53 protein-coding genes, 1 pseudogene and 1 CRISPR repeat array (1 of these 55 running past the window's edge) are annotated in these 57671 nt (G+C 68.8%); of the genes and pseudogenes, 26 read left to right on the top strand and 28 right to left on the bottom strand.

The annotated features are described in order from the left end of the window. From EXW95_RS19195 to EXW95_RS19175, 5 genes are all read left to right on the top strand, one after another. A protein-coding gene (locus EXW95_RS19195) for a transposase family protein (RefSeq protein WP_174368799.1) crosses the window boundary here: on the top strand, positions 1-421 show its end. The gene continues 587 nt to the left of window position 1, outside the view; the window shows 421 of its 1008 coding nt (coding positions 588-1008); its start codon lies beyond the left edge, outside the window; its stop codon occupies positions 419-421. Between the two features lie 361 nt (positions 422-782). After that, complete coding sequence (locus EXW95_RS19190; protein WP_174369119.1) at positions 783-1772, top strand: YafY family protein; 990 nt, start codon at positions 783-785, stop codon at positions 1770-1772. A 184-nt stretch (positions 1773-1956) separates the two neighbouring features. Beyond that, the gene (locus EXW95_RS19185) at positions 1957-2199 is read left to right on the top strand and encodes a helix-turn-helix domain-containing protein (RefSeq protein WP_174369118.1); all 243 of its coding nucleotides are present in this window, start codon (positions 1957-1959) and stop codon (positions 2197-2199) included. A gap of 22 nt (positions 2200-2221) precedes the next feature. Next, positions 2222-3517 carry a HAMP domain-containing sensor histidine kinase gene (locus EXW95_RS19180; protein WP_174369117.1) on the top strand — a complete coding sequence of 432 codons (1296 nt, stop codon included), beginning with the start codon at positions 2222-2224 and terminating at the stop codon, positions 3515-3517. Beyond that, positions 3514-4014: a hypothetical protein gene (locus EXW95_RS19175; protein ID WP_174369116.1), complete on the top strand. Its 501-nt coding sequence runs from the start codon at positions 3514-3516 to the stop codon at positions 4012-4014. The genes EXW95_RS19180 and EXW95_RS19175 overlap by 4 nt, the downstream gene beginning before the upstream one ends. 167 nt (positions 4015-4181) lie before the next feature. Here EXW95_RS19175 and EXW95_RS19170 read toward each other — a convergent pair whose 3' ends face one another. The 8 genes from EXW95_RS19170 to EXW95_RS19135 all read right to left on the bottom strand — a co-directional run bounded on the left by EXW95_RS19170 (position 4182) and on the right by EXW95_RS19135 (position 9332). Next, the gene (locus tag EXW95_RS19170) at positions 4182-4571 is read right to left on the bottom strand and encodes a hypothetical protein (RefSeq protein WP_174369115.1); all 390 of its coding nucleotides are present in this window, start codon (positions 4569-4571) and stop codon (positions 4182-4184) included. Positions 4572-4583: 12 nt separating this feature from the next. Continuing rightward, on the bottom strand, positions 4584-5138 hold the full coding sequence (locus tag EXW95_RS19165; protein WP_256435104.1) for a TetR/AcrR family transcriptional regulator: 555 nt from the start codon (positions 5136-5138) through the stop codon (positions 4584-4586). Positions 5139-5607: 469 nt separating this feature from the next. After that, positions 5608-6225, bottom strand: a complete 618-nt coding sequence (locus EXW95_RS19160; RefSeq protein ID WP_174369113.1) for an Lrp/AsnC family transcriptional regulator — start codon at positions 6223-6225, stop codon at positions 5608-5610. 17 nt (positions 6226-6242) lie between these two features. Next, positions 6243-7193 (bottom strand): WD40 repeat domain-containing protein, encoded by a 951-nt coding sequence (locus EXW95_RS19155; RefSeq protein ID WP_174369112.1) that lies wholly within the window; start codon positions 7191-7193, stop codon positions 6243-6245. Positions 7194-7557: 364 nt separating this feature from the next. Next, positions 7558-8103 (bottom strand): DUF6428 family protein, encoded by a 546-nt coding sequence (locus EXW95_RS19150; RefSeq protein ID WP_174369111.1) that lies wholly within the window; start codon positions 8101-8103, stop codon positions 7558-7560. 46 nt (positions 8104-8149) lie between these two features. Beyond that, on the bottom strand, positions 8150-8317 hold the full coding sequence (locus EXW95_RS19145; protein ID WP_174369110.1) for a hypothetical protein: 168 nt from the start codon (positions 8315-8317) through the stop codon (positions 8150-8152). Beyond that, the gene (locus tag EXW95_RS19140) at positions 8314-8640 is read right to left on the bottom strand and encodes a helix-turn-helix transcriptional regulator (protein WP_174369109.1); all 327 of its coding nucleotides are present in this window, start codon (positions 8638-8640) and stop codon (positions 8314-8316) included. The genes EXW95_RS19145 and EXW95_RS19140 overlap by 4 nt, the downstream gene beginning before the upstream one ends. Before the next feature lie 242 nt (positions 8641-8882). Beyond that, complete coding sequence (locus tag EXW95_RS19135) at positions 8883-9332, bottom strand: response regulator (protein WP_174369108.1); 450 nt, start codon at positions 9330-9332, stop codon at positions 8883-8885. A 136-nt stretch (positions 9333-9468) separates the two neighbouring features. On the opposite strand from EXW95_RS19135, the gene EXW95_RS19130 reads away from it, so the two are divergent. Beyond that, positions 9469-10122, top strand: a complete 654-nt coding sequence (locus EXW95_RS19130; protein WP_174369107.1) for an SOS response-associated peptidase family protein — start codon at positions 9469-9471, stop codon at positions 10120-10122. Here the strand turns inward: EXW95_RS19130 and EXW95_RS19125 are convergent. After that, positions 10109-11221 carry a hypothetical protein gene (locus EXW95_RS19125; protein ID WP_174369106.1) on the bottom strand — a complete coding sequence of 371 codons (1113 nt, stop codon included), beginning with the start codon at positions 11219-11221 and terminating at the stop codon, positions 10109-10111. The genes EXW95_RS19130 and EXW95_RS19125 overlap by 14 nt on opposite strands. 137 nt (positions 11222-11358) lie before the next feature. Between EXW95_RS19125 and EXW95_RS19120 the strand changes: the two genes are divergently transcribed. Continuing rightward, positions 11359-12087 (top strand): hypothetical protein, encoded by a 729-nt coding sequence (locus EXW95_RS19120; RefSeq protein ID WP_174369105.1) that lies wholly within the window; start codon positions 11359-11361, stop codon positions 12085-12087. Here the strand turns inward: EXW95_RS19120 and EXW95_RS19115 are convergent. Further along, positions 12006-12884, bottom strand: a complete 879-nt coding sequence (locus tag EXW95_RS19115) for an IS3 family transposase (RefSeq protein ID WP_174366293.1) — start codon at positions 12882-12884, stop codon at positions 12006-12008. The two genes, EXW95_RS19120 and EXW95_RS19115, sit on opposite strands and share 82 nt — an antisense overlap. Beyond that, positions 12881-13150 (bottom strand): transposase, encoded by a 270-nt coding sequence (locus EXW95_RS19110; RefSeq protein ID WP_174366294.1) that lies wholly within the window; start codon positions 13148-13150, stop codon positions 12881-12883. Before EXW95_RS19110 ends, EXW95_RS19115 begins: the two co-directional genes overlap by 4 nt. 359 nt (positions 13151-13509) lie before the next feature. Between EXW95_RS19110 and EXW95_RS19105 the strand changes: the two genes are divergently transcribed. Continuing rightward, complete coding sequence (locus tag EXW95_RS19105; protein ID WP_174369104.1) at positions 13510-15810, top strand: hypothetical protein; 2301 nt, start codon at positions 13510-13512, stop codon at positions 15808-15810. Between the two features lie 102 nt (positions 15811-15912). Here the strand turns inward: EXW95_RS19105 and EXW95_RS19100 are convergent, their stop codons facing one another. Beyond that, on the bottom strand, positions 15913-17232 hold the full coding sequence (locus EXW95_RS19100; protein WP_174369103.1) for a tetratricopeptide repeat protein: 1320 nt from the start codon (positions 17230-17232) through the stop codon (positions 15913-15915). Positions 17233-17711: 479 nt separating this feature from the next. Here EXW95_RS19100 and EXW95_RS19095 point away from each other — a divergent pair, with 479 nt between their 5' ends. After that, the gene (locus EXW95_RS19095; protein ID WP_174369102.1) at positions 17712-18596 is read left to right on the top strand and encodes a hypothetical protein; all 885 of its coding nucleotides are present in this window, start codon (positions 17712-17714) and stop codon (positions 18594-18596) included. Positions 18597-18670: 74 nt separating this feature from the next. On the opposite strand, the gene EXW95_RS20380 is transcribed toward EXW95_RS19095, so the two are convergent. From EXW95_RS20380 to EXW95_RS19070, 6 genes are all read right to left on the bottom strand, one after another. Next, positions 18671-19771 (bottom strand): hypothetical protein, encoded by a 1101-nt coding sequence (locus EXW95_RS20380; protein WP_217449539.1) that lies wholly within the window; start codon positions 19769-19771, stop codon positions 18671-18673. A 29-nt stretch (positions 19772-19800) separates the two neighbouring features. Beyond that, positions 19801-20484: an acyltransferase gene (locus EXW95_RS20860; RefSeq protein ID WP_217449538.1), complete on the bottom strand. Its 684-nt coding sequence runs from the start codon at positions 20482-20484 to the stop codon at positions 19801-19803. Positions 20485-20717: 233 nt separating this feature from the next. Beyond that, positions 20718-22628 carry a TRAP transporter large permease subunit gene (locus EXW95_RS19085; protein WP_174369101.1) on the bottom strand — a complete coding sequence of 637 codons (1911 nt, stop codon included), beginning with the start codon at positions 22626-22628 and terminating at the stop codon, positions 20718-20720. Positions 22629-22630: 2 nt separating this feature from the next. Next, positions 22631-23623, bottom strand: a complete 993-nt coding sequence (locus EXW95_RS19080) for a TRAP transporter substrate-binding protein (RefSeq protein ID WP_217449537.1) — start codon at positions 23621-23623, stop codon at positions 22631-22633. Between the two features lie 1044 nt (positions 23624-24667). Continuing rightward, entirely contained in the window at positions 24668-25129 is a 462-nt protein-coding gene (locus tag EXW95_RS19075) for an arsenate reductase ArsC (RefSeq protein WP_174369099.1), read from the bottom strand. 9 nt (positions 25130-25138) lie between these two features. After that, positions 25139-25456 (bottom strand): metalloregulator ArsR/SmtB family transcription factor, encoded by a 318-nt coding sequence (locus EXW95_RS19070; protein ID WP_174369098.1) that lies wholly within the window; start codon positions 25454-25456, stop codon positions 25139-25141. Between the two features lie 496 nt (positions 25457-25952). On the opposite strand from EXW95_RS19070, the gene EXW95_RS19065 reads away from it, so the two are divergent. Then, on the top strand, positions 25953-26366 hold the full coding sequence (locus EXW95_RS19065; protein ID WP_174369097.1) for a MerR family transcriptional regulator: 414 nt from the start codon (positions 25953-25955) through the stop codon (positions 26364-26366). Further along, complete coding sequence (locus EXW95_RS19060) at positions 26344-27090, top strand: MBL fold metallo-hydrolase (protein ID WP_174369096.1); 747 nt, start codon at positions 26344-26346, stop codon at positions 27088-27090. The genes EXW95_RS19065 and EXW95_RS19060 overlap by 23 nt, the downstream gene beginning before the upstream one ends. A gap of 56 nt (positions 27091-27146) precedes the next feature. Here EXW95_RS19060 and EXW95_RS19055 read toward each other — a convergent pair whose 3' ends face one another. Together EXW95_RS19055 and EXW95_RS19050 are read right to left on the bottom strand one after the other, a co-directional pair. Next, positions 27147-27944 carry an SDR family NAD(P)-dependent oxidoreductase gene (locus EXW95_RS19055; protein WP_174369095.1) on the bottom strand — a complete coding sequence of 266 codons (798 nt, stop codon included), beginning with the start codon at positions 27942-27944 and terminating at the stop codon, positions 27147-27149. Positions 27945-28015: 71 nt separating this feature from the next. Next, entirely contained in the window at positions 28016-28696 is a 681-nt protein-coding gene (locus EXW95_RS19050) for a type 1 glutamine amidotransferase domain-containing protein (RefSeq protein ID WP_174369094.1), read from the bottom strand. A 164-nt stretch (positions 28697-28860) separates the two neighbouring features. On the opposite strand from EXW95_RS19050, the gene EXW95_RS19045 reads away from it, so the two are divergent. Then, entirely contained in the window at positions 28861-29748 is an 888-nt protein-coding gene (locus tag EXW95_RS19045) for a LysR family transcriptional regulator (RefSeq protein ID WP_174369093.1), read from the top strand. A gap of 414 nt (positions 29749-30162) precedes the next feature. Here the strand turns inward: EXW95_RS19045 and EXW95_RS19040 are convergent, their stop codons facing one another. From EXW95_RS19040 to EXW95_RS19020, 5 genes are all read right to left on the bottom strand, one after another. After that, complete coding sequence (locus EXW95_RS19040) at positions 30163-30978, bottom strand: GNAT family N-acetyltransferase (protein WP_174369092.1); 816 nt, start codon at positions 30976-30978, stop codon at positions 30163-30165. Positions 30979-31382: 404 nt separating this feature from the next. Further along, complete coding sequence (locus tag EXW95_RS19035; RefSeq protein ID WP_174369091.1) at positions 31383-32786, bottom strand: metallophosphoesterase; 1404 nt, start codon at positions 32784-32786, stop codon at positions 31383-31385. Beyond that, complete coding sequence (locus tag EXW95_RS19030) at positions 32783-33007, bottom strand: hypothetical protein (RefSeq protein ID WP_174369090.1); 225 nt, start codon at positions 33005-33007, stop codon at positions 32783-32785. Before EXW95_RS19030 ends, EXW95_RS19035 begins: the two co-directional genes overlap by 4 nt. Further along, positions 33004-34041 carry a metallophosphoesterase gene (locus tag EXW95_RS19025; protein WP_174369089.1) on the bottom strand — a complete coding sequence of 346 codons (1038 nt, stop codon included), beginning with the start codon at positions 34039-34041 and terminating at the stop codon, positions 33004-33006. The genes EXW95_RS19030 and EXW95_RS19025 overlap by 4 nt, the downstream gene beginning before the upstream one ends. A 462-nt stretch (positions 34042-34503) precedes the next feature. Beyond that, positions 34504-35085 (bottom strand): hypothetical protein, encoded by a 582-nt coding sequence (locus tag EXW95_RS19020; RefSeq protein WP_174369088.1) that lies wholly within the window; start codon positions 35083-35085, stop codon positions 34504-34506. A 290-nt stretch (positions 35086-35375) separates the two neighbouring features. On the opposite strand from EXW95_RS19020, the gene EXW95_RS19015 reads away from it, so the two are divergent. The 5 genes from EXW95_RS19015 to EXW95_RS18995 all read left to right on the top strand — a co-directional run bounded on the left by EXW95_RS19015 (position 35376) and on the right by EXW95_RS18995 (position 39638). Next, positions 35376-35981, top strand: a complete 606-nt coding sequence (locus EXW95_RS19015; RefSeq protein ID WP_174369087.1) for a TetR/AcrR family transcriptional regulator — start codon at positions 35376-35378, stop codon at positions 35979-35981. Continuing rightward, positions 35978-36388, top strand: a complete 411-nt coding sequence (locus EXW95_RS19010; RefSeq protein WP_174369086.1) for an organic hydroperoxide resistance protein — start codon at positions 35978-35980, stop codon at positions 36386-36388. Before EXW95_RS19015 ends, EXW95_RS19010 begins: the two co-directional genes overlap by 4 nt. 1 nt (position 36389) lies before the next feature. Further along, a complete protein-coding gene (locus EXW95_RS19005; protein ID WP_174369085.1) occupies positions 36390-37367 on the top strand; it encodes a zinc-binding dehydrogenase in 978 nt (325 codons plus the stop codon). Between the two features lie 303 nt (positions 37368-37670). After that, a complete protein-coding gene (locus tag EXW95_RS19000; protein WP_174369084.1) occupies positions 37671-38090 on the top strand; it encodes a response regulator in 420 nt (139 codons plus the stop codon). Positions 38091-38138: 48 nt separating this feature from the next. Then, on the top strand, positions 38139-39638 hold the full coding sequence (locus EXW95_RS18995) for a YdiU family protein (RefSeq protein ID WP_174369083.1): 1500 nt from the start codon (positions 38139-38141) through the stop codon (positions 39636-39638). A gap of 57 nt (positions 39639-39695) precedes the next feature. On the opposite strand, the gene EXW95_RS21435 is transcribed toward EXW95_RS18995, so the two are convergent. After that, positions 39696-40487, bottom strand: coding sequence for a glycoside hydrolase family 16 protein (locus EXW95_RS21435; RefSeq protein WP_174369082.1), 792 nt, complete (start codon positions 40485-40487; stop codon positions 39696-39698). Between the two features lie 608 nt (positions 40488-41095). Between EXW95_RS21435 and EXW95_RS18985 the strand changes: the two genes are divergently transcribed. The 9 genes from EXW95_RS18985 to cas2 all read left to right on the top strand — a co-directional run bounded on the left by EXW95_RS18985 (position 41096) and on the right by cas2 (position 51645). Next, complete coding sequence (locus tag EXW95_RS18985; RefSeq protein WP_174369081.1) at positions 41096-42694, top strand: tetratricopeptide repeat protein; 1599 nt, start codon at positions 41096-41098, stop codon at positions 42692-42694. Positions 42695-42754: 60 nt separating this feature from the next. Beyond that, the gene (locus tag EXW95_RS18980) at positions 42755-43810 is read left to right on the top strand and encodes a YafY family protein (RefSeq protein ID WP_174369080.1); all 1056 of its coding nucleotides are present in this window, start codon (positions 42755-42757) and stop codon (positions 43808-43810) included. After that, the gene (gene cas3, locus EXW95_RS18975; RefSeq protein ID WP_174369079.1) at positions 43807-46137 is read left to right on the top strand and encodes a CRISPR-associated helicase Cas3'; all 2331 of its coding nucleotides are present in this window, start codon (positions 43807-43809) and stop codon (positions 46135-46137) included. The genes EXW95_RS18980 and cas3 overlap by 4 nt, the downstream gene beginning before the upstream one ends. 28 nt (positions 46138-46165) lie before the next feature. Continuing rightward, positions 46166-46909 (top strand): type I-C CRISPR-associated protein Cas5c, encoded by a 744-nt coding sequence (gene cas5c / locus EXW95_RS18970; RefSeq protein WP_174369078.1) that lies wholly within the window; start codon positions 46166-46168, stop codon positions 46907-46909. Then, a complete protein-coding gene (gene cas8c / locus EXW95_RS18965; protein WP_174369077.1) occupies positions 46906-48750 on the top strand; it encodes a type I-C CRISPR-associated protein Cas8c/Csd1 in 1845 nt (614 codons plus the stop codon). Before cas5c ends, cas8c begins: the two co-directional genes overlap by 4 nt. Further along, positions 48743-49651, top strand: a complete 909-nt coding sequence (gene cas7c, locus EXW95_RS18960) for a type I-C CRISPR-associated protein Cas7/Csd2 (protein ID WP_174369076.1) — start codon at positions 48743-48745, stop codon at positions 49649-49651. The genes cas8c and cas7c overlap by 8 nt, the downstream gene beginning before the upstream one ends. 67 nt (positions 49652-49718) lie before the next feature. Then, complete coding sequence (gene cas4 / locus EXW95_RS18955) at positions 49719-50330, top strand: CRISPR-associated protein Cas4 (RefSeq protein WP_174369075.1); 612 nt, start codon at positions 49719-49721, stop codon at positions 50328-50330. Continuing rightward, a complete protein-coding gene (cas1c, locus tag EXW95_RS18950) occupies positions 50327-51355 on the top strand; it encodes a type I-C CRISPR-associated endonuclease Cas1c (RefSeq protein WP_174369074.1) in 1029 nt (342 codons plus the stop codon). Before cas4 ends, cas1c begins: the two co-directional genes overlap by 4 nt. Further along, positions 51352-51645 carry a CRISPR-associated endonuclease Cas2 gene (cas2, locus tag EXW95_RS18945; RefSeq protein ID WP_174369073.1) on the top strand — a complete coding sequence of 98 codons (294 nt, stop codon included), beginning with the start codon at positions 51352-51354 and terminating at the stop codon, positions 51643-51645. The genes cas1c and cas2 overlap by 4 nt, the downstream gene beginning before the upstream one ends. Positions 51646-51823: 178 nt before the next feature. Next, positions 51824-56017: direct repeats of the CRISPR family, unit length 35 nt; unit sequence GATTCGGCCTGCCTTCGGGTGGGCCGTGGATTGAA. 87 nt (positions 56018-56104) lie between these two features. Here cas2 and EXW95_RS18940 read toward each other — a convergent pair. Then, complete coding sequence (locus EXW95_RS18940) at positions 56105-57403, bottom strand: hypothetical protein (protein WP_174369072.1); 1299 nt, start codon at positions 57401-57403, stop codon at positions 56105-56107. Between the two features lie 21 nt (positions 57404-57424). Further along, positions 57425-57671: pseudogene (locus tag EXW95_RS18935) on the bottom strand (hypothetical protein); the annotation flags it as partial.

Below are 57671 nucleotides of genomic sequence, written 5' to 3'. Positions count from 1 at the left end.
AACCCAGGTGGCGGTGACGCCCGAAGGACAGATCGTGCACCTCAGTGCGACCGCCAGCGGTCGCACCCACGACATGAAGGTGCTGCGACGTTCCCGACTGATGAACCGACTGCCCAGGCACGTCCGGGTGTGGGGAGACCGGGGCTATACCGGAATGGAGAAGGTCTATCCGGACTGGGAAACCATCGTGCCCGCCAAACGACCGAAGAACGGCGAGTTGAGCAAGGAGCAACGTGAGCTGAATCGGCTGATCTCCAAGGTGCGGATCAGCGCTGAGAATGCCATCGGCCGCATCAAGAAATTTCGCGTCTGCAAGGAGTTTTTCAGGAATCGGACCTCACAGCACGGCGTGATGTGGGGGTGTGTCGCCGGACTCGTCAATCTCCGTTGGCAACGCCGCCACCACCTCTGCACGCCCTGAGCGTAGGGACAGATCAGTGGGGAGCCGCGAATCGGCTCCCCACTGATCCTTCAACTACTGCGCAACAGGTCTTCACTTCACCACCACGCGGCCTGTCGCAGGTGTCTGTCTTCCCCACGCGTAGGGACCGCCGGCGGTCCCCTGCGCCACCCGGAACACTGACCTGTCACCTCCGACGGGCTTGTGTGTCGGTCCCGCAGGCGCTGCTGGGCAGGTCCGCGAATCCGCTCGGATCGGTGGTGGTAGCCTAACCCTTTCAACGCCTCTGATCTGATGCTGCTCATATCAGATCACCTGCGCCTCTGAAGCGCGACACCAGTGGTGCGACAAGTTGTCGTCAGGCGTCACGTACGGTGCGCGCATGACCGCGACGCTGCACGCCCCGACCGTCACCTCCGAAGACACGCCTCGCAGCTGGCAGAAATCACAGCGTCTGACCGCGCTGCTGGCCGAACTGCAGGCCCGGCCGCAGACCACCGCGCAGCTCGCCGCGACGTTCGGCGTCGGGCAGCGCAGCGTGCAGCGCGACCTCGAGGCGCTGCGGCAGATGGGGCACGCCGTGCACGAGGAGACCCCCGGCACGTACGTCATTCCCCGCAACGGGACCCTGCTGCGCCCCGCCGAGGTGCTCGCCGCGTATACCGCGCTGCGCCTCGCGCATCATCACTCGCCCGCACTGGGCGGCCACTACCGCCGCGCGCTGCACACGCTGTCCCTCGCGCTGCCCGAACAGGTCCGGCACACCCTGAACGCCAGCCTGCGCGGCGGGGGCGGCACCCTGTTCACGGACCGGCAGATGGAACTGATCGCCAGCGCCTGGCTCGACTCGCAGGTGCTGCGCTTCGATCACCGCGAGTCGAACGGCGTCCTGCGGACCGGCGTGGACCTCTGCGTGTACTTCGTGGAGATCAGCCGCACGAGCCTCGCGCCGTTCGTGATCGGACTGAACCGCGCGACCGGCACCGTGGAAACATACAAACTGTCACGCATGACGAACCTGTGCCTGCTCGGCGAACGGTACGAGGCCGACCCCACGTTCGACCCGCAGGCGTACCTGTCCGACGCGTGGGGCGTCATCGGCAGCCTGGGCGGCGTGACCGTCACCGTGCGCTTTGACCCCGACGCGGCGTACCGGGTGCTGGAGGGCGGCTTCCCGCAGTCCACCCTGATCCGCGGGGACGGGTTCGTGGACATCGAGTTCCACGCCGGTGTGGACGAGACGGGACTGCCGCGGGAACTGCTGCCGTTCCTGCTCAGCTGGGGCGCGCGGGCCGAGGTCCTGTCGCCCCCCGAGGTGCGCCGCGCGTGGCTGGCCGAACTGCGCGACGCCCTCAGCCGCTTCGGTGACTGAAACGGACTCCGGTTGAAAGGTGTGCAGAAACGCTCAACCGGAACCCGTATGACGTGACCGGCACCGGCTGGATGGACCGGAGCTCCGCGCCCGTCTCGCCGCGCTGATCCGCCGCTCCGCCGGGCAGCCCGCCACCACCCTGCCCCTCCCCGGCGGGTTCGGCCTGAACGTCCTCAAACGCGCCGTGAGTGGCCCGCGCGGGCCGGTGCCCCTCACGCCCCGCGAGTACGACCTGCTCGAGGGCTTCGCGCTGCACCCGGAGCGCGCCTACGCCCGCGAGGACCTCCTGTCGCGCGTCTGGGCGTCCCAGCCGGACGTCGAGAGCCGCGTCGTGGACGTGTACGTCGGGAACCTCCGCCGCAAGCTGGGCGACGGCGTCATCGTGACCGTGCGCCGCCATGGCTACCGCCTCGGAGACCTGCCGTGACCCTCCCGTCCGGAGACCTGCCGTGACGCTCCGCTGGCGCCTCACGCTGATGTACGCCGCGCTGCTGGCCGCGTCCCTGCTCATCGCCGGGACACTCAGCTACCAGGGCGTGAAACAGACCCTGTACGGCACCCTGGACGCCACGCTGCGCGCCGAGGCCGTCACCGCCGCGGACGTCGAGGCCAAGCCGGAACTGGAACCCGACCCGGCCGTGGCGGCAGTGCTCGATCAAATCAACAACCAGAACCCGGTGCGGATCACGATCTTTCACGAGGACGGCCGCCTGCGCGACCGCGGCCCTTCCAGGGTCGGTTTTGCCCCCGTGCCCGGCGCGCGGACCGCCGCGCACGAACGGGTGTACACGCTGCCCATCCCCGGCGGGTGGGTGCAGGCCAGTCAGTCCAACGCGGAGCTGATCGCCTCGCTGCGCGTCACCCTCTGGCAGCACCTGCTGCTGCTGCCCGGCGTGCTGATCGTGTCCGTCATCACCGGGTACGCCCTCGCGCACCGCGCGCTGCGCCCGGTGGACGAGGTCACGGCCGTCGCCCGGCGCGTCGCCCGCAGCGGCCAGCCCGGCGAACGCGTCCCGGTCGCGCCCGGCACCGACGAACTCGCCCGGCTCACCTGGACCATCAACGACATGCTCACGCAGCTCGACCTCCAGCTCGCCCACGAGCGCCTCTTCGCGCACGCCAGCGCCCACGAACTCCGCACGCCCATCAGCGTCGTCCGCGCCGCCGCCAGCCTCGCCCTGGAACACGACCGCGCGCCCGCCGAGTACCGCGAGGCCCTCCGCCAGATCCACGCGGTCAGCGAGGACATGAGCGACCTCACCGACCGCCTGATGGCCCTGGCCCGCTCCGCCCGCCCCCACCGGCTCGAACCGGTGAACCTCGCGGACGTCGTCCTGATGGTCACCGAACTCCACGCCGCCGAGGCGCACGCCCGGCGCGTCCACCTGAGCGTCACCGCGTCGGACGCCGCCGTCACCGGCGACCTCGGCGCCCTGGTCCTCGCCGCCGGGAACCTCGTGCAGAACGCCGTCCGGCACGCCCCGAGCGGCAGCGCCGTCGAGATCCGCAGCGGCACCGGCGCGCTGGGCGCCCACCTGACCGTCCAGGACAGCGGTCCCGGCATTCCCGCCTCTGAGGTCGCCCGGCTGCTGCGACCCTTCGAGCGCGGCCAGGGCAGCCCCGGCGGCGCCGGACTCGGCCTGGCCCTCGTGCAGGCGGTCGTGCAGGCCCACGGCGGCCAGCTCAGCTTCGACCGGCCCCCCGGCGGCGGCCTGCGCGCCTGCGTGGCACTCCCCCGCGCATGAACACCGTCCGCTGGACCCGCGAGGAACTCCTGCGCGCCATGAAGGCGTACATTACCCGCCACGCCCACGTCCCCACCCGCGCGCACTACGACCGCACCCGCGGCGCTGGACCCGACGCGCGCACCATCACCCTGCGCCTCGGCCCCTGGAAGGGTGCGTGGCAGACCGCCCTGACCGAAACGCTCTGCGCCAGTCCAGGCGCACCAGCCGGACGCCTCGCCCCGCCGCCCCGACCGGCGCCGCGCCTGCAGGACCTCGCCGACACCGAGGCCGCCCTGCGACTCGGACAGCTGCTCATCGACGCCGCCGCGCGGCCGAGTGACATCACCCTCACCTGTTACGTCGCCAGCCTGCCCGAACCGCACCTCGTGTTCCACGCCCGGCAGACCGGCAGCTGGCACGCTCACACCAGCTGCCCCGTCCGCGACCTGCGGAGCGGACCTGAACACGCGCGCGTCGCGCTGCGCGCCCTCCTCACGCAGGCCCGCGACCTATGACACGGATTTCGTCTGTTTCGTTCACGACCCGGAAGGACGCCAGGTGGCCCACTCCACGCCTGGAAGGGCGTTTCTCTCGTGCTCTGCAGCTCTCCAAGTCACGTTGTGGCCACCCGTTCTCTCCGGTCGGATGCGTTGTCGACGCGTCGCCATTCCGGACCCGGCCGTCAGGCGGCGCGACTCTGTTTCCAGAGCACAAACGCCAGGAAGGCCAGCAGGCCGATGCTTCCAGTGGCAATGGACAGGACGGCCCAGGGGAGAGGATTGATTCCCAGCGCCCGGGCTTTCGGGATCAGCAGGTACAGGGCGACACTGGCGGCCAGCAGCAGGTCGAACCAGATTTGATTCCCCCACAGGTTGCGGACGTGTTCTGGCCAGAAGCCAGTCGCGCCTTCATGGATTCCCGCGTAGAACGAAAATCCGAAAAAGAGAGCAGCCAGGGTGGCGGGAACAACCCATGGGCCGGGTGCGTCGGTGCGGCGAGACAGGGCGAGCGTGACGGCGAACAGGAGGGTCAGGGCGCCCGCAACGAGCGGGGCAACGGTGATCCAGGTCATGGGTGCACTCCTTCAGAGGTGCCCCGCGTCCAGCAGCAGTTGTTTCAATGCCTCGTATCCGGCGTTGGCCCCCTCTTCGTCGCCGGTCGCGAACCGGACGATCAGCAGTCCGGTCAGGCTGCTGAGCAGCACGCGGGCGACGGGTTCCGGGGCGTTGACCAGGTGCGCGGCAGCCATGTGAAGCCAGCCCTGCAGCGCGTCAGTGGCGAAGTGCGCGTAGTGGGCGTGTCCGTCGATGGCGCGCAATTCGACTTCGAACAGGCTGCGCAGGAACGGTGTCATGTGGGGGCTGGACAGTTGAGCCCAGAGCGCGTCGAGTCGTTGGGTTGGGGAGAGGTGTGGTGCGGGGGCAGTGAACAGCTGGGTCTGCTGGTGGAAAATGCGGGTGAGGACTTCGGTGATGAGGTGTTCTTTGCTGGTGAAGTGGTAGAGCAGAAGTCTCGGGCTCACGCCGAGGGCGGTCGCGAGGGGCCGCAGGCTGAGGTCGCTCAAGCCGTGTCGCAGAACATAAGTGACCGCGTTGTCCAGAAGAGCCGCTCTGGCTTGGGGGTTTGGTGGTCGTCCCATCAGAATTGCAGGATAGTGTGGTGATCGTCCAATATTGCCTCCACGACCGTTACATGAAACGATCGTAGAGGAAAAAGAGGGCGGTGTCAAGCCGACTGCGCGGCGGGAATGCGATGTGGTACGCGTGTCAGGAGCCCATGGTCTCCCGCGCCGCCCCCGGCACTGGGGGAGTGCATTCCAGCCTGGGCAGGTTCGCCGCTGTGGTCACCGGGCGTGGGGTCGCGATCAACCCACCACGGCCTGACCCACTTCGGCCACAGTGCGCTGCACGCCCACCAGAGGCTCGGTTCCTGATGACCACGCAGCGCGCCGGAAGGGTGTTGTCAACCGGAGTGTGGCTGGAACGGGCGCAGGCCCTGGGCTTCGCGGAAGCGGCAGCCGAACTCCGCCGCCTCGCCCCCTGACCGGTTGGCGGTGCGTCTGCCGCCGCGTTCGCCAGAGTGTTCTGGACACGACTGGCGGGGTCACCTCACGGGGACGCCGGGTACAGCGTGAGGCCCAGCAGGTGCGCCGCGCCGGGCCGCTGCCGGGCCGCGTAGCGGGCGTAGACGTCCAGCAGTTCGGCCTGCAGCGCCTTGGCGTCCTCGGCACTCAGCGTCAGGGTACTGCTGACGTCCACCACCGCCGGGGCTTGCAGGTCCCGCAGGTCGTCCATGGTCGCGCCGCGCTGCTCCGGCCGGGCCAGTTCGGCCACCAGATCCGGCGTGCCCGCCGTGACGCGCAGGCCCCACCCGCCCCCGGCGAGCAGCGCGGCCCTCACGCGCCGCACCTGCGCCAGGAAGGCGTCCTCATCCGGATGCAGCAGGGTATCCGGCCCGCCCGGCACCTGCAGGCCCGGCACGAACACCGGCAGCGGCAGTCGGTATACCGCCTGCGTCCGCCCGCGCCGCGTGCGCCGACCCGCCGCGACCAGCACGCCGGCCTGCACGGCGCGCCGCGCGCGGTACCGCACGGTCTCCAGCGGCAGGTTCAGCGCGCGGGCCGCGTCGGCGATCACCTGCCCGTCCCCCTGGAAGGCCGCCAGGATGCGCCGCGTGTCCGGGTCGGTGAGCAGCCGGGCAGCCAGGGCAGAGTCGAGGACGATCACGTCTTCACGCTACCCGGTCAGCGGACCTGGGTGGGCAGCGTCCAGGCGCGCACGGTGCCGTCCGCCCCGGCCGTCAGTGCCCGTCCGTCCGGCAGGACGAGGACATGCCAGAGCTCCCCACTGACCTGCGCCTGCCCGGCGGGCTGCCCGGTGGCCGTCCAGGCGTTCACGCGGCCCGTTTCGCCCACCGCGACGACCTGCGCGTCCGGCGTGAAGGCCGCCCAGCGGGTGTCCTCGCCGCCACTCAGGGTGCGGCGCAGGCGGCCGGTCGCGGCGTCACGCAGCAGGATCCGCCCGTCCTGATGCGCGCTGGCCAGGGTGCGCCCGTCGGGGGAGAGGCTCAGGCCGTTCACCTCGTCCAGGCCGTAGTAGGCGCGGCGGGTGTGCGTGGCGGGCACGTTCTGCTGCCGCCAGCGGACCCGGCCCGTGCCAGCGTCCAGCGCGTAGGTGGCGCTGTCCTCCTGCCCGGTGCTGAGGTGCAGCGTCCGGCCGTCCAGACTCCAGGCGGCGGCCATGACGTCGCCGCGCAGCCGGCCGCGCGGCCCGTCGGGCGTGACCTGCCAGTACCCGCCCGCGTCGCCCAGCGCGAGCCGCTGGCCGTCCGGGTGCCACGCGAGGGCGAACACGCGCCCGCCGGGCGAGTCGAGCGTGCGAGGTGGGCGGCGCAGGTCGTCCCAGACGGTCACGCCGCGGCTCATGCCGGCGGCAGCCAGTCGGCCCGCGCGGCTGAAGGTCGCGCCCCACCCGCCGCCGTCACTGCCGGGCAGGACGCCCAGGGGACGCAGTGTCCTGGGGTCGAGGCGCTGCACGTCGCGGGCCGTGCCGACCACGAGGGTGCGGCCATCGTCGCTCAGGGCGACACTCTGGGCGGGCGCGCCGACGTCCACCTGCCCGGCCGGGTGCAAGGGGGGTACCGGGGAAGGGGCAGCGAGACTCAGGCCGAGCAGCAGCGGGAACAGGACGCGCATGGCTTCAGCGTGCGGTAGGTGAACCGGAATGGACAGAGGGTCTTTCCGGTTGCCCGCGTTTGTTCAGTCCCTCTGCATCAGGTGGACTCGAAGAGCTGGGCCGCAGCGTGAGTACGTGAGAAGGACCGTGGTCATGCAGATGAAACTGGGAACCGCCGTGAACCCGCCCCATGCTCTGTTTCGGAGGTGTGACACGCCGTCCTGCCCGGCAACGTTCAGATCTCCTGCGGACCTTGACCGGGCTGGGCCATGACGACGGCCCGCGGCCAGCGGCGTCAGGTCTGCCGCGCGTCTGTGCGTTCATGATCGCCGCTCGCGAACCACGCGGCGAGGCCTCCCGCACCGCCGAGCAGGGTGCTGGTTCTCAGCGGAGGGTGATGGGCGCCTGGGGGGCGCAGCAGCCGGTGGCGGGCTCGCAGCCGTTACTGGCCGCGTCCGGCGGGGTTGCGCAGGCGTCCCCGGCTTTGCACTGCACGCCGGGTGTGCGCAGGTGCACGGTGATCTGCTCGGGTTGAATGTCGATGTGGGTGACGTGGTACTGCAGGGCCGGGGTACTGGCATTCCCGTACTCGAAGCGGACTTCAGCTTCCGCGCGGACCGGGATGTGCTGGGCGACGCGGTCGTAGATGGCCAGGAACTTGCGGTTGGTCATGAAGCCGGTTTTCGCGTCTTCGGCACTGCCGTCCATCAGCTGAATGACGGTCTCGCGCCAGGCATTGGCCTTGCCCCCGCAGTCCATGGCGTCGATGGTGACGGCCTTGACCTCGGTGACGTGGTAGCCCGCCGGGACGAGAAGCTCGCCGTGCAGGTGGAACTGGAGGGGCTGCTGGGGGAGGGTGCGCAGGGCGGTGATCAGGGTGTCGGTGGTGGTGTGCTCGCTGAGGCCGGGGATGGGGGCGGTCTGGGTCATGACAGGGCTCCTGATTGATGTTCTTCGATGGGTGAGGGCAAAAGAATCAGCAGGTGGGGCAGGGCGTACCGGAAACCGGCAGCTGCACGATCACCGGCGGGGTCGGGCGGCCAGGCGCCGGGTGGGCGAGCAGGGCGCGGCGGGCCATCTCGGCTTCGCGCAGCAGGTCCTGGTGGTGGGTGAGGGCGACGAGGTGCAGGGTCAGGGGGTTCATATGGCCTCCTTGCGGGTCTGGGGCACGGCGGTCAGCAGGGCGCTGATGGCGGTGCGGGCGAGGTGCAGGCCCTCGGCGCTGAGGGTGTAGTACGTCCATTTGCCGCGCTTTTCAGTCGTGACCAGACCCGCTTCGACGAGGATCTTCATGTGGTGGCTGGTGGTGGGCTGGCTGAGCCCGAGCCGTTCCTGGACGTCGCAGGTGCAGACGCCCTGCCCGGTGGAGCAGCAGCCGGCGTCGGCGGTGGCGAGGAAGTGCAGGGCCCTGAGGCGGTGCACGTCACCCAGCGCTTTGAAGACGGCGGCCGTTCCATCGAAATCCATGGATGTAATCTACCAAATCCATAGAAGAACGTCAATGCGACGGTCGGGGCGGCCCGATCACCGCGGTTCCCAGGTCCATGACACCGCCGCCCAACCGCGTCACCTCCCAACCGCTGCCGTGCGGGATTCAGGTGACTTCAACCCGTAACCGTCGTCCGACCACGATGGCTACGATCCGCCCCATACCCGGACACCGCGCCGACGGTCCACTGCCGGTCCGGCGCCCCGGCCGCGCCCAGCGGTCAGGTCGTCAGGACGGGGGGCGTGCGGAAGCGGCTGCGCTGCCAGTACCGCACGAAATCCTCGATCTGCGCGATGAACTCCGTGAAGGACGGGTGTTTGATCAGGTACGACGTGACGATCAGGTCGTACGCGCGGTCCACGTCATCCGGATGCGCGGACGACGAGAGGATCACCACGGGCAGGTACCGGAATTCCGGCGCGGCGCGGATCGCGCCCAGCAGGTCCAGGCCATTCAGGCCCGGCATGTTCAGGTCGAGCACGACCACGTCCGGCAGGAGTCCCGCCACGCCGTGGTCCCGCAGCCACGGCAGGACCTCCGCGCTGTCGTGCAGGACGTACAGGCGTACGGCCTGCCCGGTCGCCGCGAACGCTTCCCCGGCCAGTTCGCAGTCGGTCGGGTTGTCGTCCACCAGCAGGATCGACAGGGCATGAACCTCGTGAAGCGGCATGCGGCCAGTCTGACACGGACGCCGCAGCTGAATCTGACCGGCGCGCCCGGTCCGGACTGCCTCCTGCGCCGCCCTCCGGATGCCCAGGCGGTCAGTTGCGCTGTCTTCCGGAGGCGCGCCGGTGCATGATGACGGCATGCCCATCCTCGTCGAGCAGTTCCACCCGGACGCCTGGGCGCAGCTCACGCGGACATTCCCCTGTGTCAGTGCCCAGCGCCGGGCGCCTGAGGTGCACCCGGGCGAGCCCCTGGAGTTCCTGCTGCTCGACCACCTGGGCTGGACCTCACAGGTGGGCCGCTGGGGGCTGCGCCCGGCAGGTCCGGCGTCGGCCCTGAGCGCCCTGCAGGCGCCCGTGGAGATCCTCGGGGCGCACCGGACGTTCCGTGACCTGCTGGCGTCGGGACGCTGCGTGATTCCCCTGGCGGCCTACTGGGACGCCCCGACGGGCACCCCGGACCTGCCGGTGCGGGCCCTGGTGGGTCCACGCGAACCGGCGCCGCTGTACGCGGCGGGCGTCTACCAGCAGGAGTGGACGCCGCGGGGCCTGCAGTTCGCGTGCGCGGTCGTGACGCGGCCTGCCGGGCCGGGCCTGGCGGGGATGTTCGCGCGGATGCCGGCCCTGCTGCGTGAGGAGGACCTGACGGTGTGGATGACGGCCGCGCCGCGTGACGCGCGGGTGCTCGCGCGGGACGGACAGCGCCGCCGGGGAGGACCTCACCGTGTCGAACGCGCGCGTCATGGGTGTCGTCACGCGCGGTTTCGCCGGGCAGTGACCGTCAGGGGGCGCTGAGCTCGCCAGCCCCGGTGCATTCGCGGAACTGGTCGGTCCACTCGCACCGGAGTTCGCGAGGCACATGCGCGGGCGGCGCGCCGGTCCGCGCGGCGTCCAGCAGGTCGCTGCTCCAGGTGTACGCCGGGTGCAGCGTGAGGACCCCCTGACGGCAGCGGATGACGTCCGGGTCGCCCAGCAGGGCGCGGACGCGACTCACGTCCCGCCGGATGCGCGCCGCCTGGTGGAACGCGTCGTGATGGCGGACGCCCCGCCCGCCGGTGCTGGGCAGCAGGTCGCACGCGGCCCGCTCGACGCTCTCCCCGGCGTGCGCCAGGACGTAACTCAGCAGCAGGGGCAGCCGGGGGGCGTGCGCGCAGTCGATGACGGTCCCGCCGACGTGGATGGCGGGCTGGCCGAGCACCTGAAGATGAACGTGCCGGCTGACCGGCGTGTCCTGCGCTGGGCGCGCGGTGGGGGGCAGGGTCAGGGTGGGCGGACAGCTGTGGCCGCGCGCGTGATGACGGGCGTGGACGGCGTGCCGCCGCTGTTCGAACGGGTCGGGGTGGAGTTCGGCGAGTGTGTGGTGCGTCAGGTGCCGCGCGACGTCACCGGAGGCGCGGCGCAGTCCGGCGTGCAGGTGCCGCAGCGCGAGGTCGGTCTCGCCCGTGCGGTCGAGCAGGTGGGCGCGCAGGCAGGTGGCGGCGGCCCGCCAGGGCGTGCCGGGGAGGCGCGTGACGTGGCGCTCGGCCCGCGCCAGGGCGGCCGCGGCGGCGGCGGTGTGCCCCTGGTGCAGGTGCGCGTGGGCGAGCAGGAGGCACTGGGCGGCGCACTGCTCCGGTCGGGTGAGCAGCGGTTCGAGGTGCAGCAGGTCGTCGGTGGCGCGTCCGGCGTGCCCGAGCGTGAGGTGCAGGGCGGCGCGTAGCAGGTGCAGGTCGTCCTCGTGCTGGCCGGTGGACGTCGGACCGAGTGGGCGCAGGTGGTCGAGCGCCTGGGCGGCGTGACCGGTCCACGCGAGATGCAGGGCCTCCCGGTGCAGGTCCTGTTGTGGGTGGGGCGCCGCGGCGCGTCCCGGCGCGGCGGGTGACGGAGGTGCGGGCAGCAGATGCAACCAGAACACATGTGATTTCTAGCACGAATTCGATTCATGCGGGTTCAGGTTTCACGGCCCTCACACCCTATCCTCACGCCCGTGAATGGGACCGCGGCACCGACGCCTCCCTCTCCACCCGAGCCCGCCCCACACCCGGAGGAATCATGCACAAACCAGTTCTGGCCGCCCTCGTCTCCCTGACCGCCCTGCTCGCTTCCTGCCGTGACCAGGTGACCACCACGCCCGTCGATCCTGCCACCCTGACCGTGACCAGCAGCGGCACCCTGCAGAACTACACCCCCGACCGCGAGTACACCCTGTATGCCTCTGCCGGGACGAGCACCTTCGCCGTCGGCACGATGAAAGCGGACAAGAGCGTGAAGCTCTCGATTACGCCTGCCCAGGGGGGCACGGCGATGAGTCCTCTCTCGTCACGCCTGCAGGGGTGGAAAAACGACGGGTGCGACGTGTCGAAGGTCAGCGTGGTCGAAACGCAGTACCGCCAGTTCGCAAGCTTCACCTTCACGACCGCCAGTGGCGTGGCGTTCTACACCTTGATGCAGCGCTCACAGGAGGTCGGTGACGGGACCATTAACTGGGACCGCACTCTGCTGAACTACGCCAGTGGGACCGGGAGCATCAAGGGCACCGTGACCTGCCCCGACGGTTTCGCGGCCACCTACAACCTGAACATCAAGCCCGGTTGGAATCACGTCCACTACACGTTCAACTACTGGGCTGGCCCCAAAGTTTGGACAGTTTCGAGTAGAGACTCGGCTCAAGAGCAGGGTACAACATGGGCTCTTTCTGCTTACCCAGGGGACGGTCTGACGTCCACATTTGCGGTGCCCTGTCCGCAAAGGGGGGCGGCAGGCCGCCCCCTGGCCTGCTGAGCAAAATCGTCAGGGGTTCGGTAGCCCAGCGAGGAATGCGGTCTTCTGGCGTTGTAAAAGTTGCGATAGCTGTCCAGGACGACACCGGCGTGCCGCGCCGAGTAGAACACCTCCAGATTCAGACATTCCTCCCGCAACCGAGAGTGGAAACTCTCAGCGAAGCCGTTCTGCCACGGTTTCCCTGGCTGAATGAACCGAGTGCCAACGTCCTGAACCGCCAGCCAGATCCCCAGGTCGCGGGCGATGAACTCCGGGCCGTTGTCGCTGCGGATGAATCCTGGCGCGCCACGCTTGGCAATGACCTCGTGCAGGACGTCCTTCACGTCCATGGACGTGAAGGACTCCGCCACCCGCAACGCCAGGGACTGACGGGTGAACTCATCAGTCAGCGTCAGGATCTTCAATGTCGTCCCCTCCAGGGTCTGATCGAAGAGGAAGTCATACGTCCACACGTGGTCGGGGTACGCAGCCTGCATGGGAACACCCGCTCCCGTGCGGATCTTCTTCCGGCATCTGGTATTGACCGTCAGGTGCTCTTCCCGCCAGATGCGCCGGACCTTCTTCCGGTTGATGCGATGTCCCTCCTGGACGAGCAGCGCGTGAATGAACCGGTACCCGCGTCGAGGATGCACAAGGGCCAGTTCGCGAATGTGCTGCCGGAGATCCCCATCGTGACGCGGCTTCGGACGGTAGTACCAGGTGGATCTGGGAATGCCCACCAGGAGGCAAGCCCGTTCGGGCTTGACCTGGGCGGCGACGAGTTGCCTCGCTGCCGCCCGTCTCTCGGCGGGCGTCACCGCTTTTTCTGGATCACGTCCTTCATGGCATCGATTTCCAGGCGCTGCTGCCCAACAATTTTCAGGAGGCGGGCGTTCTCCTTCTCCAGACGACGAAGCCGTTTGGCTTCGTCGGGCGCCGTATCGCCGTATTTCTTCTTCCAGGCGTAAAAGGACGCCGGACTGCAGCCGAAGTCACGGCACAGGTCCTCGACTGACTTCTCGCCCTTTTTGGCGTCCTGGAGCAGTTTGATGATCTGATCTTCGCTGAACTGCCGGTTTTTCATGGGGGCCTCGCTTCCCAGCCTACGGCTGGCGGGGGGGCGAGCCTGACTCTCTACTTCATCCCGTCCAGTTTTCGGGGGGCAGACCACTACGACCCCTCGACCAGCACCATCAAAAATGCGGCATACACCACCACGTCCACCTCCACGGCCGTCTCCGGCAACTGGTACGCCTACAAGTCCCAGTAAGTCGTAGTGAGGACAGGCCACCGCCCCCCCAGGTGGCCTGTCCTTTTGTCGTCCGTCGCCGTCTGGTCACGGCGCAGTCACGGCGGGGCGCGTTCACTGCTGTGCAGGCGCGCCCTCACCGTTCAGGTCGGTGCAGGTGCACTGACGGCACGCCCCCTTTCTGGAGGTTAGGTATGAAACGAGCGGCACTTCATCCCGCGTTGACGCTGATTCTGCTCGGGCTGCTGTCCGGGTGCACCAACCCCGGTCAGTCCACGCACACGCCACCGGTCGTCACGCCGGTGAACGCCGTCACGGGCGTGGCGATCACCAGTACCGCCGCGGAACTGCGCAGCGGCGCGCCCGTGACCCTGACGGCTGCCGTCACGGGGACGGGTTCCTTCAGTCGGGACGTGGACTGGACGGTGGTTCAGGGGGGCGGGACGCTCTCCCCGGCGCGCGGCGTGACCACCGAGTACACCGCCCCGACCGTCCTGGTGGATACGGACGTGATCCTGCAGGCGACGTCGGTGACCACGCCGGCCCAGTCGACCCGCATGACGCTGCGCGTGCGGGCCGCGCCGGGGTTCACGCTGGGCGTGAAGGGCAGCGTGGCGCTCGCGGCAGGGGGGACCGCGCAGGTTCCGGTGGCCGTCACCCGTTCTGGGGGGCACACGGCGAACGTCACGGTGTCGACGGGACCGCTGACCGGCGTGAGCGCGGCCCTGGTGCCGTCTGCGGGTGGGTACACGCTGACGCTGGGCGGCGCGGCCCGGACGGACGGCGTGACGGAAGTGACCCTGACCGCGTCGGACGGGCAGCAGGAGGTGCGGCAGGTCCTGCGGGTCCTGCACGTGCCGGCCTCCGCGCGGACCCTGTCGGGCCAGCGGACCGTGTGGACGCCCGAGCAGTACGACGGGAACGACCTGACCGTCGTGTTGCCGGACCTGCAGCCCGACGAGCGGGTGGCGTTGATTCCGTTCAATCCGGACCCCGCTGTGAAGGAGGTGACGTTCGACCTGATCGGGCAGGGGGGACTCGCCGCGCAGTCGCTTGCCGCACCGTCGCTCGGTGCGGGCGCGTTGGCGCAGCAGGCGGTACCAACGCCGGATCTTCACGCCGGGGCGCAGCGAACCCTGCAGGCCGAGGCGGAACGGGCGCTGGCCCGCGCGGGTGCGGCCGGGCTCGGCAGTCAGTCGGTGCCTGAGCCGCGCCGGGTGCTGCGGTCCGTGAACTGGGCGACCGGGCAGATGGAGGACGTCCCGGCCACCCTGAGGGCCGTCACGCCGGACCTGCTCATCTACGTCGATGACCGCGTGGCGGACGGCGCCGTGGACGTGAAACGCCTGGAAGCGGAGTTCGCGGCGGTCGCGCCGACCACCCGCGCCCGCTGGGGCGCAGACACGGACCTGGACGGGAACGGACGGATCCTCCTGCTCGTGACGCCGCTCGTGCAGGGTGGGAACGGCGGCCTGTTCTGGTATGACGGGCCGGGCGTGGCGGCCGAGCAGATCGTCCTGGGGGTCGGCCTGTACGGGCAGGACATGCTGGCGCACGAGTTCAAGCACGTGATCTCCATCGGGCGGCGTGGCGGGGACGACGTGTGGCTGGAAGAGGGACTCGCGGTGGTCGCGTCGGATCTCGTGGGCGCGCCGTCGCACTGGCATACCGACGCGCTGCTGAGCGACCCGGCGGCGCACCCGACCTTCCACCGCGGCGGGACCGGCCCGTACGTGATCGGCAGTTACGGCCCGTACTACCTGCTGTCCCGGTTCGTCGGCGAGCGGGGCGGGGGAGACGCGGCGGGCGTCTGGGCGAAATTCCTCAGCCGCACCCGCAAGGACCTGCCGTCGGTGCCGAACGCGGAGTGGATCGCCGGGGCGTCCCTGCCGGAGGTGTACGCGGACTGGGTGACCACGCTGATGTTCGACCATACGGGCCTCATCGCGGGGTTCGACTATCAGGGGATCAACCTGCGGGACGCGGCGCAGGGGTTCCGGCCGCTGCGGTATCACTTCATTGGGAACGACGCGCGGCGGGTTGTGATGGCGAACCAGAATTTCTTCGTGACGCGCGGCGGCGCCGGTGGGGACAGCGTGATCCGTGTGGCGGGCGTGAGTGGCCGGCCGCACCTGGTGGCGGTGCGCTTCCGGGGGGACCTGCCGTACCTCCCGCCGGGCAGTGTGACGGGTACGCTGGTCAGTCCGGACGGGTCGTCGCTGGATGGGACGCAGGTGTGCGTCGCGACCCACGCGAACAACGTCTACTCGTGCGTGGCGAGGCAATGGCAGGTGCTCAGGACGTCGGCGGCGCAGCAGGCTTTCGAGTTCCAGGACGTCCCGACCGGCACGTACCGCCTGGCCGCGTGGCGGGACAATAACGGCAACGGGCAGCATGACGCCGGGGACTGGTGGGGAAACCTCACGGCGGATTTCAGGGTGGAGGCGGAACGGGCGACCACGCTGGCTCCGCTGACCCTCGGGGTCCGGAAGTGAACAGCGCAGGGGCGTCCACGTCGGAAACGGCGTGCCCTCGCCGCTGCACCGGGGAGCGGCTGCGAGTCACGGTGAATGCGAATCAAGGTGAATGGCGCCGCGTCACGTCCCCGTCAGTTCGAGGCGTTGCGTGTAGGGTGAGGGAAGTCCACCGAGGGGTTGTCCCCGGTTCTGGCTGATCTCCCAGGTGTAGTGCGGGTGGAGTGTCCAGCGGGCCGCGTCGCCTGTTCCGGTCAGGGTGATGGCGGCCCGGTCGCCGATCAGCAGGCGGACGCGTTCGGCGGCGCGGGCGGGCGCCTGGGAGTCCGTGGTGGCCAGGACGTCGTGGCAGAGTGCCGAGGTGGTCTGCGGACTGTCACTGATGAGGGCCGCGAGGAGCGCGGCGGTCGGGGCGGTCAGGCGCGTGTTGATGGGGACGCCGTTGATGGCGAGGCGCAGCTCACCGCGGATGGTGACGGTGACGGTCGTCGTCTGTCTCGGCCCGGCCCCGCGCAGGGGAACGCCGGCCGTGACGAGCGCCGCGTGGACGTCCGGATGGCTGAGGTGGAACAGGGCTTCCTCGTGCCGCTGCTGCAGGTGGTGTGCGGCCTGGGCGAGCGTGGCGGCCTGGGCGGCGTCGGTCCAGCGGGTCCGGTGCAGCAGGGCCCGCGCCTGCCAGGCCGGGTGCGCGGCCGGGCGGTCCTGACTCAGGTGGTCGGGATTCTCGTCGAGGATGCCCTGCAGGATCTCGGCGGCCGCGCGCGCGGCGGGATCCGCGCGCGTGATGGGCAGCGCCCACAGGTCACGCAGGGCCGCGTGGGCATCCGGGTGGCCCGTGACGGTCAGGGTGGTGGTGAGGATCTGCTGGGCGCGCAGGGCGTAGACGGGTTGCGTGGCCGTGTGCCGCGCGAGTCGCGCGCGTTGCGTGGCGAGGTCGGTCTGCCCGGCGGTGAGGGCGACGACGCTGCGTCCGGCGTGCAGCAGGCTGCGTGCGGACCCGCTGCCGGTGGTGGTCAGGGCGGCGTCGAGGGTCTGTCCGGCCTCGGTGAAGCGTCCCAGTTGCAGGAGGACGGAACTGAGGTTGTAGGTGCCGGTCACGTGGGATTCCGCGTCGCGTGTCTTGCGGGTGAGGTGTTCGGCCGTGAAGTGGTGTTCGAGGGCCTCTTCGGGTCTGCGGCGGTATTCGAGCAGGGCGGCGTAGGAGAGGTGCAGGCGGCCGCGCTGGCTGAGGCTGCTGGTGGTGAGGCCGGTCCTGAAGGAGGTTTCGGCGGCCGGGTAGTCGCCGAGGGACTGCAGGCACAGGCCGCGCAGGCGGTGCCATTCACCCCAGTAGGTGGGTGTGGACTGTTCCCGGCATTCGTCGAGGACCTGTAGCGCGGCGCTCACCTGGCTGTCGGCCCAGTGGGTGTGGGCCTGCTGGAGTGGTGCGAACGGGTCGGGCACGGGGGTCACCATAGGTGGGCGGGGCGCAGCGTGAGTCCTCAGGTGTGGTGCGTTGGGGGGTGTATCCCCCCCGGTGCGGTATGGAGTGGGCTGGCGGAGGGGTTTCGAGTGAGTGGTGTATATTGATTGCAGATATGAATAACGGGCGTGCACCCGCCCCAGCGTCATCACCCGCCTCGCCGAGCTCGTTTCCGGCAGGCGCCAGCTTGAGCCTGAGCGAACCGGATGACCGATTCGACGCAGGCTGTACGTAACAGACAACCAGCCCCGCGTGCTGACGCGTCGGCTGGAGCGGTAGTGGCATCCTGGTCGACCCGGTCCAACGTCGTTCCGAAACCTCTGCTGATGCATCAGCACGCGGGGCCGCCGATCCCGTCTGCGGTATGGATACCGGTAGGAGCGACGGGTAGCGCCGCACATAGGGCCGCCCGCCCGTCAAGTCATATCCCTTCCCTGAATACATCCGGTATGCTCTGCACATGGTGCATCCAGCGGACGATCAGGCGCGGGTCCTCACGCACGCGCTGCACACCGGCGACCTCGACACGCTCATCACCACCCTGCACGCCCAGGACCGCATCCGCGGACGCCCCGCACAACTGATCAGCAACCTCCGCCCGATCGTCACCGCCGCGCAACGCGACTACGTCAGCCTGCTGCGCCCCCCACCGGACTTCCACGCGTGGCTGAGCGAAACGCTCCTCACGAACGCCGACGGCACCCCCGCCCGCCCCAACACCCGCACCAGCCGCGTCATCGCCCTGCGCGCCCTGTACCGCGCCCTGCGGGGCCTGGGCATCATCACCGGCGACCCCCTGCTGGACTTCCACGCACCCGAAGTCGAGCGGCGCAGCGACCCCCTGCCCACGCGCGAGACCCTCGAAACGCTCGTGCACGCCGCGCGGACCGACCCGAACCTCCAGGCGGCGCTGCTGCTGCTGTGGCATCACGCGCTGCCCATCACGACCCTGCTGCGCCTCACCTGGGCAGCGTTCGACCCCCACGCGCGGACACTGCTGCGCAACAACGCGCTCAGTCCCCTCACACCCGAGGCGGGAGCCGCCCTGCAACGCCTGCACCACCGCGCCGGATACGACCCGCTGTTCGAGGACACCCTGGATCAGGTCGCGCCCAGGCGCATGTTCCCGTACGACACGCAGGACGCCCTGCGCCTGCGGATCCTGCACGTCACGCGCGACGCCGAACTGCCGTTCATCCCGCCCGGCCTGATCCGCCGCGCCGCGCTGCGCGACCACGCCCGCAGCGCCACGCACCTCGGGTACATCAGCACGAGCCATTACGAGCGGGTCGTGGCCCTCGCGCAGTCAGTGGGAGAGCAGACGGGCACGGATCAACCGGAGTAACGGACCGCCCGGTCACCCGAGGGGGACGCCGGATGACGCCGAGCCGTGGCTCCTCATGCCCCCTGCCCGCCGGATCAGGCGCCGGGAGACGTGACGGGCAGGCGGGTGGGGCTGGCCCCGGCGCGCGGGAAGGTCAGGGCGGGTTCCAGGCGGTGCACGCCGCGTGGGCGATAGCCGAGGTGCTCGCTGCGGCCCAGCACCTCGGCCAGCAGGTACACGGTGGACAGCCACATCTCGGTGCCCTGCAGTCCCGGCTGCGAGGCGAGGGCAGCGCCGGGCTGGGCGGGCAGTTCGAAGGCGAAGCCGCGCCCGTCCACCCAGCGGGGCAGGATGCGCCGCAGCTGCGCCTGCGCCCAGGCCTGCACGTCGTCGGCGCGGTGGGTCGTCTGGCGGCCGCACAGCCACAGCGGGTGAATGACGTCCAGGACGTTGCAGGCGTTGCCGCGCGCGTCGCTGAAGAAACGCGTGTCGCGGGCGTGGCGCAGCAGCGTGTCGGTCGCGGCGTCCGGGTACGGGACGGGCAGTCCGAACTGCGCGAAGGTGCCGCGCGTCAGGCGGTAGAAGCCGTTGACGGGTTGCAGCCAGCCGTCCTGCGCGCCCGGAGTGCCCCACAGGCCACTGGCCGGATCGGCGCGTGACAGGAGCCAGCCGTGCAGCGCCTCGGCGGCGCCCGGCGCGGCGTGCCCGGCAAAGTTGCGGGCGTTCAGGTACAGGCCGGTGCCGTACCCGTCGATCCAGTCGCCGGCACTCCAGGCCCGTTCGGTCCAGGGCAGGCCCTCCAGCAGGCCGGTCAGGGCAGCGGCGTCCAGCCGGGCGACCGCGTGGACAGGATGGCGCGGCGCCTCGCCCAGCAGTTCCAGGGCGTAGCCGACGGCCAGCAGGTGGTAGCGGGAGAGGTGGTCGGTCAGGTACCAGGGGTTGTCCCCGGCGGCCGGTGGGTGCCAGGGGTCCGGGTACAGGCCGGTGTGCGGGTCCTGGTACGAGTGGAGTTGCGCGGCGAAGTCCTCGCGGCCGCGCAGTTCCGGCAGCGCGCCGAACATGGCGGCGATCTCGATGGCGTCGCAGGTGGCGCGCACAGAGGGGGACCGTCCGGGCTGCGGGAGGTAGGTGGGGCCCCCCGCGTGGAGGTCGGTGTTAGCGCAGGTGCGCAGCACGTCCGGCCACTGGGCGGCCACCCGCGCCCCGAACGCCGAGAGCAGGGCGTTCAGGTCGTGCGGGTCCGGCGCGGCGGAGGGGGCCGCGCGGGCGGGGCGCTGGCTGGCGGACTGTCGGGGGTGGGTTCGCCCAGGCGACTCTTCAGGATGCGCGCCGGGCTGCCGCCCACCACGGCGTAGTCCGGCACGTCACGCGTGACGACGGCGCCCGCCGCGAGGATGGTGTGACTGCCGACGCGCACGCCGTCGAGGATCGTGACGCTCGAACCGATCCACACGTCGTCCCCGATCTCGATGCCGCGCACCGTTTCGGCCTGCTGGAACACCGGGGTATGCGGGTCCGCGAACCCGTGGTTGAACCCGATGATCGAGGCGTGCGCGCCGATCCGCACGCCGCTGCCCATCCGGACCCGGCCGCGCACGACCGCGTAGGGGTTCAGGGTGCAGTCGTCGCCGGTCGTGACCTCGTCGGTCACGTAGGCGTACGCGGCGACGTACGACCGCGCGCCCAGCACCAGCGCGCGCGGGTACACCCCGGCCAGCGGCGACACGAAACAGTCCGGGCCGATGCGGGCGCCGCTGCCGGTCAGGGTCGCCTGGTGGGCGGCCTGCGCGGCCCGCTCGGCGTCGGTGGCCCAGGCCCGGAACCGCCACGGGCAGTAATCGAAGAAGTGCGGCAGGTCCGCCGACGGCTGGCGTTCCGACGGCGCTGCGAAGTTCTGGACGGCCGTCACCGGGAGCGGCCTGCGGGTGGGCAGTCAGGGTACGGGCGGGTCATGGAGTCACCTCGAGGGGGGCGAGTCGCTTCGGGTTCGGGTCGCGCGGCGGCTGGTCCGGCCGGACACCCCCGCCGGCGTGTGTGGGCGGCAAGGTTGGGCAGCGGGGTTGGGCAGCGAGATTGGGCAGCGAGATTGGGCGGGCGGCGTGGATAGGCCGCCGAGATCCTGTGCCTGCGCCACCCCCCACCTCAGCGGCCCTGCATGAGGTTCGGAATGAACTCCACGAACCACGGGAAGTACGTGACCAGCAGCAGCGCCACGAACATCGGCGGCCAGAAGTACAGCATCGCCCGCGACACCCGCTCCATGGTCGTCTGCCCTACCCCGCAGCCCACGAACAGCGCCGTTCCCACCGGCGGGGTCGTCAGGCCCAGGCCCAGGTTCAGCATCATCACGATCCCGAACTGCACGGCGCTCATCCCGATCGGCTCGGCCGTCACGATGGGCAGCAGCACGGGCGTCAGGATCACGATCAGCGGCCCCATGTCCATGAACATGCCCAGCACCAGCATCAGCAGGTTCAGCAGCAGCAGCACCACCAGCGGGTTGTCACTGACGCCCAGGATCAACGCCGACAGGTCCGCCGGAACGCGCAGCAGCGCCATCATCCAGCTGAACGCGCTGGCGGTCGCGATGATGAACATCACCATGCCCACCGTCGCCACGGACGCCTGCACCGAACGCCACAGGCTGGCCCAGGTCAGTTCGCGGTAGAACACCGTGCTGACCAGCAGCGCCGCCAGCACACCGATCGCGGCGGATTCGGTGGCCGTGAACCACCCGAACACGATGCCGCCCACCACGATCAGGCCCACCAGCAGGCTGGGCACGGCGCCGCCCACGATCCGCAGGCTCTCCCGCAGCGGCGGGCGCGGCTCGGTCGGGTAGTTGCGGCGCACCGACAGGACGTACGCGCTGATCATCAGCGCCACGCCGGTCAGGATGCCCGGCAGGTACCCCGCCAGGAACATCGTCCCGATCGACACGCCGCCCGCCGCGAGGCTGTAGATCACCATGTTGTGACTGGGCGGAATGATCACGCCCTGCACCGAACTGGCGACCGTGATGGCGGTCGCGAAATCCCGGTCGTAGCCTTTTTTCACCATCATGGGAATGATCACGCCGCCCGTGGCGCTCACGTCCGCCACGGCCGACCCGGACACGCCGCCCATCAGCATGGAGTCCAGCACGTTCACCATCGCCAGTCCGCCCTTCCAGGGGCCGACCAGCACGCGCGCCAGGTCCACGAGGCGCCGCGCGATGCCGCCCTCGGACATGATCTGCCCCACCAGGATGAAGAACGGAATGGCCAGCAGCGGCGTGGACGTCACGCCGTTCGCCATGCGCTGCGCCACGATCAGTTCCGGCATCCCGAACCGCGCGACCGACACCAGCGTCGCCATGCCCACCGCCACGCCCACCGGCGTTCCGGCCGCCAGCAGCACGAAGAACGTGCCGACCAGCAGCCCGGCCGGGCCGAGCAGCGCCGCCGGGTTCAGCAGCGCCGCGAGCATCAGCAGCGCGCAGGCCAGCGCGCACACCAGCGCCACGCGCCGCGCCTGCGGGCCGGGCGGGGCGGGCGTGAACGCGCCCAGCACGTTGCGGGCCGCGTACGCGGCGATCAGCGCGCCGCCGGCCGGCAGGGCCAGGTACATCCAGCCGACCGGCAGGCGCAGCGTCGGAAAGAACTGCGCCATGGTGCTGCGCGACAGTTCCCAGCCGTAGCGCAGCAGGTACAGCCCGAACGCCGCCACGATCAGCCACACCAGCCGGTGCAGCGCCGCCTGCGCCGGGGCGGGCAGCCGCTCGACCAGCAGCGACACGCGCAGGGTGTCATGGTTGCGGATGCCGAGCGCCGTGGCGATCAGGCCCAGCCACACCAGCAGCGTCAGGCTGAGTTCCTCGGTCCAGTGCGGGCTGCTCAGGCCTGGAACGTAGCGCGCGACGACCTGCCAGGAGATGATCATCACGATCGCCACCAGCAGCGCCCCGGTCAGGACGCTCAGGCCCTGCGCGAAGGCCTGCTCGGCCCGCTGCAGCCCTGCGCGCGGTTGGGCTGCAGCGGCCCGTACCGGAGGTTCCAGCGCCGGGTTGTCCATGCTCAGCGCACGTCCTGAATGCGTTCGATCAGGGTGCCGTACACCTTGCGGTACTTCTCGTACACCGGCGCCATGGCCTTCTGGAACGCGCTGCGGTCAACCTTGGTGATGGTCACACCGGCCTTCTGGATGGCGGCGCGGCTCTCGGCGGTCAGGGCGTTCCAGGCCTTGCGTTCCACCGCGACGCTCTGCGCGGCGGCCACGCGGATCAGGCGCTGATCGGCGGGACTGAGTTTGTCCCAGCGGACCTTGCTCATCATGACGACCTCGGGGACCGAGTTGTGCTCGGTCAGCGAGTAGTAGCGGGCCACCTCGAAGTGCCGCGCGCCGGACGGCCCGTACGACGGGTAGTTGTTCTCGGCGCCGTCGATGGCGCTCGTCTGAAGGCTGGAGTACACCTCGCCCATCGAGAGCGGGACCGGGCGGGCCTGCAGGGCGGACATCATGTCCAGCACGACCTCGTTCTGCTGCGTGCGGATGCGCAGCCCCCTGAGGTCGGCGGGCGTGCGGATGGGTTTTTTCGTCGTGTAGAACGACCGCGTGCCCGAATCGTAGTACGCCAGTCCGATGAAGCCCGCGCCTTCCAGCCCGGCCAGCAGTTCCTTGCCGACCGCGCCGTTCAGGACGTTCCACTGGTGCGTGGAATCGCGGAACAGGAACGGCAAACTGTACACGCCCATCGGCGGGTAGGCCTGCGCGACCGGCGCGGAGGACACGCGCACCATGTCCAGCACGCCCAGTTTGGTCTGTTCGATGGTGGAACGCTCGTCGCCCAGCTGCCCGCCCGAGAACACCTGCAGCTCGATGCGGCCGTTGCTGGCCTTTTTCAGGTAGTCCGCCATGGCTTTCAGGCCCACCACCGTGGGGTAGGTCTCGGGCTGGATGTCGGCGGCCCGCAACGTGATCTTCGCCTGCGCGTGCGCCTGGACGGGCAGCGTCAGCAGGGCCAGCAGGGCCGCCCGCGTCACGCGCGCCGACACGGCGTGACGGGGCACCGGGGCGCCGGGATCAGGGGCACTGCCAGCTGGGATACCGGCAGCAGGGGCACCGGACACCGGGACGTGAGGGGCGGAACGGACTTTGGGCATGCGGGCCATGGGAACCTCCAGGGACGAGGGGCGGGAAGCGGGCCGGGCGGTCTGATGCGGGCGTCCTCCAGGCGCAGTCAGGAGCAGGGGCAACACGCGGGGCAACGAGCGGAGACAGTGAGCGGCGCGGGGCTGGCCGTTCACGGAGCAGGGCAGTGGGTGGGAAGCCATGGTGGGCGAGAAGACCGTGACCGGGGGCAGCAGCGAGCGGACCGTCACGCGAGGCGTGAACCGCAAAAGATCCTGCGGGGCAGGAGCGGACGCGGTGGATGCCAGGGGGCACCCATCAGTTGGGTTAACGATTAACCACACCTTACGGCGCCCCCCAGGCAGTGTCAACACCCGCCCCCGGACCGCGCCCCCGCCCCCGCAACACCACGCGGCCTGACTCGGAGCCCCAACCAGACCACACAGCCCGCAGAGCGTCACAGCGGTCTCCAGCTTCATGGAAGGGCCAACAGCACGCCCCTCAACTCCACGTCCAACCGCATTTGTCGGCAGGTCCTCACGCTGCTCGGTTCAGGAAGGGCAACGCCGCCCCTCTGCAGGCCACCCACACACCGGGACCCGTGCAGGGTCACACGGGATTCAGGTGATGTCATACACGCTCCGATTGTTTCGTTGACAACCCGGAACCACACCGGGTTGCCAACTCCACGACCGGAACCCGTTTCGCTCCTACTCGCATCCGGTCGGGTTGAAAGTTTTTGCAAACCTTTTAACCGGAGTGCATATCACTTGCATCCCGCGTCGAATGGACTTCTGTACAGCCCCTTCCATCCGAGCAGCGCGAGCAGAAGAACACCCCTCGGGGCATGGACCAGGCAACCCGGTGCCGGTCCGGGTAGTGCACGAAACAGACGGAATCGGTATCAGGTCACGCCGGGACGGCACGGCAGCGTGGGCCCCGGTCAGCGGGATCCACGCTGTCGCTCCCGGCGCAGCCCGCGCTCAGGTGACCGGCACGGCCGGGCTGTCATCGTAGCTCGGGGGCACGTCGCGGCCATCTGCGAGGGCCTGCACGAACGCCTCGAACTGCGCCCGTTGCTGGTCCCGCACGGCCCGCCAGCGGTCCAGGCTGCCCCCGGACGGATCCACGAACGGGTAGTGGCGGCGCGTGGTGCGCCCCGGATACACCGGGCAGGCCTCGGCGGCGCTGTCACAGACCGTGATCACGTAATCGAAATTCTGCGCGTCCGGCACGTCCCACAGGGTCTTGCTCGTGTGCGTGCTCAGGTCCAGGCCGAGTTCGGCCATGACGGTCTTCGCGTCGTCCTTCACGCGGGTGGCCTCGGTCCCGGCGGAGTGCACGTCCACCGTCACGCCCAGGCGCCGGGCGGCGTCACGGGTGAGGGCCTCGGCCATCTGCGACCGGGCGGAGTTGTGCGTGCAGAGAATCAGGACGCGGGTCATACCCCGACGTTAACACACCGATTTCACTTGATGCGTCATGGGCATTCCGTCCGGCAGCAGATCGGTCAGCAGCGCCCCGCCCAGGCGGTACAGCACCTCCCGGCGCAGCGCGTAATACGTGTTCTTGCCCCGCTGCTCGGCCGTGACCAGCCCGGCGTCGCGCAGCACACCCAGGTGGTATGACACCTTCGACTGCGGCAGGGACAGCAGAACCTCCAGGTCGCACACGCAGCGCTCCCCGGCGGCGAGGTGACGCACCAGGTCGTAGCGGGTGTCCTGCGCCAGCGCCCTGAGTTGATCCAGCACCGACGGAGAAGTGAGCGTCACCCACCCATTCTATTCATTCCCGGATCGGGTGGGCGACTGATCTGAGGTTGAGCAGGTCGTCACCACATTTGCCCGAAATCACCCGGTAAGAATCTGAATGCCATGCGGGGGGAACTCCAACGCATGGCACAATCTGGAGCGGAAGGGGAGCTGTTCGCCTTGGCGTGTCGACCGCGAACTTTTGTGACCGTCGTGCCGTCGGCTGTACTTGCTGCTGGTCATGATAGTTCGCGGTATGGGCGCAACACGAAGGAACTCACTTCCCCCTGGCACAGTGCGTCTGCGTGCCGGTGCCGGGCAAGGTGAGCGGCGCAGGCACCGGGTTCTGGAACGTGAAGCAGGTCTCGCCCGCTTGGCCGTACCGCAGGGTCTGCATGACACCCCCGACAGTGCACTTCAGAGTCGATGGAATCACAGTGTTTTGCCGCTCGATTACAGCGGGAGGCCAGCCTGCCCTCTTGACCCTGACACTGACGTCAGGGTCTAGCCTGGGGGCATGCGCATCGGTGAACTCGCGGCCCGCACCGGCACCAGCGTCCGCGCCCTGCGGCACTACGACCAGGCGGGCGTTCTGAGCAGCGTCCGGCAGGAGAACGGCTACCGGACGTTCACGCCAGACGACATCGCGCGGGTGCGCCTGATCCGCCTGTTCCTGTCGGTCGGCTTCACGCTCGACGAGATCCGCCGGTTCGCGCCGTGCTGGCAGGATGGGCACGGACCGGACGACCCGGCCGGGAACGACGTCGCGGCCGACTTCTACCGCCGCAAACTCGCCGACATCGACGCGCAGCTGCGTGACCTGCACGTCATCCGTGACCGCCTGACCACGCAACTGAGCGAACTGACCGGCACTGGCCCGGCCTGCGCCCCCACCCTGGAGGACCCCCATGAACCTGACGCTCGTCCGTAACGCCACCCTGCGCCTGGAACTCGCCGGGCAGACCGTCCTGATCGACCCGATGCTGGGCGACCTGCACAGCCTGCCGTCGTTCGCGGGCGTGTCCCCCAACCCGACCGTACCCCTGCCCGTCCCCGCGCAGGACGTGCTGCGCGGCGTGACCCTGCTGGTCGTGTCGCACCTCCACCCGGATCACCTCGACCCGGCGGCCATCTCGGCCCTGCCCAAAGACCTGCCGGTGCTGTGCCAGCCGGGAGACGAGGACACCCTGCGCGGGCACGGCTTCCGGGACGTCACGCCCCTACAGGACACGGTCCGCGTGGCGGACCTGACGTTCACCCGCACGGACGGCGAGCACGGCAGTGGGGACATCCTCGCGCAGATGGGGGCTGCGATGGGGTTCGTGCTGCGCGCCCCCGGCGAACCCACCGTGTACTGGACGGGCGACACCGTGCTGATTCCCGCCGTGACCGACACGGTCACCCGTGAGCGGCCGGACGTGATCGTCACCCATTCGGGCGGCGCGGCGCTGGGCGGCACGCTGCTGATCATGGATGCCACGCAGACGGTGGAGGTGCTGCGCGCCGCGCCGGACGCGACGGTCGTGGCCGTGCACCTCGAGAGCCTCGACCACTGCTTCTCCACCCGCGCCGATCTGCGCCGCGCCGCGCAGCAGGCCGGGGTGGAGGCGCGCCTGCGCGTTCCGCAGGACGGTGACACCCTGACCCTGGCGTGATGCCACAGGGGCGGGCACCGGAGGTGAATGCCAACCGGTGCCCGCCCCTTGCGCAGTCAGGTCGCGGCGCGGATCAGGCCGCCGTCCACGCGGTACGCAGTGCCGTTGATCGCCGCGGCGTTCGGGGACGCCAGGAAGGCCACGGCATCCGCGATCTCCTGCGGATGCGCGAACCGGCCCAGCAGGGACGCCTGACCGTCCCCACGCTCGAAGTACGCCTGCCGCGTCCCGTTGAGGCTGTCGCCGCCACGCGCGGCCTGCTCGCCCAGGAAGTTCTGCACGCCGGGACTCCAGGTGGGGGCCACGAGCACGCTGTTCACCGTGACGGCCGTGCCGCGCGAGAGTTCGGCCAGGCCGCGTGCCACGGCGACCTGCGCCGCCTTGCTCGTCGCATACGGCAGCATGTCCGGGCTGGGTTTCAGGGCCTGCTCGCTGGAGATGAAGATCACGCGGCCCCAGCCGCGCGCGAGCATGTCCGGCATGAACGCCCGCGCGAGCCGCACGCCACTGAGGACGTTCAACTCGAACGCGGCCGTCCAGGCGTCGTCGCCGGTGGTGAAGAACGGCTGGATGCCGAAGGCGCCCACGTTGTTCACGAGAATGTCGATGCCGCCCGTGCGGCGCGTGAAGTCGGTCAGGTCCGCCGCGCCCTGCGGGGTGGAGAGGTCGGCGGCGATGCCGTCGACCGGGCCGAGTTCGCTGAGCATCTCCGCGGCGTGCCCGACGCGGGCGTGGTCGCGGCCGTGCACGATGACAGACGCCCCCTCGCGCAGGAGGGTCTCGGCCAGCGCGCGGCCGATGCCCAGGGTGGAGCCGGTGATCAGGGCGCGCCGGCCACGCAGGTTCAGGTTCATGTCAGTCCTCCGGGAAGGGGCGCCGCCCCGGCCGTCACTGCGGGCGGGGCGGCACTGGGTCTGCGGCGCTGTCAGCGGGGCAGGTCGTTCAGGATGGGCACGATCGCTTCGGCCAGCGGGCGGGCCGAGGCGGGGTTCTGCCCGGTGGCGAGGCGGCCGTCGATCTCGACGTGCGGTTCGAAGTTGCTGCCCTTGGTGTGGTGGGCGCCGCGTTCGATCAGGCGGGTTTCGAGGTGGAAGGGCACGACGTCGCTGAGGTTCACGGCGCGTTCCTCGTCGTTCGTGAAGGCGGCCACGCGCTTGCCGCTGACGAGGTACTGGCCGTCACTCAGGCGGATGTTCACGAGCCCGGCGGGACCGTGGCAGACGGCGGCGACCATCCCACCGCGCTCGTAGATGCGCGAGGCGAGGCTGGCGAGGTCCTGATCGTCGGGGAAGTCCCACATGGTGCCGTGGCCACCCACGTAGAAGATCAGGTCGTAGTCGTCGGCGTTCACGTCAGCCGCGCGGCGCGTCGCGCTGAGGCGGGCCATGAGCGCCGCGTCGTCCAGGACGGCCTTCTGTTCGGGGTCGCTGGGGTCGGCGCCGTCCATGGGGGGCTGGCCGCCCTGGACGCTGATGAAGTCCGCGTCGAATCCCGCGCGGGTGAACACGTGGTACGGGTGGGCGAGTTCGGAAAGGTAGAAGCCGGTAGGGCGGACGCCGCCGAGGTCGTTGTGGCTGGTCAGGACGAACAGGACGTTGCGGGACATAGGGACTCCTTGACCGGCCCCCGTCGGGGGGCTGGCACGTAGGTGAGGGGCTTGGCTTGCCCGGCGGGCCGTCCGCCGAAGTGCCCCTACCTTACCGACCGGCGCATCTATCATCAAATAACGCGAATTGACCTCTTGACCCTATTTTTTTTATACCTTGGGGCATGTCGCGCCTCCAGCACCTGCGGACGTTCCTGACCATCTACCGCGAGGGCTCCGTGTCGGGGGCCGCGCCGAAACTGAATCTCACGCAACCCGCCGCGTCGCAGCACCTGCGCCTGCTCGAAACGCAGCTCGGGCAACCGCTCTTCCAGCGCCTCCCGCGCGGCCTGGCCCCCACCGGCGCCGCCCACGCCCTGGCCCGCCTGATCGCCCCGCACCTGGACGCCCTTGACGCCGCGCTAAGTGCCACGCGCACCCGCGCCCGCGACCTGCCCGGCCCGCTTCGGCTGGGCGGCCCGGCGGAATTCCTGCACGCCCGCGTCGTCCCGCACCTGATCCCACTGCTCGAGGGTGGTCTTCAACTGCGCGTCCACTGCGGCCTGAGTGACGACCTCGCCGAACAGGTCGCCGAGGGGCACCTCGACCTGATGATCGCCACCACCCGCCCGGACGCGCGACTGACCAGCGAACCGCTGTTCGAGGAACGCTTCCTCCTGGTCGGCGCGCCCCGCTGGGCCGAGCGGCTCCCCGGGCGGGCGCTGCGCAGCGCGGACCTGAACGAGGTGCCGCTGCTGGCCTACGCGGACGACCTGCCACTGCTGCGCCGCTACTGGCGCGTGGTATTCGGCGCGCGCCTGGAAAGTGTTCCGGCGCTGGTCCTGCCGGACCTGCGCGGACTGCGCGACGCGGCGGTCAGCGGGGCCGGCGTGACGGTCCTCCCGGAGTACCTCGCGGGCCCGGCTGTGCAGCGCGGCGACCTGCGCGTCCTTCACCACGTGGCCGAACCGCCCACCAACACCCTGTACCTCGCGTGGACCGAGGCGACCTTCACGGCGCGGGCTGCATTCGCACGGGATCACCTGCGAAATCTCGTGACCCTGTCCACATGACTCGCGTTCGGCCATTGAGGATCATGGCGTCAGTTTCACCCTCGGCACCTGACACTTCGGGAGACTGATGTGTTGGCGGCTGGACATGGCATCCCGACGAGCTACAGGCAGTCCCAGAAGTCATCGCCACCCCACCGAGCCGCTCGCCTCAGTTTTTCTCCCACTCGCGTCCGCTCGGATTGAACGGCTTTGTCAGCCATTCAGCCGGAGTTCGTATGAGTCGCTGTCCGTGGCGATGACTTGGCAGACAGACTTGCTCATTCAGCTGATCAGGCCAGTACCTTGTATTGCAAGGCTCAGCCGCACTTGTCCACTGAGGGACAGAGGGAACGCGGATGGACATATCAGGACCATGAGCATCATGCCGGGCGGGTCGCGTGGGCGCCACGCTGACACTGGGCACGGAGTGCTGGCTCACGACCGGCGGGTCCAGATGAACGGAGTGGTGGTCGTGACGGGCACGAGACCGCTGCGCTGCAGGATCGGGCGGGAGAATTCAGTGGAGTCGCTGTGCAGGTACCGCACGCCCCGCGCGAGGGCAGACTGGGCCCGCTGCGCGACAAGCGCCCGGTAGATTCCCTTCCCGCGCCACTCGGGGACGGTCCCGCCCCCCCAGATACCCGCGAATGCCGTGCCAGGGATGAGCTCGAGGCGGCCGGTGCAGATGATCTCCCCATCCGCTTCCGCCACCCAGATCTCCATGAGGTCCCGCCTGGCCTGCAGGCGACGCGCGAGGTCAGCAGTGGAAAAGGGCACGCCGAACGCGCGTTCCTGCGCGGCGGCCGCGCGGATCAGGTCGGGCATGGGGTCGGGTTGGGTGTCGATGCGCCGCAGGTTCACGCCGGCGGGGAGGGGCATGGGCGCGGCGAGGAGGCTCGCTTCACCCAGCATGACGGTCTCCGGGTCCTCGGCGTGCAGGCCGTACTGGGTGAGGCGGTCGGGGAGGTCGGCGGGAAGGTCGTGGCCGCGGGTTTTCCATTCGAAGGTCGTGATCTCCGGCTGGGTGGCGTAGTACGTGATGGTCCGCGCGATGAGGCTGTCGAGGTCGGGGCCGGTGAGGGCGCCAAGGTCTCGGTAGGTAACGAAGCCGCGGTCACCGTACGTGCCGCGCCACAGGGGACCGTCGCGGGTGACGGTGGTGGCGCCGATGAGTTCGGCGACTTCGCGGAGTTGAGTGTCGTACGCGGTGAGGAGTCGGTGCGTTTCCTGGGTGATCTCGCGTTCCGTCATAGTGCAGGGTAAACCCCGTCATGGCAGGCGGGAGCGCGGCGCCGGCCACGCCCGACCACCAGCACGTCAGTGTCCCGAAGGGTCAGGTGCTGAAAGTTTCACCGATCGCCAGTCGTTGGACGGGCCGAGCATCGTTCCTTCGGCAGACGACCATCCACATCAGGCATGCGGAGGAATTCCAGCTGTGGTCGACAAGTGCTGGGTGGGCGTTTTCAGGCGAACGCGCTGAGTGTTCGTCCTGCGCCTGACCGATGGTTACGTGATCTGCCCATTTCAGCTTCTGGACACGTTGATGACGTGGCGCACACTCATATCCGCTTCACGTACACTTCTGCGCCAATCGTGTAGCGAGTCCAGGCTGGCCATGAAACACCAGAAGAGTTTTGTTCACGGCAGCGACTCCTTTACTGGATGGTGTACCGGTCGTCCACCTGCGCGGTCTGGCGCCCGGCGGCCTCGTCCTTGCTCAGGTACGTCCGGACGTACTCGACCTTGACGTCCTGCGGCGTGACGGTCACGCGCAGGTGACCCGGGCCGCCGAGCAGCGTGCCGCTGGCGTACCCGTACTCTTTCGCGCTGCCGGTGTTGCCCGCGCGCGCGTTGGACGGCTGCGGCACCTCCTGATAGACGATGCCGTCCAGGGTCTGCTTGACGTACAGGTGGTCGTGTCCGTGGAACACCGCGCTGACCTTGTGTTTCACCAGCAGGTCGTGCACGGGCATGGCCCAGCCCGGGCGGTTCTGCGTGAAGCCCGCCGAGCCATCGGCATTGCGGCCGCCCCACTCGAAGAACGGGGCGGCCTCCGCGCCGCCGCGCCCGTCCTTGCCCAGCCCGCCGATCATCTGGTGCACGAACACGAATGTCCAACGGCTAGGACTGCCTTCAAGTGTCTGCCGCAGCCAGTCGTACTGTGCCCGGCCCAGCGTGGCGTTCCAGTTGTTCTCACCACTGCGGCCCGAAGACGTGTAGGCGTCCAGCACGATGAACTGCGCGTCCCCCCAGGTCCAGGCGTACGCGCCCTGATTCGTGATCGGCGTGCCGTCCGCCTGCTTCGGCGTGGAGTAGAAGCTGTCCTGCACGGGATTCGGGAAGTACTTCAGGCGCTGGGCGTTCGCCCAGTCGTTCATGGCCTGCTGGTCGGCCTTCCCGCCTGAGCGGACGCCTTCCCCGTCGTGGTTGCCGAGCGTGAGGAACAGCGGCGCGGTGTTCAGGGTGCCCAGCAGGGTGCGCTGCGCGAGGTACTGCCGCTGCGCCGCCGTGAACGGCTGGTACTTGTCCGTCATGAAGGTGTCGCCCAGGTCGATCAAGAAGTCCGGCGTGGAGGACGCCTCGTTCCTGAGCGTCTGCGCGTACACCTGAAGGTCGCTGTTGCCGTCCAGGTGCGAGTCGGCCTGAATGGTGAACGTGAACGCCTGCCCCGCCGCCCGCGCCGTGTGAAACGAGCGCGTCACCGACGCCCCAGCGCCCGTCCTCACGCGCAGCGTGTAGGTGGTGTCCGGGGTCAGGCCGGTGACGGGCAGGTGCCGCGGCTCGCCAGCAGTGAACGCCTGGGTGGGCAGCGTGACCTCAGTCCCACCGCCCTGAACAGTGAGGGTCACCTCGCTGCTCTGTGGCGTGCGGACGCTGACCGTCACGCCGGTCGCGGTCGGTCGGCACAGGATCACGTCCACCGGCGCATCGGGCCAGTCCAGCGGCAACGTCTGCCCCACGCCACTGCCCTGCTTCGCCTGTCCCTGACCCTGCCCGCCCTGCTGGGCCAGCGAGACCGCCAGGAGACCAGTCAACAGAGTCACGACCCGGCGTTTCATTCGCGGGCCTTCACGGTGTACTGGAAGGCGACGTCGTTCACCTGCGTGGACGACACGTCTTTGGGGAGGAACGAGCGCACGTAACTGACCGTCGCGCCCACCGGCCCCACCTCCACCCGCAGGAAACCGCTGTTCGGCAGGACCTCCCCACTCCGGTACGCATCCCGGTTGAACGCCGTGTACGTCGGGTCGGCGGGGTTCGGCACCGACTGGTAGATCACGCCGCCCTTCTCCTGCCGGGCGAACAGGTGGTCGTGACGCTCACGCCGGACTTGACGAACAGCTGGTGAATGGGCATGGCCCAGCCGGGCCGGTGCTGAGCGAAGGTGTCCTGACCGTTCCGGTCCTGGCCGCCCCACTCGTACAGGTCAGCGAGTTCCACGCCGCCGCGCCCGGTGCCCTGAACGTGATGCGCGAACACGAACTTGTACTTCGCGCGGCTGTTCAGGAGGGTCTGGCTCAGCCAGCGGTACTGCTCGTCCCCCAGCGTGATGTCCCAGGGGTCGCTCTTCCCGCCTTTCTGCCCGTCCACCTCGGTCTTCGAGTGCCAGTACGGATCGATGACGGCGAACAGCGCGTCGCCCCACGTCCAGGCATAGTAGTCGCGCAGCAGGCCGACGTGGTCGATGGGCGTGCCGTTGCCGCTGTAGAAGGCATTCGGTGCGGGGAGGGGGAAGTACGTGGTGCGGGCGCGGCCGGCCAGCACGGCGGCGTTGTTGGGCGTGCCGTCCAGGAAGGCGAAGGACGCCTGCTCGTGGTTGCCGTTCACCAGGAACAGCGGCGCGGTGCGGCCCACGTCACTGACGAACGCCCGTTGCGCGGCGTAGACGCCGTTCACGTTCGCGGGCGTCAGGTTGGGTGTGTTCAGGAAGCGGTCGAGGCTGAAGTCGTCGCCCATCATCACGTGGAAGTCCGGTTTCAGGCCAGCGATCGTACCCAGCGTCTGGCGGTAGAGCGCGGCGTCGAACATCTTCCCGGCGCGTTCCGGGTGGGAGTCGCCCTGCACGGTGAACGTGAACGCCTGCCCGGAGGCGGGGGCCGTGCGGAACGAGCCGCTGATGGGCGCACCTGTCGTGGGGGTCAGCGTGTAGGTGTAGGTCTGCGCGGGGGCGAGGCCAGTCAGGTCCACTTCGGTCGGGACGCCCGCCGTGAACGTCACCTGCCGCTCGACCGTCCCGCTGGTCAGCACCGCCGAGCCCGTGGTGGGCGACAGGACACTCACGGTCACCCCCTGATCGGTCGGGCGGCCCAGCACCACGTTCAGTGAAGGGGTCGTGTCAGGTGTTCCCTTCTTCCCCTTGTCCTGAGCGAGCACCACACCGAGCGCGAGACCTGCACAGAGAACCGCTACTTTCACTCGTTTCAAGATCGTCTCCTCTCGCTGGACCGCTCATGAGAGCGATTCACATGACGTCATGTAACCCTTAGAGAGGGCTCAGGGAGGAAAAGTTCCACGCGGTGATACAGGCGCAGAAGGGGCCAGGAGAACGCCATAAGGTGACCGGCGATGCCCTGCCGGAGGGAGCACCCTGACAGGCTTCGCCTCGCAAACGGGTGTTTTCGGGCGAAGGTGCTTTCTCCCCATTCATGCGAATGGTCTGTTCAGGTCACCTCATCCGCGCATCTCCCGCTCCCTCACGTTTGGGGGCGGGACGCGCACCTGCGGTCCCGGTCAGCTTCCCCGTGGGCGGCCCGGTGGTGCGCCGGACCATCCCGCTCAGGGTCTGGGCGTATAGAGCGGCGGAACGGGCGCCTCCGCGTCCGCACTGCTGCTGAAATAGACCCACCACACGATCTGCGCCGCAGGGTCGTTCCGGGCCGCGTCGAACGCCATGCCCGTGGAATCCGTCCCCCTGTTGAAGTACCAGGTGTAGACCGGCGTCCAGACGTTCAACTTCGGTGTCGTCCGGGTGGCTCCGCCGCCACCGCCGATTGTGTCGGCCCGGTCGCCCATGCTCAGGCACTCGCTGGCGACATTCGTCTCGGACGCGGTGCTGGCCCCCAGGATCGCCAGTTGCTGCTCAGGCGTGCAGGGCTGTTCGCCGGACAGGCTGAGGGGGACGGCCCCCTCGCCCCGCCGGAGGGGATCGCCGGCCAGACCCACGATCACCCGCAGTGGCTTGCTGAAGTCGTACACGAAGAGTGTGCGCTCCCCCCGGCGGGGCTGGCCCAGTGGCATCGGACCCATCTGGCTGACCACCCGGATCGCCGCGCGTTTCGTGCCGGTCGGCGCAGTGAGCGTGACCGCGCGGAAATCGCCGAGCAGCGCCGATACTTCCCCCGCATTCAGGGGCGACACACCCTGACTGGAAGCCCCCGGAAGGCAGAGAGCGGCGAGGGTCAGCAGGAGACGGGCCCGTGTCATGCGCTGAGCCTACTGCCCGGCACAGGCGCGGCGGGGCGCACATGACGCACGGACAGTGAGGAGGTGGAGGTGGCAGGGGCCTGACCCGCTCCAGCCACCTTAAAGGCCTGGGGGGCCCGTCCAGCACGGGTCGCCCCGTCACCCTGATTGAACGGGGAGCCCCTGAGGTCACACCGCGCACCGCTACACTAGACGACCGGTCTATTTTTATGTAGAGTGCGGGCGTGACTGGCTCAGCATCCCGAACCCAGACCCGTCAGCACCTGCTGGATGTCGGCCGGACCCTCATCCTGCAGCGGGGATACGGTGGCGTGGGCCTCAAGGAACTGCTCGACGAGAGCGGCGTTCCGAAAGGCTCCTTCTACCACTACTTCGACTCGAAGGAAGCCTTCGGCGTCACGCTGCTCGACACGTACTTCGCGGAGTACGAGACGCGCCTGCAGGCCCACTTCGCCCAGCCCACCAGCGCCTTCGACCGCCTGATGCGCTTCTGGCAGGCGTGGCTCGACCACGTCGACGCGGGCGGCATCGCGCACCGCTGCCTCGTCGTGAAACTCGCCGCCGAGATCGCCGACCTCTCGGGCCCCATGCGTGAGGTCGTGCACGCCGGCACCACCCGCCTGATCGAACAGGTCGCGGCCGTCATCACCGAGGGCCAGCGCGACGGCACCGTGAATGCCGCCGTGCCCGCCCTGGCGCTGTCGCGCACCCTGTACGGCCAGTGGATCGGCGCGGCCATCCTCGCCAAGGTGAACCGTACCCCCGCCGCGCTGCAGGACGCGCTCAGCGTCACCCGCCACATGCTCACGCCCCAGGGAGGCACCCCATGAAGATCTTCTACAAGACCCGCGCCACCGCCACCGGCGGCCGTTCCGGCCGCACCGCCCTCGACGACGGCAGCCTCGCCTTCGACCTCGCCGTGCCCGGCAGCAGCAAACAGGGCGCGAACCCCGAACAGCTGTTCGCGCTCGGGTACGCCGCCTGCTTCGACAACGCCATGCAGGGCGTCGCCAGGGAAATGAAACTCCCGGCCTTCGAGTCCAGCACCGCCGCGCAGGTCGGCATCGGCCAGCGCCCCGAGGGCGGCTACGCGCTCGACATCGACCTGGACGTCACCATCAGCGGCCTGGACGAGGCGACCGCGCAGACGCTCGTGGACGCCACGCACCAGGTCTGCCCGTACTCCAACGCCACGCGCGGCAACGTCGACGTCCGCGTGCACGTGAAGGTGGCCTGACATGAAGACCCTCACCTACCACGCCTTCGGTGAACCGCAGGACGTCCTCGCCGTCCACGACGCCCCCACGCCCGAACCTGCCGCCGGACAGGTCCGAATCCGCACGACCCTGTCCGCCATCCACAACCACGACCTGTGGACGGTGCGCGGCACATACGGGTACCGCCCGACCCTGCCCGCCATCGGCGGCACCGAGGCCGTCGGCGTGATCGACGCGGTCGGCGAGGGCGTCGACGCGGCCCTGATCGGCCGCCGCGTGACCACCGCCGCCGGACGCGGCACCTGGGCCGAGGCGTTCCTCGCGCCCGCCGGCGCCGTCATCCCGCTGCCGGACGCCATCACGGACGAGGCCGGCGCGCAGCTGATGGCCATGCCGTTCAGCGCACTGGCGCTGCTCGAAACCCTGAACGTGCAGCCGGGCGACTGGATCATCCAGAACGCCGCGAACGGCGCCGTCGGCCGCACCCTGGCCCTGCTGGGCCGCGCGCGCGGCGTGAACGTCATCAACCTCGTGCGCCGCCAGGACGGCGTGACCGACCTCGCCGCGCAGGGCATCGAGCACACCTTCGCGACCGACAGCGACCACTGGAAGGACGACGTCCGGGCCCTCGTCGGGGAGGCGTCCATCCGCGCGGCCGTCGACTCCATCGGCGGGACGGCGTCCGGCGACCTCGCGCAGCTGCTCGGCATGGACGGCACGCTCGTGTCGTTCGGGTCCATGAAGGGCGAGGCGATGCAGATCTCCTCCGGCGACGTGATCTTCAAACACCTGACCGTCAAGGGCTTCTGGGGCAGCCGCATCATCGGCGACATGACCCCCGAGGAACGCGCCCGCCTGACACGTGAACTGGTCACGCTCGTCGCCAGCGGCGACCTGCCCCTCCCGGTCGGCGGGACGTACGCCCTGGCCGACATCCGCGACGCGGTCACCGCGTCCCTGACGCCCGGCAAGACCGGCAAGATCCTCCTGAAACCCTGACACGCTCCGCACCTGCGGGAGGGGAGAGCCGGAACGATCACCGGCCTCCCCTCCCGCAGGTGCGTTACGCGCCGGGGTCGGTGCTCGCGGCCGGGAGGGTGCAACGTCCCGCCGCACCGTGACCGTGAAGTCCCACCTGCCGTCGGGTCAGGCCGGCCTCCCCACCGACCCACCCGCCGGGGGCGGACAGCGGACGTGCCGGTTGCTACAGTCAGGGCCAACCCATCAGCACACCCTGGACGCATCAACCTGCACCGATGCGGTGCGCCTCTCCCTCATCCTCTCCCCGTTTCCGAGGCCCGAATGCGACTGCTGATCGTCGACGACAATATGGCCGACCAGTACCTGCTGCGCGAAGCCGCCGAGACTTCACCCAGCCCACTGGACCTGACCTTCGCCATGGACGGCCCCCACGCCCTGGCCATCCTGAAGCACCTGACCCAGGAAGCACCCGGCGAGATCCCGCACCTGATCCTGCTCGACATTCACATGCCCGGCCTCAGTGGCCTGGACGTCCTCGAACGCCTCAAGACCGACCCGCAGCTGTGCGCCATCCCGGTCGTGATGCTCACCACCTCCAACCTCCCCCAGGACATCAGCCGGGCGTTCACACTGCGCGCCAACGCGTACATGCAGAAACACCGCGACTTCGTGGCCTTCCAGGACCAGTTCCACAAACTCGTGGACTTCTGGCAGGCCACCCTGTTCCCCGTCGCCTCCTGACCCCTGGCCGGGACGGGTGACGCCCCTGAACGCGTCAGACTGTCCGTCATGACCGCCCTGATCCCATTCGACAACTCCTATGCGCGTGAGCTTCCGGGTTTCTGGGTGTCCTGCAACCCGGAGGCCGCGCCCGCGCCGGAACTGCTGTTCTTCAACCGCGACCTCGCCCTGGCCCTGGGTCTGAACCCGGACGTCCTCGGCGGGCCGGACGGCGCCGCGATCTTCTCCGGGACCCGCGTGCCGGAGGGTGCCGAGCCGCTCGCGCAGGCGTACGCCGGGCATCAGTTCGGCGGCTTCTCGCCGCAACTCGGGGATGGGCGCGCCCTGCTGCTCGGCGAGGTCATCGACCGCCATGGGCAGCGCCGCGACCTGACGCTCAAGGGGTCCGGCCGCACGCCCTTCTCCAGGCGCGGCGACGGCAAGGCGGCGGTCGGCCCCATGCTGCGCGAGGCCCTGATGGGGGAGGCCATGCACGCCCTGGGCATCCCCACCACCCGCGCCCTGGCCGTGACATCCACCGGCGAGACCGTTCAGCGGGAACGACCCCTGCCGGGCGCGGTCCTCACGCGCGTGGCGGCCAGTCACCTGCGGGTCGGGACCTTCGAGTACTTCCGCGCCCGGCGTGACACGGACCGCGTCCGGAGACTGGCCGACTACGCCCTCGCCCGGCACGACCCGGACCTCACCGGAGCGGACGACCGGTACCTCGCCCTGCTGCGGCGGGTGGCACAGCGGCAGGCGACCCTGGTGGCCGGGTGGATGAACGTCGGGTTCATTCACGGCGTGCTGAACACCGACAACGTCGCCCTGTCCGGCGAGACGATCGACTACGGCCCGTGTGCGTTCATGGAGGCGTTCGACCCTGGCGCGGTGTTCAGTTCCATCGACCACGGGGGACGCTACGCGTACGGGAATCAGCCGGCCGTGACCCGCTGGAACCTGGCGCGGCTGGCCGAGACGCTGCTGCCCCTCATCGCCACCGAGGACAGCGAGGCGGCCATGGCACGCGCCGCCGAGCAGGCGACCGAGGTGATCGACGCCTTCCCCGGATGGTTCGCGGCGGCGCTGCTGACCAGACAGCGCGCGAAGCTGGGCCTGACCGGAAACGGCGCGGGCGACCACACGCTCGCCGCGGACTGGCTGACGCTGCTGCAGGAGCAACGGGTGGATTACACCCTCGGGTGGCGACGACTGGCCGACGCGGCCGACGGGAACGAGAACCCGCTGCGGTCCCTGTTCGCCGACCCGCAGGCGCCGGACGCCTGGCTGGCCCGCTGGCGCGCACGCGCGGAAACCGAAGGCGGCTCACCCGCCGACTTGAACGCCAGGGCAACGCGCATGCGCCGCGTGAACCCGGCCGTCATCCCACGCAACCACCGCGTGGAGGAAGCCCTGACCGCCGCGTCCGACCACGGAGACCTCGGACCCTTCCAGCGGCTCATGGCCGCCATCCAGCGACCCTACGACGAGACCCCCGAACAGGCGCCATACCTCGACCCGGCCCCCGCCGCCGTGACCGCCTGCTACCGCACCTACTGCGGCACCTGACCGCCGCAGCCTGAGGGACCAGGGAGACCAGTCCGGACGGGTCTCGAGGGTACCGGATCAGGCCCGCTGCCAGCCGCGCGCCCACGCGACCTCCACCGTCTTCGGCCATGGGCCTCGCCGCTCACCACCGGGCAGCAGGTACGGCAGTTCGTAGATGTTCAGCATGAACTGCATCGGGTACGCGGGCGACTGCGCCACGACGCCCACCACCTGACCGTCCACCCGGAACGTGACGTCCTGCGGCGTCCACTCGGCGCCGTAGACGTGCAGGTCGGCGGGACTGCCAGGAATCAGGACCGAGCGCATGTCCAGCGTCAGCGTGGGGTCGTGGATGGGTTTCACGCCGAAATGCACCCGGAAGGCGTCCGCGCCGCGTTCATGCCCGAACACCTCGCACACGCAGATCTCGCCGGACTGCGCCGGGTGGCGTTCCACGCCGATCATCCAGAACGCGCCCAGATACCCGGGGGGCAGGTCGGCGCGCAGGGCGACCTCGAAGTGGCCGTACTGCGGTGTGTACAACCACGCCTCGGGCTGCGCCTCGGTGACGCGCAGGTCCGGGTGGAAGCGGTGCTGTCCCGCCGGACTGCCGACCGGCCCGGACCAGCACCCGGTCTGAACGCTGGACACACGCAGATCCCCATCGAAGGTGGGATTCCAGGGCTGCTGATCCCCGGTGATCTGCAGGTGGAGTCCAGTGCCCGGAAGGGCGTAGCGGGCAGCGGACGCGGCGCGGCTGGACCACTGCGGCAGGTAGTACGGCAGCCAGCGGTCACGATTCAGTTGCGGGTCGTTGAAGTCGTCCTCGAACGTCTGGACAGACCCGGTCGGCGGGGGAACACGGGACACAGTCCTGATCTTCGCACGACCCTGCGGAACTCCCGGCGCCCATCGCGGTGCCGGACGAAAAGCAAGCGGCTCGGACGCGGAGGGTCGGGGCGGGAGGGCGTACAGATTCCAGTTGTGCGGCCATCCGTCTGGCACCGCGCGGAGTGACCGACTCCACGCCCGGGCCTGATTCGATCATCCACGGCGAAGCACCTCTCCACGTCGAATCCGCACGGACGGACCGGTCATCGCGCGTCCAGCCGGAACGCGTCGCTTCCGTTCACGGCCAGTGAATTCACCTGCCCACTGAAGCCCGGTCCCCGGTTGCTCCCGGCGGGCGCTGCCCTGGCGTGCCGCACGGCCAGATGGCGGATTTCTGTCCCGACATGACGTGTCGGGCTGCCCCACATGCTTCCCCGCGTGACGCCACGGCGGTCACGACGTGCCAGACGCACGGCGCTCTGGTCGGGGAGGCAGGATGAAACGGAAGCTGGTACTGGTTGGACTGGCCGGGTTGCTGCTGTGCTGCAGTGTTCAAGGGCACGGCGCGATGCGGGACGCGGGCCGGATTCTGGCGGAGGGCACGTCCCCACCGACGGGCGGCTGAGCACGAACCATACACTGGGCGGGTGCCGGAAAGAGAGTTCTACACCGTGCTGGAAACGCTGCTGACGGGCAAGACGTGGTCAGCAGCGCGCCCCTACTTCCTCGTCGCGGCGCGGGACCTGCACCGCAGGGCCGACGGGCGCAGGCTGCGGACGCTGCTGGACCGCGTCCCGGCCGATGTTCTGGACGACCCCGCCTGGCAGGAAGTACAGGTCTGGGTCGCGTACCGGTCGGGGGACCGCGAGCTCCTGCAGCGCGTCACCTCCGCGTATCCCGGTCAGTTTCCGGGCTTCGAGGCGCACCTGGGGGCGTGGCACGACCCGTGGCCGCAGGTGCTGGAGCGGGCCGAACGGGCACTCGCCGGGCCTGTCGGTGCCTTCGAGGCGGTGGTTGCCGCCCGGTTCAGGGCGGTCGCCCTGGCTCAGCTCCGCGCCCCGGACTGGGCAGCCGCCTTCCAGCAGGCCCTCCAGCGGCCGCAGTCCGACCGGGACCGGGGGTTGCTGCACCTGGAATTCGGTCATCAGCTGGTCAGCGCCGGGCTGGAAGCCGAGGCGCGCGACGCCTGGGCACAGGCCGCCACACACCTGAAAGGAGACGTGTGGGCACTGACGCAGGCGTACTCGAACCTGGGCATCGCCTGCCTGCGCCTGGACGATCTCCCGGCCGCCGAACGAGCCCTGGGGCGGGCGGTTCAGGTGGCGAACCACCCGGACGCCAGGGGTCAGCTCTCCATCGCGTGGCGCGGACTGGGGGGCCTGTACCTGTGGAGCGGGCAGCTGGCCCGCGCCGCGCACGCCTACCGCCTCGCGGAGGAGAAGGCGGACGACGTACCGCTGACCGTCATGGCCCGGCGTGGCCTGAGCCGCGTGCTGCGCGCGCAGGGTCACCTGGACGAGGCGCTGGAGGTCCTGAGGTCGGCCCTGCATCACGCCAGCGTGCAGGGTGGTGAGCGGCACGCCGCCTTCACCGACCTCGCGGCCGTGCAGGTCCTCATCGGGGATCACAGCGGCGCACGCGACAGCCTCACCCGCGCGCAGCCCAGTGACGTCGCGGAAGGCTGGCGGGCGCAGATCGTGCAGGCCGAACTGGCCCGGCGGGAGAACCAGCCGGACTGGGCCGCGCACCTCACTGGCGTGCCCGCCACGCACCACCTCGTCCGTGAGGAGGCGCGCGTCTACCCCGACACCCTCGCCGCACTCGGGCTGAGTGGCACGGTGCCCGTCTGGCGCATCGACGTGCACCTGGACGGCCCCGTCCGCGTGCAGACCCCGACCGGCGAACTGCCCCTGAAACCGGGAGAAGCGTCCCTGCTCGCCTATCTGCTCATGAACCGGAGGAGTGTCGCCGTGGAGCGCGTCCTGGAAGCCCTCGACCTGGGAAGCGGAGACGTCCGAACGCGGAAACGCCAGCTGAACCGCACCGTCAAGCACCTGCGCGAAGCCCTGGGCTGGCCGGACGCCGTGCGGCACACCCGCGACCTCGTCATCCTCTCCGACGTGCCCGAATGGCACCTGCACGTTCCGGAGAATCCGGCCCGACTGGACCACTTCTGTGAGGGCATTCTCGACCCCTGGGTCACCGACCACCGATCTGACACGATGATGCGCATCTATCCTGCCTGAACCGGACGCGCAAACAACCGACGGTCAGTGCAGCGTCAGACACCACGCACACTGAACCGCATGACCGACACCCCCGAGCGCATCCAGAAATGCTCCCGGCTCTTCCAGATCGCCGCCCTCCTGCGCGAACAACACGCCACTGTGCGCGACATCGCCCGCCACCTCTACCCGACCGCCTCCGTGCACGGCCCCGGCTGGAGCGGCATCGAACGCAGCATCCAACGGGACCTCGACGACCTCGAACTGCTCGAACCGGACTTCACGCGCCTGGGCGGACGCCCACCCCGCTACCGCATCGACACCCACCGCACCCACCTCCACCCCGTCCAGACGCTCGTCCTGCACGCCGCCGCCCGCCTCACCTACCACCGCGCCAGCGGCCAGAAAACCCACCACGCCGCCGCCCTGAACACCCTGACCGGCTGGCTCCCCGAACACCTGCAGCCCATCATGCACCGCAGCCTCCAGGACCTCGGGGAACGCCGCACCCGCACCCGCGAGGACCTCAACCTCGAACACGCCGCCACCGCCTGGCTCGGCGCGCACCCCCTGCGTTTCGAGTACCAGAAACCCGGCGGCAGCGGCGCGTGGCGCACCAACATCATCCACCCCTACCTGATCGAAGCGCACCCGCAGAACCTCGACCTGTACGTCATCGGCCGCGAGGTGACCTTCCACGACGACGTCCGCACCTTCAAACTCTCCCGCATGCGCGGCCTGCAGGTCATCCGCGACGACACATACACCATTCCCGCCACCTTCGACCCCCACGCGTTCTTCCACGCCGCCTGGGGCGTCGTCGGCTCACAGCACACCCCGCCGGAAACCATCCACCTCCGCTTCCGGCAGGACGCGGCGTACCGCATCCTCGAAGGCGGCTACGCCCACCTGAGCGAACCCACCCAGAATGCCGACGGCAGCATCGACGTCACCGTCACCGCACCGGTCGACAGCAGCGGCCTGCCGCGCGAGGTCATCCCGTGGATCCTCAGCTTCGGCCCCCGCGTGAACGTCCTCGGGCCGGACCACATCCGCGCACACTGGCTGAACGAACTGCGCGACGCCGCCACACATGCGACACCAACTGACGCGCCCATGAGGGAAACTCCGGCATGAACTACATGGGACACAGCCCGAGCCGGGAACGGAACGATGGCGTCTGGCAGAGCCTGAAAGCCCATGTCGAGGGGGTGACGACGCTGCTGCGCCAGCACGCCCGGTTCTTCAATCACCCGAACGCCGATCTGGACGCGCAGTGGCTGGGGTTCATGCACGACCTCGGCAAGTACCGCCTGGAATTCCAGCGGCACCGGCTGCAATGGGAACCGATGACCGGGAAGGAAGACAGGACGCTCGCCGTGAAACCCTGCCCGCACAGCGACGCAGGCGCCAAGGCCCTGTATGTCGCGCTAGGCGGTCAACGGCAGCGTAGCGGGGAACTGGCGTTCGCCGTGGCGAATCATCACGGCGCGCTGCGGGACATCGGAGCCCTGACCGGGCGGCTGGACAGCACGACAGAAGAGGAGGTCGACGACTTGCTGGACGCTGCCTGCCAGGACATTCCCACCTTCGAGGCCCTGTTTCAGACGCCGCCGCAGCTCACTGGCCTGACGGGCGCGGCCCGCACCCTGTACACACGGATGCTGCTGGGCGCGCTGGTGGACGCAGACCGTCTGGACACCGAGGAGCACGGCAGCCCCAGCCGGGCGCAGGCACGCAAGGACGCGCACGCCGCGCAGGGCAGCATGGCGCAGCTTCTGGCGAAATTGACCGGGCATCAAGCGAAATTGGCTGCGCTGGACGCCGCGAGCCCCAAACTCATCAACGCGCTGCGGCGGGACATGTACACGCAGGCGCTGGGAAAAGCGGACCTCCCGCCCGGGTTCTTCCGCTTGACCATGCCGACCGGGGGCGGGAAAACCCTGACCTCGCTGGGGTTCGCGCTGAGGCACGCCGCGCACCACGCCGCTACGGACGAAAACCCAGGGATGCGCCGGGTGATCTACGGGGTACCGTTCACCACCATCATCGAGCAGACCGCGCAGGAGTTCCGGGCCGTGCTGGGCGACATCAACGTGCTGGAGCACCACAGCAACCTGGAATTTAAGGAGAAGCTCGAAACGGACGCTCCGCAAGCGCCTGACCCGTTGCGTCTCGCCACCGAGAACTGGGACGCGCCCGTGATCGTCACGACCACCGTGCAACTGTTTCAGGAGACGCTGTTCGGGAACCGCACCGCACAACTGCGCAAACTGCACAACGTCGCCGGAAGCGTGATCGTGCTGGACGAGGCGCAGAGCCTGCCCACCCACCGCCTGACCCCCATCCTGGAGGCACTGCGGGAACTGGTGGCCCACTACCACGTGAGCGTCGTGTTCTGCACGGCCACGCAGCCCGCGCTGGACGACTTTCCCAGCCAGCAGTCCGCCGTGGAACTCATCGACAACCCCGCGCATTACTTCCGCGAGTTACAGCGCGTGGACTACGACCTGAGTCGCGTGAACGACCCCGTCAGCGCCGCCGCCCTGGGCGCGGAACTCCGGCAGGACGAGAACGAGCGCGTGCTATGCATCGTGAACACCAAGAAACTCGCGCACGAGGTCTACCAGGCCCTCGGGGACGCGCCGCACCACTTCCACCTGTCCACGAACATGTGCCCGCACCACCGCCGCGAAGTGCTGAAAGTCATCCGGGAGCGCCTGCAAAACAAGCAGCCGTGCCGCGTGATCGCCACGCAGCTCATCGAGGCGGGCGTGGACGTGGACTTCCCCCGCGTGTACCGCGCACTGGGGCCGCTGGAAGCCATCGTGCAGGCCGCCGGGCGCTGCAACCGCGAGGGGAAACTGCAGGACGACGGCGGAAACCACGTGCGCGGCCTCGTCACCGTGTTCCGCCCCGAGGAGCACAAGCTCCCGCCCGGCGACTACCGCGTCCGCACCGACCTGGCGAACAAGTACCTGAGCGAACAGAGCGACCTGCACGCGCCGGGCACCTTCACCCCGTACTTCCGGGAACTGTTCCTGCACGTCGAAACAGACCAGAAGATCAGGCTGGACAGCGGCCACCACGCCACGATCGCGCAACTTCAGGACGAGATGGACTTCGAGACGGTCGCCCGCAAATTCCAGATGATCGAGGACAACACCGTGCCCGTCATCGTCCGCCAGTACGCCCCGGACGAGATCAACGAGCTGCTGCGCCGCATCCTGAACGCCCGCGAGTCCTGGCAGGTCCGGGACGACTGGCGCAAGTTACAGCGGTACACCGTGCAGGTCCTGCGCCGAGACATTCAGATCCTTGACCTGCACGTCGTGTCCGAACTGAAGGCCCGCGCCGAGCGCCTCGGCACGGAACCGCCCGAACTCTACGAGTGGCCCACCAAGTACCGCTACGACCCGAAATTCGGCCTGGACACCGGCGGCATGGACGCCCTGGTGTACTGAGCCGCGCTGTCCAGCAAGGAGGAACCATGTGTTGAAACTCAAGGTATGGAGTGACTTCGCCTGCTTTACCCGCCCGGAGAACAAGGTGGAGCGCGTCAGTTACGACGTGATGACGCCATCGGCGGCGCGGGGCGTGCTGGAGGCGATTTTCTGGAAGCCGGAATTCCAGTGGCAGGTGCGTGAAATTCACGTTCTGAAGGAGGTGCGGCGGCACAGCATCCTGCGGAACGAGGTGAACACCCTGGCGAGTGCGAAGGCGGCGCAGAAGTGGGCGAAGGACGGCGGGGGCTTCGACGCCGAGGACGACCGCGCCCAGCGCAACGCCCTGATCCTGCGGGACGTGGCCTACGTGATCTGCGCGGACATCGTGCTCAGGCCGCACACGACTGACCCCCTGGCGAAGTACACGGAGATGTTCCAGCGCCGCGTGGAGAAAGGACAGGCGTTCCACCAGCCGTACCTGGGCACGCGGGAGTTCACGGCGTTCTTCAGTCCGCCGGAGGCCACGGACACGCCCGCGAACGTCGTGCGGCAACTGGGCGGCGAGTACGCCGAACGGGCGGGCGAACTGGACCTGGGGCCGATGCTCTTCGACCTGCGTTTCGAGGAGGTCAGGAAGGGCCGCGTGAAGTACCGCGCTCACGGTGAGGGCGGGCCGCGCTGGGTGCAGGGGAACGCGCAGCCCGTGTTCTTCGACGCGAAGTTACGCCACGGGGGAGTGCTGCACGTGCCCGCCGAACTGTACGCGCCCACGGGGGGTGGTGGCGCGTGATCCTGAAGGAACTCGTCGCCTACGCCGACCGCCTGGAACGCGAGGGCAAGGCGCTGCCGTTCATGTACGCGCCGCAGAGCATCAAGTGGCTGGTGGACATCCGACAGGATGGAACGTTCCGCAGCGTCACATCCACTTACGCCGAGTCGAACAGCAAGAAGAAGACGGCGAAGGTGTTCAACGCGCCTAACGTGGTGCGCGGCGTGGACATCAAGCCCAAGATTCTGGCGGACAAGGCCGAGTTCGTGTTCGGCCTGGGCGACGGGAATCAGGAGCGGCTGGCCAGGCAGCGCGAGGCGTTCCTGCAACTGGTGCGGGACTGCGCCGCACAGACCGGGCGGGACGACGTGCGGGCCGTGGCGACGTGGCTGTCGGGCCTTGACCCGCAGGCGTTTCACGCGGAGCACCTGGCCAAGTACGACGATTACACCAGCGCGGACCAGTTCGCATTCATGGTGGACGGGAACGTGCTGATTCACCTGCCGGAAGTTCAGGCGTTCTGGGCCAAGGTCTGCACGCCCACCGAGGAGGACGCCTTCGTCGCGCAGAGCCTCATCAGTGGCGACACCGGCCCCACCATGTCCATTGAACCCGTGAAGATCAAGGGCATTTTCGGCGGGCAGACGGCGGGTATGAACTACATCAGCGCGAACGCTTCGGCCTTCGAGTCGTACGGGCTGCGAAGTTCCGCCATTGCGCCCGTGACCTTCGACGAGGCGCGCAAATACGCCACTGCCATGAACACGCTCCTGGCCGACTGGAACACCAGCCTCAGCGTGGGCGGCGTGACCTACGCCTTCTGGACGTCGGAGGGCGGCATCCCGCCCGTCGGCCCGGTGCTGAGAGACCCGGAAGCAGTCGAGCAGACAGTAAAGAGGGGCCGACTGGCCAGCATCACCGCTCCGCCGAAGGCCGTGCAGGCCGACCCTGCCGAGTTCCGGGACGCATTGCAGAGCATCTTCGAGCCGCCCGGCGTGAAGATCAGCAATGAGGCGGCGTTTTTCAGCCTGGGGATGACCCCCAGCGGGAGCCGCATCGCCGTCCGCACGCACCTGAAAAGCACGGTGGGCGCGACCACGCAGCGCCTCGCACAGTACTTCGCGCGGCAGGACATGGCCCCCATGACCGAGGAGCACGTCGGGAAGCTGTACGGCCTGTACGTCCTGATCGGCGCGATGTACCGCGACCCGAAAAAGGAGAAGACGGAAGCGGACACGGACGCGCTGGTGCGCTTCGCGCTGGCCGGTGGCCCGCTCCCCCATTCATTCCTGCAACGCCTCGCGGCCCGCAACCGCGCCGAAAAGGCCGTCACGCGCCCCCGCGCCGCCCTGACGAAGATGGTCCTCCTATCGCGCGCAAAGGAGTTTCAAATGGATGAACACAAGGACTTGACGCACCTGGACGACAGCTACCCCAGCGCGGCGTACCACCTGGGCCGCCTGCTGGCCGTGTTGGACGACATTCAACACGCCGTCATGAGGGCGAACACCACGCTGGTGGACCGCTTCTACGGCTCCATGAGCACCACGCCATACGCCGTGATGGGCCGCCTGATTCAGGGCTCGCAGGCACACCTGCAGAAACTGCGCAAGGAGAACAAATTCCGTCACGACGAGAAGCAGGACCTGCTGCAAAGCGTGATGGTGAAGTTGCAGCCCCGCGACGTGCCGCAACGCCCCCTGACCATCAAGGAGCAGGCGCTGTTCAGCCTGGGTTTCTATCACCAGAAAGCCGCCCTGGCCGAACAGATGCGTGAACGCCAGAAGGCCGCGCACGACCGGAAACTCCAACAGGCCTCCAGCGACCCCACCACCCCGGAAGGAGACAAAGACCATGACTGAAGCCCACCTGAACCCCACCGTGCTCAACCCGGAAGTCCGCCATGAATTCGTCCTGCTGTTTGACGTGACGAACGGCAACCCGAACGGCGACCCGGACGCCGGAAACCTGCCCCGCATCGACCCGGAAAGCGGACACGGTCTGGTCACGGACGTCGCCCTGAAACGCAAGGTCAGGAACTACGTGGACGCCCTGCGCGGCCAGGAGGAACGCTTCAAGATTTACGTGCAGCAGGGTGCGATCCTGAACAACCAGCACGGCCGGGCGTACACGGCGCTGGGCAAGGACCCGAAAAAGGACAAAACCCAGAAGGACATCAGCGCGGCGCGGCAGTGGATGTGCGACAACTTCTTCGACGTGCGGACCTTCGGCGCCGTCATGAGCACGGAGGTGAACGCCGGGCAGGTGCGCGGCCCCGTGCAGTTCACGTTCGCCCGCAGCCAGGACCCGATTCTCGGCCTGGATTTCGCGATCACCCGCGTAGCCCTCACGAACCCCGACAAGAAACAGGACGCGACCGACGAAACCGCCCGTAGTGGCACGATGGGCCGCAAGGCTTTTGTCCCCTACGGCCTTTACATGGCCCATGGGTTTTACGTGCCGACCTTCGCCGCCGACACGGGCTTTGGCGCTGAAGACCTGAAGGTGCTGTGGCAGGCGCTGGAGAACATGTGGGACCTGGACCGCAGCGCCAGTCGAGGCCTGACCGCCTGCCGGGGCCTCTACGTGTTCAGCCACGACAGCAAACTCGGCAACGCGCCCGCTCACAAGCTGCTGGGGCGCATCACCTTGAAGCGCACGAACAATGAACTGGCCCCGCGAGAATTCAAGGATTACGACGTGCAGGTGGACGACGCGAACCTGCCGCAAGGCGTGACCCTGACCCGCCTCGTGGAAGGCTGAACTCATGACCTTCGGCCGGGCGCACGTTGCGGTGCGTCTGGCCTATTTCTTTCCCGGGAGGACGGGAATGGACGACCCGATCAACCTTTCCATGCTGCAGCACTACGCTTTCTGCCCGCGACAGGCGGCCATCAACCTACTGGAACAGACGTTCGGGGAGAACACTTTCGTGACGCGCGGCAACCAGACGCACGAACGCGTTCACGCAGGGGGGAACGAGGAACGGAAGGGTGTGAGAACCTTGCGGGCCCTCACGCTGTACTCGCTTAAACTCGGCATCACCGGGAAATCCGACGTCATCGAGGTCCTTCCAGACGGCACCCACCGCCCCGTCGAGTACAAGTCGGGCCGCGCGAAACCCCGCCTCGCGGACGAGGTGCAACTGTGCGCACAGGCCCTGTGCCTGGAGGAGATGTTCGGCCAGCCCATGTCCGAGGGCTTCATCTACCACGCTGCGAGCCACAAGCGCCGGGTGGTGGACTTCACGCCTGAACTGCGACAGGCCGTGCTGGACGCCCGCGACGGCGTACGTGCCCTGCTGCGTGATCGCATGTTACCCCCACCTGCCGCCGATGACCGCTGCCGCCTGTGCAGCCTGTTCGACGAGTGTGAACCCTTCGCACCCCGCGCCTTCCCGCCCGGCTACGACCCGTTCAGCACCACCCTGGAGGACCGGTGAGGCAACTCCTGAACACCCTGTACGTGCAGACGCAGGGCAGCTACCTGCACCTCGACACCGACAACATCCGCGTGGACGTGGACCGCCAGCGCAAAGCGATGATTCCCCTGCATCACGTCGAGGGAATCGTCGTGTTCGGGAACGTGCTGCTCTCCCCGTACCTGATTCACCGCCTGGCCCGCGACCACAAGCCCGTCACGTGGCTCACGGAATTCGGGCGGTTCATGGCCCGCACCGAAACGCCCGTCAGCGGGAACGTCCTGCTGCGGACCGCGCAGCACGCCGCCGCGTGCGACCCCGCCCGCACGCTGGCCGTGGCGCGCTTCGTAGCTGCCGGGAAACTGCAGAACCAGAAGACCACCCTGATGCGCGCTGCCCGCGAAGCGCAGGACAACGACCCGGACCTGCTCCGGCAGGCCGCCAGGGACATCAACGCCCAGATCGGCGCGCTCCCCCTGACCGGCACCGTCGACGAGGTCCGAGGTGTCGAGGGAGCCGCTGCCCGCACGTACTGGGAAGTCTTTCCGCTGATGCTGCGAGCGAACCGGGACTTCTTCTGGTTGACGGAACGCACCCGCCGCCCCGCCCGCGACCCCATCAACTCCCTTCTAAACTTCGTGTACACCGTCCTCGCCAACGACTGCGCCAGCGCCGCCCAGAGCGTCGGCCTCGATCCGCAGGTGGGATTCCTGCACGCCCTGCGCCCCGGACGGGCCAGCCTCGCACTGGACCTGATGGAGGAACTGCGACCCGCTACCGCCGACCGCGCCATCCTGACCCTCATCAACCGCCAGCAGCTCACGCCCCGCGACTTCCAGCAGCACGAAGGGGGGGCCGTGACCATCACCGAAGACGCCCGGCGCACGATCCTCGCGCACCTCACGGACCGCCGGAAGGAGGAAGTCACGCACCCGCTGACCGCCCGCAAGACCCCGCTGGGCCTGATCCCGCACGTACAGGCCCGCCTGCTGGCGCAGCACCTGCGTGGGGACCGCGCCCACTACCCGCCGTACCTGCACCGATGATTGACCTGCTCGTCTGCTACGACGTCGCCACGACCACCGAAGGCGGTCGGCGACGACTGCGCCGCGTGGCGAAAGTCTGCGTCGCGCACGGACAACGCGTGCAGAACAGCGTGTTCGAAGTGAGCGTGAGCGACACGCAACTGCTGACCCTCCGGCAGAAACTACTGGACATCCTGGACCCGACGGAGGACAGCATCCGCATCTACCGCCTGCGGCAACCTCGCGACAGCTTCGTCGAAGCATATGGCCGGGACCGGTACGTGAACTTCCACGACCCCCTGATCCTGTAAGCGCGAACCCCTCGCACACACGAAAACCCCTGGGGGTTCGCGCAGAGGAAAAAGTCCGTGCAGGACGCGATTCATGAAAATCTGTCCGAAAGAAATGGGAGTACGCCGTGGACTTCCGGTCGAGGTTCGCGCAAACTGGAGTGGGGACACCGTCTGGGACGCACTCCGACGACAACCTGATTCGGCCTGCCTTCGGGTGGGCCGTGGATTGAAACAGCAGCGGCCTCGCCTTCTGATCTGGATGCAGCATGATTCGGCCTGCCTTCGGGTGGGCCGTGGATTGAAACCAGTGCCCAGCACGAATTCACCGACGGGAACGGCCTGGATTCGGCCTGCCTTCGGGTGGGCCGTGGATTGAAACTCGCTGACAGCGCGTTTGCGGCTGACGTGGCGGGATTCGGCCTGCCTTCGGGTGGGCCGTGGATTGAAACGCTGGCTGGGGTCGCTTGCGGTTCAGGATGCCTTGGATTCGGCCTGCCTTCGGGTGGGCCGTGGATTGAAACATCGCGGAACTGAACAGCGGTCTGAAGGAGTGGGAGATTCGGCCTGCCTTCGGGTGGGCCGTGGATTGAAACCGGCGCAACTCAGCGCGACGTGGGACGCAGGCAGGATTCGGCCTGCCTTCGGGTGGGCCGTGGATTGAAACTGAACGTCGGCACGCACGGGCGCCTGATCATCCGGGATTCGGCCTGCCTTCGGGTGGGCCGTGGATTGAAACACCTGCCCACCCTGCTGAACTGGCTGGATGCCCAGGATTCGGCCTGCCTTCGGGTGGGCCGTGGATTGAAACCTGAGTACGAGCGGGAGTGAGAACATCGCGCGGGGATTCGGCCTGCCTTCGGGTGGGCCGTGGATTGAAACCCATCAGCCCCGGCTCCGGACCTGTTGCGCCCTGCGGGATTCGGCCTGCCTTCGGGTGGGCCGTGGATTGAAACTGCGGCATGGTTCGCTAAAGGTTGTACACTCGCCGATTCGGCCTGCCTTCGGGTGGGCCGTGGATTGAAACCAGGGTACATGATCTGAGGTTCGCTGTGCAGTCAGATTCGGCCTGCCTTCGGGTGGGCCGTGGATTGAAACAGGCCGAGGTTAGCGACCGCCGCGCTACCCGCCGCGATTCGGCCTGCCTTCGGGTGGGCCGTGGATTGAAACACGGACAGTACGCAGTGGTACGTGGTGTATGGCGGGGATTCGGCCTGCCTTCGGGTGGGCCGTGGATTGAAACTGCGCGCCCGTCGCGTGGACGCTCTGCGGGACGTGAGATTCGGCCTGCCTTCGGGTGGGCCGTGGATTGAAACGCAGTGGCACGGGCGCGCGGGCGAGCACCATGCCGGATTCGGCCTGCCTTCGGGTGGGCCGTGGATTGAAACCGCTCTTGAGGGCGTCGGTGACGACGTGGTCCCCGGATTCGGCCTGCCTTCGGGTGGGCCGTGGATTGAAACCCTCGCGCTGCTCCGGGGTGAGGTTGCGGCGGGTGAGGTCGGGATTCGGCCTGCCTTCGGGTGGGCCGTGGATTGAAACTCCTGACCGTCGCGCCCACCGCGTGGGGCCAGAGCGATTCGGCCTGCCTTCGGGTGGGCCGTGGATTGAAACTGATCGCCGAGCTGCGTGCGCAGGCCGAGACGCGATTCGGCCTGCCTTCGGGTGGGCCGTGGATTGAAACCAGGAGCGATAGGCCCGAGCAACGTCGAGGCGGAGATTCGGCCTGCCTTCGGGTGGGCCGTGGATTGAAACCTCCGGACACTGCGCGTGGACGGGGGACGCCCCGATTCGGCCTGCCTTCGGGTGGGCCGTGGATTGAAACCGACCACGCCGGGCGTGTACCGCATCGTGGCGGGATTCGGCCTGCCTTCGGGTGGGCCGTGGATTGAAACGGACGAGCGCAGCGCCGCGCAGGCCCTCGCCGGATTCGGCCTGCCTTCGGGTGGGCCGTGGATTGAAACTGACTGAGCTGCAAGAGATTTTCGCGCAGCTGGGGGGATTCGGCCTGCCTTCGGGTGGGCCGTGGATTGAAACAGGCCGTTGACCCCGCCGTTGATGCCGAGCGTCACGCGATTCGGCCTGCCTTCGGGTGGGCCGTGGATTGAAACAGCGGCGTTCGATGCCGTACCCTGCCGCGATGATGGATTCGGCCTGCCTTCGGGTGGGCCGTGGATTGAAACACCTGGAAGGACATGGAGGACGCCCACGTCGGCAGGATTCGGCCTGCCTTCGGGTGGGCCGTGGATTGAAACGGCAGATCGCGGAGGATGGCAGCAAGTACGGCGTGATTCGGCCTGCCTTCGGGTGGGCCGTGGATTGAAACACCGCCCGCACCTGCCGGACATTGTCACCAGCTAGATTCGGCCTGCCTTCGGGTGGGCCGTGGATTGAAACACGTCGCGGGGCAGGTTGCTGCGGCGTCTACGGGGATTCGGCCTGCCTTCGGGTGGGCCGTGGATTGAAACAGCGGCGTTCGATGCCGTACCCTGCCGCGATGATGGATTCGGCCTGCCTTCGGGTGGGCCGTGGATTGAAACACCTGGAAGGACATGGAGGACGCCCACGTCGGCAGGATTCGGCCTGCCTTCGGGTGGGCCGTGGATTGAAACGGCAGATCGCGGAGGATGGCAGCAAGTACGGCGTGATTCGGCCTGCCTTCGGGTGGGCCGTGGATTGAAACACCGCCCGCACCTGCCGGACATTGTCACCAGCTAGATTCGGCCTGCCTTCGGGTGGGCCGTGGATTGAAACACGTCGCGGGGCAGGTTGCTGCGGCGTCTACGGGGATTCGGCCTGCCTTCGGGTGGGCCGTGGATTGAAACATCTGCAGCACCACATGAGTTTTTCCGTCGCACTCGGATTCGGCCTGCCTTCGGGTGGGCCGTGGATTGAAACATTTAATTCCTGAATGTTATAGATTGTGACCTGATTCGGCCTGCCTTCGGGTGGGCCGTGGATTGAAACCGGACAGCGCTGTCGACCACGTGCTTGGACACGGGATTCGGCCTGCCTTCGGGTGGGCCGTGGATTGAAACTGCATGACCATGTGATGTACCTGCATGGCACCCGGATTCGGCCTGCCTTCGGGTGGGCCGTGGATTGAAACCGGCACCTGCAGACGCGCGCCGACGACCTCCCCGGATTCGGCCTGCCTTCGGGTGGGCCGTGGATTGAAACACGGCTGGGACGCTCGTGCAGCGGGTGCCGGGCGGATTCGGCCTGCCTTCGGGTGGGCCGTGGATTGAAACCCGCCAGCATCAGGCGCAGGTTGCCCGGCCCGTGATGATTCGGCCTGCCTTCGGGTGGGCCGTGGATTGAAACGGTTGATGCTCGCACCGACGCGCTGCACGATCTCGATTCGGCCTGCCTTCGGGTGGGCCGTGGATTGAAACCGACCTGTCCAGTGCTCGACGCGCCAGCGCAGGCGATTCGGCCTGCCTTCGGGTGGGCCGTGGATTGAAACAGCATGCGGATCATCGCGGCTTCCCGCGCGGCCTTGATTCGGCCTGCCTTCGGGTGGGCCGTGGATTGAAACCGCTGTCGCGCCGCTTCACGATCTCTTCCATGGGGATTCGGCCTGCCTTCGGGTGGGCCGTGGATTGAAACAATGAGGGTGAGGTGAATCGCGTCCAGTTCATCAACGATTCGGCCTGCCTTCGGGTGGGCCGTGGATTGAAACGAGCGCATGGGCGCATCGCCACTCAAGCAGGTGAGGATTCGGCCTGCCTTCGGGTGGGCCGTGGATTGAAACCGAACAAAGCAGCACGCCGCGCCCTGGATGAGTAGATTCGGCCTGCCTTCGGGTGGGCCGTGGATTGAAACCAGTACGCGCCCGCCACGAAGGCGGACACGTCGTAGATTCGGCCTGCCTTCGGGTGGGCCGTGGATTGAAACACGACGGGGAGGGGCGCCACCGCCAGACATTCACGATTCGGCCTGCCTTCGGGTGGGCCGTGGAATGAAACTCGATGTAGTGGGTGGTGTGGGGTTCGTTGATGCGATTCGGCCTGCCTTCGGGTGGGCCGTGGATTGAAACGGCTGAACGCGGAATTCAGGGTCGGGCGTGGCGAGTGATTCGGCCTGCCTTCGGGTGGGCCGTGGATTGAAACCGGCGAGTACACGTTCCGGCTGCGTGAGGGGCTGGATTCGGCCTGCCTTCGGGTGGGCCGTGGAATGAAACTCGATGTAGTGGGTGGTGTGGGGTTCGTTGATGCGATTCGGCCTGCCTTCGGGTGGGCCGTGGATTGAAACGGCTGAACGCGGAATTCAGGGTCGGGCGTGGCGAGTGATTCGGCCTGCCTTCGGGTGGGCCGTGGATTGAAACCGGCGAGTACACGTTCCGGCTGCGTGAGGGGCTGGATTCGGCCTGCCTTCGGGTGGGCCGTGGATTGAAGCTCTGTGAGGTGCGTGTCGGTCAGCGGAATGACCCGGTCGTTCTGCTTGCCACTCGATGGTGGTCAGTTGATGGTCGTGGGGCGCGTCATGGGGTCGGCACGGCGGCGGGTTGGAAGGTGAGGGTCCGCGCCACGTGGTCTCGCCCCGCGCGCATCCGGGCCTGCAACTCGCTGGCGTCAGGCGCGCCGATCACGACGTGTCCGGCCGAGTCGCCACTGAAACCCCGCGCCCAGCCCGTCTCTCCCGGCGCGATGCCCAGTTCGTACGCCTGGACGCCCGGCAGTCCCCCCAGGTCCGGGACAGTCAGGCACACGCCCTCCTGCGGGGGGAATAGCATCCACCCGCACACCTGCTTGGGTTGCGCGCGGCGCAGCTCGGCGAGGGCCTGCGCTTCGTCCACGAGGCCCGCCTGCAGTCGGCACTGCCATTCGTTCAGGTTCGGTCCGCCCGCCAGGGCCAGCGTCTCGTTGACCCGGCCGCCGCCCGTGCGGCACGCAACCTCGCACAGGGACAGCGTGCCGTCCGCCGCGGCGAACACCTCCGCGTGGAACGTGTGCCCGTGCGGCAGTTCGAGGGCGGCGCAGACGGCCCGCGCGTAGGCCTGGAGCGGTTCGAACAGGGGATCGTCCCGGTCCAGCATGGCGCTCCCGACCACCTCGTCCCGCGTGAACGATCCGAGTTCCAGTCCGGGCGTGAGGTACTTGCTCGGCCAGCTCCACGCGACCTCCTGCCCGACGGCGACACCGTCGACGTGATACAGCTCACCGGTGTGGAAGGTCTCCACGCACAGGTCGGACACGTATTCCGCGTAGGGGACGCGCGGCGCGAACCCGGTTTCGAGTACGTCCGTGAGGGTGGCCCGGTCGCTGATCTTGCGCCCGAACACCGAGCCGGAACTCGTGCGGGGCTTCACGAACACCGGCAGGTCATGCTGCGCGACGAAGTCCAGCAGGTCGAGCGGGTGATGGAGGGCCGCGCCCGCGTGCGCCGGGAGGCCCGCCGCCTGCACGGCCGCGCGGGCGAGGACCTTGTCGCGGAATCGCGTGGCGTTCGCCACGGACTGCCCCGGTAACCCCCAGCGTTCCCGGAGTCGGGCGGCGCGGATCACGTCGTCCTCGCCGAACGCGAGGACACGGGTGATCGGGCGGGTGGCGTGCAGCGCGTCCAGGTCGGCGTACACGTTGCCGTTGTTCAGGTAGTTGCCGTAGGCGCGGACGAACCCGAAGGCCGGATCGGCCTGCAGCGCCGTGAGGGCGTCGTCGGTGACGCTGTCACGGTCGAGGACGAGACTCAGCGCGCTGGTGGGAACGTCACGCAGCCAGCGGGGGAAGTCGAAACCGGTGGGGTCGTGCAGGGTCAGCAGCAGGATGTGCGGGTCGGGCATGCTCGCCTGTTGTAGCGCAGGTCAGGGCCGGTCGTGGCGCATGTCGTGCATGAGGAGGCGCTGTTCCTGTTCGGTCACCCAGGCGAGGGGCACGCCGGACAGGAACGCGGTGACGGGCTGCCCTGCCGTCAGGGTGGACTGCACGTCACTGGTCCAGTCGGCGGTGGGGTCGAGCTGGTACGCGCCGCCGAGGGACTCGACGCTGCCGTCCCAGCCGAGCGAGACGCGCAGCTGGCGGATGACGCGGGAGACGCGTTGCGCCGCCGCC

The organism is Deinococcus sp. JMULE3, from assembly GCF_013337115.1.
Classification (GTDB): Bacteria; Deinococcota; Deinococci; order Deinococcales; family Deinococcaceae; genus Deinococcus.
The sequence above is the reverse complement of the archived record's forward strand: the minus strand, read 5'-3'. Positions and strand labels throughout refer to the sequence as shown.

What these genes read in the sequence shown, in the direction of transcription:
- EXW95_RS19055 (WP_174369095.1), bottom strand. Translation starts at nt 27,944, where the DNA reads ATGAACCTGAACCTGCGTGGCCGGCGCGCCCTGATCACCGGCTCCACC.
- EXW95_RS19045 (WP_174369093.1), top strand. Translation starts at nt 28,861, where the DNA reads ATGTCGCGCCTCCAGCACCTGCGGACGTTCCTGACCATCTACCGCGAG.
- EXW95_RS19105 (WP_174369104.1), top strand. Translation starts at nt 13,510, where the DNA reads ATGAAACGAGCGGCACTTCATCCCGCGTTGACGCTGATTCTGCTCGGG.
- EXW95_RS19085 (WP_174369101.1), bottom strand. Translation starts at nt 22,628, where the DNA reads ATGGACAACCCGGCGCTGGAACCTCCGGTACGGGCCGCTGCAGCCCAA.
- EXW95_RS19120 (WP_174369105.1), top strand. Translation starts at nt 11,359, where the DNA reads ATGCACAAACCAGTTCTGGCCGCCCTCGTCTCCCTGACCGCCCTGCTC.
- EXW95_RS19075 (WP_174369099.1), bottom strand. Translation starts at nt 25,129, where the DNA reads ATGACCCGCGTCCTGATTCTCTGCACGCACAACTCCGCCCGGTCGCAG.
- EXW95_RS19095 (WP_174369102.1), top strand. Translation starts at nt 17,712, where the DNA reads ATGGTGCATCCAGCGGACGATCAGGCGCGGGTCCTCACGCACGCGCTG.
- EXW95_RS19150 (WP_174369111.1), bottom strand. Translation starts at nt 8,103, where the DNA reads ATGACCCAGACCGCCCCCATCCCCGGCCTCAGCGAGCACACCACCACC.
- EXW95_RS19130 (WP_174369107.1), top strand. Translation starts at nt 9,469, where the DNA reads ATGCCCATCCTCGTCGAGCAGTTCCACCCGGACGCCTGGGCGCAGCTC.
- EXW95_RS19050 (WP_174369094.1), bottom strand. Translation starts at nt 28,696, where the DNA reads ATGTCCCGCAACGTCCTGTTCGTCCTGACCAGCCACAACGACCTCGGC.
- EXW95_RS18980 (WP_174369080.1), top strand. Translation starts at nt 42,755, where the DNA reads ATGACCGACACCCCCGAGCGCATCCAGAAATGCTCCCGGCTCTTCCAG.
- cas2 (WP_174369073.1), top strand. Translation starts at nt 51,352, where the DNA reads ATGATTGACCTGCTCGTCTGCTACGACGTCGCCACGACCACCGAAGGC.
- EXW95_RS19040 (WP_174369092.1), bottom strand. Translation starts at nt 30,978, where the DNA reads ATGACGGAACGCGAGATCACCCAGGAAACGCACCGACTCCTCACCGCG.
- cas3 (WP_174369079.1), top strand. Translation starts at nt 43,807, where the DNA reads ATGAACTACATGGGACACAGCCCGAGCCGGGAACGGAACGATGGCGTC.
- EXW95_RS19170 (WP_174369115.1), bottom strand. Translation starts at nt 4,571, where the DNA reads ATGACCTGGATCACCGTTGCCCCGCTCGTTGCGGGCGCCCTGACCCTC.
- EXW95_RS19135 (WP_174369108.1), bottom strand. Translation starts at nt 9,332, where the DNA reads ATGCCGCTTCACGAGGTTCATGCCCTGTCGATCCTGCTGGTGGACGAC.
- EXW95_RS19175 (WP_174369116.1), top strand. Translation starts at nt 3,514, where the DNA reads ATGAACACCGTCCGCTGGACCCGCGAGGAACTCCTGCGCGCCATGAAG.
- EXW95_RS19005 (WP_174369085.1), top strand. Translation starts at nt 36,390, where the DNA reads ATGAAGACCCTCACCTACCACGCCTTCGGTGAACCGCAGGACGTCCTC.
- EXW95_RS19155 (WP_174369112.1), bottom strand. Translation starts at nt 7,193, where the DNA reads ATGCGCGTCCTGTTCCCGCTGCTGCTCGGCCTGAGTCTCGCTGCCCCT.
- EXW95_RS19000 (WP_174369084.1), top strand. Translation starts at nt 37,671, where the DNA reads ATGCGACTGCTGATCGTCGACGACAATATGGCCGACCAGTACCTGCTG.
- EXW95_RS19110 (WP_174366294.1), bottom strand. Translation starts at nt 13,150, where the DNA reads ATGAAAAACCGGCAGTTCAGCGAAGATCAGATCATCAAACTGCTCCAG.
- EXW95_RS19165 (WP_256435104.1), bottom strand. Translation starts at nt 5,138, where the DNA reads ATGGGACGACCACCAAACCCCCAAGCCAGAGCGGCTCTTCTGGACAAC.
- EXW95_RS19145 (WP_174369110.1), bottom strand. Translation starts at nt 8,317, where the DNA reads ATGAACCCCCTGACCCTGCACCTCGTCGCCCTCACCCACCACCAGGAC.
- cas4 (WP_174369075.1), top strand. Translation starts at nt 49,719, where the DNA reads ATGGACGACCCGATCAACCTTTCCATGCTGCAGCACTACGCTTTCTGC.
- EXW95_RS18940 (WP_174369072.1), bottom strand. Translation starts at nt 57,403, where the DNA reads ATGCCCGACCCGCACATCCTGCTGCTGACCCTGCACGACCCCACCGGT.
- EXW95_RS19065 (WP_174369097.1), top strand. Translation starts at nt 25,953, where the DNA reads ATGCGCATCGGTGAACTCGCGGCCCGCACCGGCACCAGCGTCCGCGCC.
- EXW95_RS19035 (WP_174369091.1), bottom strand. Translation starts at nt 32,786, where the DNA reads ATGAAACGCCGGGTCGTGACTCTGTTGACTGGTCTCCTGGCGGTCTCG.
- EXW95_RS19190 (WP_174369119.1), top strand. Translation starts at nt 783, where the DNA reads ATGACCGCGACGCTGCACGCCCCGACCGTCACCTCCGAAGACACGCCT.
- EXW95_RS18995 (WP_174369083.1), top strand. Translation starts at nt 38,139, where the DNA reads ATGACCGCCCTGATCCCATTCGACAACTCCTATGCGCGTGAGCTTCCG.
- EXW95_RS19140 (WP_174369109.1), bottom strand. Translation starts at nt 8,640, where the DNA reads ATGGATTTCGATGGAACGGCCGCCGTCTTCAAAGCGCTGGGTGACGTG.
- EXW95_RS19060 (WP_174369096.1), top strand. Translation starts at nt 26,344, where the DNA reads ATGAACCTGACGCTCGTCCGTAACGCCACCCTGCGCCTGGAACTCGCC.
- cas7c (WP_174369076.1), top strand. Translation starts at nt 48,743, where the DNA reads ATGACTGAAGCCCACCTGAACCCCACCGTGCTCAACCCGGAAGTCCGC.
- EXW95_RS19010 (WP_174369086.1), top strand. Translation starts at nt 35,978, where the DNA reads ATGAAGATCTTCTACAAGACCCGCGCCACCGCCACCGGCGGCCGTTCC.